This window comes from Streptomyces radiopugnans, from assembly GCF_900110735.1.
GTDB classification, from domain to species: Bacteria; Actinomycetota; Actinomycetes; order Streptomycetales; family Streptomycetaceae; genus Streptomyces; species Streptomyces radiopugnans.
Genome location: NZ_FOET01000023.1, coordinates 1 through 51,331, shown reverse-complemented (window position 1 = coordinate 51,331; position 51,331 = coordinate 1). Strand labels below are relative to the sequence as shown.

42 protein-coding genes and 3 pseudogenes are annotated in these 51,331 nt (G+C 70.2%); 19 read left to right on the top strand and 26 right to left on the bottom strand.

The features are described 5' to 3' along the window. The coding region (locus BMY40_RS28340) for a hypothetical protein (protein ID WP_218158264.1) at window positions 1-257 on the top strand (257 nt) is incomplete at its 5' end. A gap of 366 nt (window positions 258-623) precedes the next feature. On the opposite strand, the gene BMY40_RS26340 is transcribed toward BMY40_RS28340, so the two are convergent. Then, window positions 624-1,121: a hypothetical protein gene (locus BMY40_RS26340; RefSeq protein ID WP_093657879.1), complete on the bottom strand. Its 498-nt coding sequence runs from the start codon at window positions 1,119-1,121 to the stop codon at window positions 624-626. Window positions 1,122-1,336: 215 nt separating this feature from the next. Between BMY40_RS26340 and BMY40_RS26335 the strand changes: the two genes are divergently transcribed. Then, complete coding sequence (locus tag BMY40_RS26335) at window positions 1,337-4,063, top strand: DEAD/DEAH box helicase (protein ID WP_342745094.1); 2,727 nt, start codon at window positions 1,337-1,339, stop codon at window positions 4,061-4,063. Between the two features lie 47 nt (window positions 4,064-4,110). Here the strand turns inward: BMY40_RS26335 and BMY40_RS26330 are convergent, their stop codons facing one another. The 3 genes from BMY40_RS26330 to BMY40_RS26320 all read right to left on the bottom strand — a co-directional run bounded on the left by BMY40_RS26330 (window position 4,111) and on the right by BMY40_RS26320 (window position 6,230). Beyond that, window positions 4,111-4,626, bottom strand: coding sequence for a hypothetical protein (locus tag BMY40_RS26330; protein WP_093663283.1), 516 nt, complete (start codon window positions 4,624-4,626; stop codon window positions 4,111-4,113). 95 nt (window positions 4,627-4,721) lie between these two features. Further along, the gene (locus BMY40_RS26325) at window positions 4,722-5,279 is read right to left on the bottom strand and encodes a hypothetical protein (protein WP_143071757.1); all 558 of its coding nucleotides are present in this window, start codon (window positions 5,277-5,279) and stop codon (window positions 4,722-4,724) included. 342 nt (window positions 5,280-5,621) lie between these two features. Further along, window positions 5,622-6,230, bottom strand: coding sequence for an SMI1/KNR4 family protein (locus tag BMY40_RS26320; RefSeq protein WP_093657889.1), 609 nt, complete (start codon window positions 6,228-6,230; stop codon window positions 5,622-5,624). A 758-nt stretch (window positions 6,231-6,988) separates the two neighbouring features. Between BMY40_RS26320 and BMY40_RS26315 the strand changes: the two genes are divergently transcribed. Together BMY40_RS26315 and BMY40_RS28335 are read left to right on the top strand one after the other, a co-directional pair. Continuing rightward, the gene (locus BMY40_RS26315; RefSeq protein WP_093657891.1) at window positions 6,989-7,828 is read left to right on the top strand and encodes a helix-turn-helix transcriptional regulator; all 840 of its coding nucleotides are present in this window, start codon (window positions 6,989-6,991) and stop codon (window positions 7,826-7,828) included. Window positions 7,829-8,046: 218 nt separating this feature from the next. Further along, window positions 8,047-8,316, top strand: a pseudogene (locus tag BMY40_RS28335) (Atu4866 domain-containing protein); the annotation flags it as partial. 260 nt (window positions 8,317-8,576) lie between these two features. Here BMY40_RS28335 and BMY40_RS26305 read toward each other — a convergent pair. Beyond that, the gene (locus BMY40_RS26305; protein WP_245769989.1) at window positions 8,577-9,419 is read right to left on the bottom strand and encodes a helix-turn-helix domain-containing protein; all 843 of its coding nucleotides are present in this window, start codon (window positions 9,417-9,419) and stop codon (window positions 8,577-8,579) included. A gap of 103 nt (window positions 9,420-9,522) precedes the next feature. Here BMY40_RS26305 and BMY40_RS26300 point away from each other — a divergent pair, with 103 nt between their 5' ends. Next, window positions 9,523-10,233 (top strand): SDR family NAD(P)-dependent oxidoreductase, encoded by a 711-nt coding sequence (locus tag BMY40_RS26300; RefSeq protein WP_093657895.1) that lies wholly within the window; start codon window positions 9,523-9,525, stop codon window positions 10,231-10,233. Window positions 10,234-10,417: 184 nt separating this feature from the next. Here BMY40_RS26300 and BMY40_RS26295 read toward each other — a convergent pair. The 5 genes and pseudogenes from BMY40_RS26295 to BMY40_RS28175 form a co-directional block, all read right to left on the bottom strand. Then, window positions 10,418-11,738, bottom strand: a pseudogene (locus BMY40_RS26295) (IS256 family transposase). 198 nt (window positions 11,739-11,936) lie between these two features. Then, a complete protein-coding gene (locus BMY40_RS26290; RefSeq protein WP_093663282.1) occupies window positions 11,937-14,432 on the bottom strand; it encodes a DEAD/DEAH box helicase in 2,496 nt (831 codons plus the stop codon). A 186-nt stretch (window positions 14,433-14,618) separates the two neighbouring features. Continuing rightward, window positions 14,619-15,638 carry a YaaC family protein gene (locus tag BMY40_RS26285; RefSeq protein ID WP_093663281.1) on the bottom strand — a complete coding sequence of 340 codons (1,020 nt, stop codon included), beginning with the start codon at window positions 15,636-15,638 and terminating at the stop codon, window positions 14,619-14,621. Window positions 15,639-15,932: 294 nt separating this feature from the next. Next, window positions 15,933-16,571 carry a hypothetical protein gene (locus BMY40_RS26280; protein ID WP_093663280.1) on the bottom strand — a complete coding sequence of 213 codons (639 nt, stop codon included), beginning with the start codon at window positions 16,569-16,571 and terminating at the stop codon, window positions 15,933-15,935. A 180-nt stretch (window positions 16,572-16,751) separates the two neighbouring features. Next, window positions 16,752-16,898 (bottom strand): hypothetical protein, encoded by a 147-nt coding sequence (locus tag BMY40_RS28175; protein WP_177214144.1) that lies wholly within the window; start codon window positions 16,896-16,898, stop codon window positions 16,752-16,754. A 374-nt stretch (window positions 16,899-17,272) separates the two neighbouring features. Between BMY40_RS28175 and BMY40_RS26275 the strand changes: the two genes are divergently transcribed. Further along, window positions 17,273-18,814 carry a PIN domain-containing protein gene (locus tag BMY40_RS26275; protein WP_143071833.1) on the top strand — a complete coding sequence of 514 codons (1,542 nt, stop codon included), beginning with the start codon at window positions 17,273-17,275 and terminating at the stop codon, window positions 18,812-18,814. Window positions 18,815-18,897: 83 nt separating this feature from the next. On the opposite strand, the gene BMY40_RS26270 is transcribed toward BMY40_RS26275, so the two are convergent. Then, window positions 18,898-19,365 (bottom strand): hypothetical protein, encoded by a 468-nt coding sequence (locus BMY40_RS26270; RefSeq protein ID WP_093663278.1) that lies wholly within the window; start codon window positions 19,363-19,365, stop codon window positions 18,898-18,900. A 283-nt stretch (window positions 19,366-19,648) separates the two neighbouring features. On the opposite strand from BMY40_RS26270, the gene BMY40_RS26260 reads away from it, so the two are divergent. Next, window positions 19,649-20,113 (top strand): ImmA/IrrE family metallo-endopeptidase, encoded by a 465-nt coding sequence (locus BMY40_RS26260; RefSeq protein WP_245770343.1) that lies wholly within the window; start codon window positions 19,649-19,651, stop codon window positions 20,111-20,113. Window positions 20,114-20,470: 357 nt separating this feature from the next. Here BMY40_RS26260 and BMY40_RS26255 read toward each other — a convergent pair whose 3' ends face one another. The 5 genes and pseudogenes from BMY40_RS26255 to BMY40_RS29085 form a co-directional block, all read right to left on the bottom strand. After that, complete coding sequence (locus tag BMY40_RS26255) at window positions 20,471-22,429, bottom strand: DUF3732 domain-containing protein (protein WP_093663276.1); 1,959 nt, start codon at window positions 22,427-22,429, stop codon at window positions 20,471-20,473. Next, window positions 22,426-22,917: a three component ABC system middle component gene (locus BMY40_RS26250; RefSeq protein WP_093663275.1), complete on the bottom strand. Its 492-nt coding sequence runs from the start codon at window positions 22,915-22,917 to the stop codon at window positions 22,426-22,428. The genes BMY40_RS26255 and BMY40_RS26250 overlap by 4 nt, the downstream gene beginning before the upstream one ends. Beyond that, window positions 22,914-24,125: an ABC-three component system protein gene (locus BMY40_RS26245; RefSeq protein WP_093663274.1), complete on the bottom strand. Its 1,212-nt coding sequence runs from the start codon at window positions 24,123-24,125 to the stop codon at window positions 22,914-22,916. Before BMY40_RS26245 ends, BMY40_RS26250 begins: the two co-directional genes overlap by 4 nt. Window positions 24,126-24,323: 198 nt before the next feature. Continuing rightward, window positions 24,324-24,716, bottom strand: coding sequence for a hypothetical protein (locus tag BMY40_RS29090; RefSeq protein WP_342745095.1), 393 nt, complete (start codon window positions 24,714-24,716; stop codon window positions 24,324-24,326). Window positions 24,717-25,572: 856 nt separating this feature from the next. Next, window positions 25,573-26,262, bottom strand: a pseudogene (locus BMY40_RS29085) (pentapeptide repeat-containing protein); the annotation flags it as partial. Between the two features lie 284 nt (window positions 26,263-26,546). Here BMY40_RS29085 and BMY40_RS26235 point away from each other — a divergent pair. The 3 genes from BMY40_RS26235 (at window position 26,547) to BMY40_RS27650 (ending at window position 28,156) form a co-directional block, all read left to right on the top strand. Continuing rightward, window positions 26,547-27,149, top strand: coding sequence for a hypothetical protein (locus BMY40_RS26235; protein WP_245770342.1), 603 nt, complete (start codon window positions 26,547-26,549; stop codon window positions 27,147-27,149). 412 nt (window positions 27,150-27,561) lie between these two features. Next, entirely contained in the window at window positions 27,562-27,990 is a 429-nt protein-coding gene (locus tag BMY40_RS26230; RefSeq protein WP_093663285.1) for a YunG family protein, read from the top strand. A gap of 13 nt (window positions 27,991-28,003) precedes the next feature. Beyond that, the gene (locus tag BMY40_RS27650) at window positions 28,004-28,156 is read left to right on the top strand and encodes a hypothetical protein (RefSeq protein WP_425443175.1); all 153 of its coding nucleotides are present in this window, start codon (window positions 28,004-28,006) and stop codon (window positions 28,154-28,156) included. Between the two features lie 60 nt (window positions 28,157-28,216). On the opposite strand, the gene BMY40_RS26225 is transcribed toward BMY40_RS27650, so the two are convergent. Continuing rightward, window positions 28,217-30,541: an outer membrane protein assembly factor BamB family protein gene (locus tag BMY40_RS26225; RefSeq protein WP_218158329.1), complete on the bottom strand. Its 2,325-nt coding sequence runs from the start codon at window positions 30,539-30,541 to the stop codon at window positions 28,217-28,219. 244 nt (window positions 30,542-30,785) lie between these two features. Here BMY40_RS26225 and BMY40_RS26220 point away from each other — a divergent pair, with 244 nt between their 5' ends. After that, complete coding sequence (locus BMY40_RS26220; protein WP_093663272.1) at window positions 30,786-30,995, top strand: hypothetical protein; 210 nt, start codon at window positions 30,786-30,788, stop codon at window positions 30,993-30,995. Between the two features lie 196 nt (window positions 30,996-31,191). On the opposite strand, the gene BMY40_RS26215 is transcribed toward BMY40_RS26220, so the two are convergent. The 7 genes from BMY40_RS26215 to BMY40_RS26185 form a co-directional block, all read right to left on the bottom strand. Then, entirely contained in the window at window positions 31,192-31,743 is a 552-nt protein-coding gene (locus tag BMY40_RS26215) for a hypothetical protein (protein ID WP_093663271.1), read from the bottom strand. A gap of 472 nt (window positions 31,744-32,215) precedes the next feature. Then, a complete protein-coding gene (locus tag BMY40_RS29015; RefSeq protein ID WP_093663270.1) occupies window positions 32,216-33,562 on the bottom strand; it encodes an LAETG motif-containing sortase-dependent surface protein in 1,347 nt (448 codons plus the stop codon). A gap of 125 nt (window positions 33,563-33,687) precedes the next feature. Next, window positions 33,688-35,412 (bottom strand): sigma-70 family RNA polymerase sigma factor, encoded by a 1,725-nt coding sequence (locus BMY40_RS26205; RefSeq protein WP_093663269.1) that lies wholly within the window; start codon window positions 35,410-35,412, stop codon window positions 33,688-33,690. A 72-nt stretch (window positions 35,413-35,484) separates the two neighbouring features. Then, on the bottom strand, window positions 35,485-36,519 hold the full coding sequence (locus BMY40_RS26200) for an oligopeptide/dipeptide ABC transporter ATP-binding protein (protein ID WP_093663268.1): 1,035 nt from the start codon (window positions 36,517-36,519) through the stop codon (window positions 35,485-35,487). Further along, complete coding sequence (locus tag BMY40_RS26195; protein WP_093663267.1) at window positions 36,516-38,492, bottom strand: dipeptide/oligopeptide/nickel ABC transporter permease/ATP-binding protein; 1,977 nt, start codon at window positions 38,490-38,492, stop codon at window positions 36,516-36,518. Before BMY40_RS26195 ends, BMY40_RS26200 begins: the two co-directional genes overlap by 4 nt. Beyond that, complete coding sequence (locus BMY40_RS26190) at window positions 38,492-39,442, bottom strand: ABC transporter permease (protein ID WP_093663266.1); 951 nt, start codon at window positions 39,440-39,442, stop codon at window positions 38,492-38,494. Before BMY40_RS26190 ends, BMY40_RS26195 begins: the two co-directional genes overlap by 1 nt. Before the next feature lie 80 nt (window positions 39,443-39,522). Continuing rightward, window positions 39,523-41,076 (bottom strand): ABC transporter substrate-binding protein, encoded by a 1,554-nt coding sequence (locus BMY40_RS26185; protein ID WP_093663284.1) that lies wholly within the window; start codon window positions 41,074-41,076, stop codon window positions 39,523-39,525. A gap of 182 nt (window positions 41,077-41,258) precedes the next feature. Between BMY40_RS26185 and BMY40_RS26180 the strand changes: the two genes are divergently transcribed. From BMY40_RS26180 to BMY40_RS26155, 6 genes are all read left to right on the top strand, one after another. Further along, a complete protein-coding gene (locus BMY40_RS26180; protein WP_093663265.1) occupies window positions 41,259-42,011 on the top strand; it encodes a FadR/GntR family transcriptional regulator in 753 nt (250 codons plus the stop codon). A gap of 230 nt (window positions 42,012-42,241) precedes the next feature. Further along, complete coding sequence (locus BMY40_RS26175) at window positions 42,242-43,264, top strand: acetylxylan esterase (RefSeq protein ID WP_093663264.1); 1,023 nt, start codon at window positions 42,242-42,244, stop codon at window positions 43,262-43,264. A gap of 25 nt (window positions 43,265-43,289) precedes the next feature. Next, complete coding sequence (locus BMY40_RS26170; RefSeq protein ID WP_093663263.1) at window positions 43,290-44,774, top strand: exo-alpha-sialidase; 1,485 nt, start codon at window positions 43,290-43,292, stop codon at window positions 44,772-44,774. Window positions 44,775-44,853: 79 nt separating this feature from the next. Next, window positions 44,854-45,813 carry a dihydrodipicolinate synthase family protein gene (locus BMY40_RS26165; RefSeq protein ID WP_093663262.1) on the top strand — a complete coding sequence of 320 codons (960 nt, stop codon included), beginning with the start codon at window positions 44,854-44,856 and terminating at the stop codon, window positions 45,811-45,813. After that, on the top strand, window positions 45,810-46,763 hold the full coding sequence (locus BMY40_RS26160) for an ROK family protein (RefSeq protein ID WP_093663261.1): 954 nt from the start codon (window positions 45,810-45,812) through the stop codon (window positions 46,761-46,763). The genes BMY40_RS26165 and BMY40_RS26160 overlap by 4 nt, the downstream gene beginning before the upstream one ends. Further along, window positions 46,760-47,452, top strand: coding sequence for an N-acetylmannosamine-6-phosphate 2-epimerase (locus BMY40_RS26155; protein ID WP_093663260.1), 693 nt, complete (start codon window positions 46,760-46,762; stop codon window positions 47,450-47,452). Before BMY40_RS26160 ends, BMY40_RS26155 begins: the two co-directional genes overlap by 4 nt. Before the next feature lie 202 nt (window positions 47,453-47,654). On the opposite strand, the gene nagB is transcribed toward BMY40_RS26155, so the two are convergent. Next, complete coding sequence (gene nagB / locus BMY40_RS26150) at window positions 47,655-48,440, bottom strand: glucosamine-6-phosphate deaminase (RefSeq protein ID WP_093663259.1); 786 nt, start codon at window positions 48,438-48,440, stop codon at window positions 47,655-47,657. Window positions 48,441-48,748: 308 nt separating this feature from the next. On the opposite strand from nagB, the gene BMY40_RS29215 reads away from it, so the two are divergent. Beyond that, window positions 48,749-48,970: a hypothetical protein gene (locus BMY40_RS29215; protein WP_093663258.1), complete on the top strand. Its 222-nt coding sequence runs from the start codon at window positions 48,749-48,751 to the stop codon at window positions 48,968-48,970. A gap of 94 nt (window positions 48,971-49,064) precedes the next feature. Here BMY40_RS29215 and BMY40_RS26140 read toward each other — a convergent pair whose 3' ends face one another. Further along, the gene (locus BMY40_RS26140; RefSeq protein WP_093663257.1) at window positions 49,065-50,195 is read right to left on the bottom strand and encodes a hypothetical protein; all 1,131 of its coding nucleotides are present in this window, start codon (window positions 50,193-50,195) and stop codon (window positions 49,065-49,067) included. Between the two features lie 708 nt (window positions 50,196-50,903). Here BMY40_RS26140 and BMY40_RS26135 point away from each other — a divergent pair. Then, a complete protein-coding gene (locus tag BMY40_RS26135; protein ID WP_093663256.1) occupies window positions 50,904-51,164 on the top strand; it encodes a type II toxin-antitoxin system Phd/YefM family antitoxin in 261 nt (86 codons plus the stop codon). Window positions 51,165-51,331 lie beyond the last annotated feature (167 nt).

Here is a 51,331-nt window from a genome sequence, read left to right as displayed (position 1 = left end):
CCCGCGGAGCGGGTACCTCCGCGCTGGCGCGCGGAGCAGCGAACCGCGGCGCGCTGCGCTCGCCGTGCCCGTGCTGCGCACGGGTGGCTCCCTCCGCTTCGCTGCGGGAGCCGAAGGCCGGCGCTGCGCGCCGGGGGCCCTCGCTGCGCTCGCTCCCGGCCGCCGCCGCTGCGCTTCCCGGCGGCCGGGAGCGGATCGCGGTGCGGGCCGAGGGGGTTCCGCTGCGCTCCACCCCCGGCAACCACCCGCGTGGGTGACTGGGGTGCGTGGCCGTCAGCGGGTGAGTGGGGGGTGGGGGTTGGGCCCGCTGCGCGGGCCGGGCTGGCTACAGGAGGGAGGGGGTGTGGGGCAGTGGGGAGGGTGACGGGTGGTCACGGGGCGAGGGAGTGAGGCGGGTTGGCGGGTTCCTGACGCGTGGTGATGCATCAGTGTGTAGAGTCTGGGAAAACACACCACCCCCGAGAAGCGAGGAACCAGCCCGTGTACGACGAGTGGGAGGGCCCGAAAATCCGCGCACGCGCAGCGGTGCGGCGCAGATCCACGGGTATGGCGCCGGAGCGGGTCGGGCGACACGGACGAGGCGCGGGTGTTGGAGCGAGGGGTTTTCTAGGTTTCGCATTGGTTCAGGGGTTTTCCCTGTCTTTCGTTGCTGCGCAGCACTCCAGGAAAGCGTCGGAAACGGATCGTGAGAAGTCGCTCTCCTCATCTGGTGTCACGATGGTCACCAAGGAGAATCCCGCTCCGGCCAGCGTGACGGGGTAGGGCTGATGCTTGAGTCCCGCATGCGGGTAGGGGTCCTCCAGGGTCTTCAGTTTCAGGGAGTGCCACCGCGCGGGTTGGTAGAAGAAGGCCACAGGGCCCTCTCCTCTTCTGTCCAAGGAGTACCCCTCCGTGTCCCAGAGCGACTCCATGTCTTCGTCTCGGGACAGCAGCACCTCCGCTTGCCCGGCTGGGAGCCGGTGCCGGCCGGGGAGCCACGGCGAGAAATCCGCTTCTGCTTCGTCGGTGTCAACGGCGACCCGGAGGCCGGGCCAGCGCACCCGCCAGCGCCCGAGGAAGCGTTCGATCACCACGGGCGCAGGCCCGGGCACCACAACGACCTGATCGAATCCAGTGATCACAACCCGCTCCGTCCAGACACCGGCCCACCCTAGCTGCCGAGCTGCCCCGGGCGCCGGTGCCAGCTCGGCAGCAGCCACCCCACCACAGCGGCGGTCCGGTCCCCGGAACACATCCCGGAAAGAGGACCGGAACCGATACAGGCAGCACCGCGGAAAAGCAGTCGTGCAAACAGCGCAGACACCCATTTTCCGCGCCGAGAGCGGCGCGGAAAAGCATGGCCATACATGCGCTGCGAAAAGGCATTGAGAGAAAAAGAACCGGGAGATGGAACATGGGGAGTATCAGGCTTCGGCCACATCAGGTGGAAGCGGTGGATGCGATTGTCCGGGCGCTGGAATATCGTGCAGGACGCGATGTGCCGGCGGAGGGGCTGCGGGCCACGGCGGTGGCCGCCACCGGCGCGGGCAAGACGCTGATCGCCGCCGAGGCCGCACGGAGGCTGGAGCCGCGGGGGCGGGTGCTGGTCATGGTGCCCACTTTGGATCTGCTGAGCCAGACCGTGGAGGCGTGGCGGATGGCCGGCCACACCGGCCCGGCGGTCGCGGTGTGCTCCCTGGAAGGAGACGAGGCGCTGGAGGCGTTGGGGGTGCGGTGCACCACCAACGCGATCCGGCTCGCCTTGTGGGCGGGGTCGGGACCGGTGACGGTGTTCGCCACCTACGCCTCCCTCGCGCCCCGCCAGGAGCCCGGCCCGGCCGACCCGGACGAGGCGATGGTGGGGGTGCCCGGGCCGCTGGAGGCCGCCCTCCAGGGCGCGTACGGACAACAACTGGAGCCATTCGGGCTTGCGGTGGTCGACGAAGCCCACCGCACCAGTGGGGATCTGGCGAAGCCCTGGGCGGCGATCCACGACAACCGCCGGATCCCGGCAGCGCGACGGCTGTACCTGACCGCCACGCCGCGGATCTGGGAACCTGCCGGACGGACGGGCGAGGCAGAGGCCACAGAGGGCGAGAACGGGGCCCAGGAAGCCGCAGAGGACCGCTCGGAGGCCGCCCCGGCTGTCCCCGGGAAGCTGGTCGCAAGCATGGACGACGAACGCCTCTACGGGCCGCACGTCTTCACGTTCTCCCTCACCGAGGCCATCGACCGGGGCATCCTGGCCCGGTTCGAGATCGATGTCCTCGAGATCCGCCCACCCGACCTCAGTGTGGGTGGGAGCGAGGAGGAGCGGCGCGGCCGGCGGCTGGCCGCCTTGCAGGCCGCGCTGGTCAAGCACGCCGCTGAGACGGGGGTGCGGTCGCTGATCAGCTTCCACCACCGCACGGTGGAAGCGATGTCTTTCGCGCGAGCTCTGCCACAGACCGCGGCCCGGCTGCACGAGGAGGATCCGGCGACCTATCCGCGGCGGGTATGGGCCGACTGGCTGTGCGGGGAGCATGAGCCCGCCCACCGCCGGGCGGTGCTGGGCCGGTTCGCCGACGGGGTTGATGAGCAGGGGTGGGAGACCGAACTGGCCGTGCTGGCCAACGTGCGCGTCCTGGGTGAAGGCGTCGACATCACCGGCCGCCGTGGTGTCGACGGCGTCCTCTTCGCCGACGTGCGCGGCTCGGCCGTCGACATCGTCCAGGCCGTCGGCCGGGCGCTACGCCAGAAGCCCGGCCAGGGCAAGGTGGCACGGTTGGTGGTGCCGGTGTTCTTGGAGCCGGGTGAGGCGCCGGACGACATGCTGGCTTCCGCCTCGTACAAGCCGTTGGTGGCTGTTCTGCAGGGGCTGCGCAGTCACTCGGAGGCGGTCGTGGAGCAGCTGGCGGTCGCGTCCGCGCCCAGCCGTGGCCGGCCCGCGTCGGTGGCCGGTCTGGACCCCGCAGGCGGCGGTGGTGGTGGCGAGGGTGGGGATGAGGGAGCACTGGAGGAGGTGCCACTGCTGCGGTTCTCCACTCCCCGCGACCCGCAGCTGGTCGCGCAGTTCGTGCGCACCCGCGTCATCCGGCCCGAATCCCAGGTCTGGCTCGCAGGACTCAACGCCCTACGCACCTGGCGCCAGCAACAGAACGGGGACAGGGACGAGGACTTCGAGCACGGCGGCGAGCACGAGGGCCAGGAGCAGGAGCGGGAGCAGGGCGGTGGTGCGGGGCGTGCGGCCAGGCCGGTAGCGGTGCCGCTGGACGCCCGCGTCGGCACCTTCCCCCTCGGGGCATGGACCAGCGAACAACGCCGCGCCTACCGGGCCGGAACGCTGGCGAAATGGCGGGTGGAGTTGCTGGAGGAAGCCGGGATGGTGTGGTCGGTGCCGGACGCCGCCTTCGAGGAGAACCTCGCCGCCGCACGGGCCTACTACGCCGTCCACGGCACCCTGTGCGCACCCCGGACCGCCGTCGCGCAGGGCCGGCCCATCGGGCAGTGGCTGACCAACTGCCGCCGCCCCGGCGGGTTGGGTAAGGACCCGGAGCGGGCGGCCGAGCGGGCCGCCCGGCTGGCGGAGATCGACCCGGACTGGAACCCCGCGGAAAACGGCTGGACCGTCGACTGGCAACGCCACTACGCCAAGCTGTGGGCCTGCCTCCACAGCGGCGCCACCCTCGCCGAGATCCGCCCCGGCGTCACCGTCGGCGGAGAGGACATCGGACTCTGGCTCGCTAGGCAACGCACCCAGTGGGAGCAGTTGGCCGACGGGCAGCGCGAACGCCTGGCCGCCCTGGGCATCCAGCCCACCGCGGCAGCGCCGGGCGGCCAGGCCAGCACCGGAGACCAAGCGGCGGGAACGGTGGTGGTACCCGCCGGTGCTTCTGCCTGGGACCGCGCCCTCGCCGCACTCCGCCAATACCAGGCACGCGAAGGACACGTGAGAGTACCCCGCAAATGGATCGAGACCTTCCACGACCAGGCCGGACACCAACACCCCATCCGACTCGGAGTATGGATCAACAACCAGCGTCAGCGGCGGGACCGGCTGGACGCCGAACGCGCCAAGGCACTGGAAGAACTCGGGGTGCTGTAACCAGGCACCGGAGGACGCGCTGGGCGGCAGAAACCACGAAGGCCGGATCAGTCGATCCAGGCCACAACCGCGAGGCCTCGGCGGCTTGCGGTGGCGTAGAAGCTCCGCAGCATCCTGAAGTGCTCGGCCAGATAGGCGCGCGGGTGCCCGGTGAAGCCTTCCAACCCACAGGCCCGGGCCGCTTCGGTATGGTCTGCGGGCAGGCGGTCCAAGAGCACACCGAGATTCATCCGGGTCAGGGCATGGGCGGTCTCGGCCACCGCCGCCGGGGCCAGGAGCGCGGGAGGAGGGGTGAACCCGTCGTAGACGCCGGGGTGGTCCAGGAACGCGATGTCACCGCCCAGGTCCCCGTCGATGCTCCGGCGCAGAACAGCGATGTGCTCCTCCTCGACGCCTGTCTCCTGGCAGAACCGGACCAGGTGCCAGGTCCCCCAGCCGAGATCCACCATGTCGCCCTCGGGCGGGTCCCAGCCCGGATCACCGTCCGGACCGGTCTCGGCGGCCCGCCGGCACCGCGCCAGATACGCCTCGGACACCCGCACCAGCTGCTGCGTCAACGCCACATCAGGCAGTATCACCGACCGCCCCCACCGCACCCATCCCAGCGGAAGGCAGGACACCTACGCGTGCCCAGACGCGCGAGGAAGGCCGAGACCGGTCACCGGCGGCCCGGTGCCGGTGCGGGGCTGCTCTCCGCCGCAGGCCGTGCCCTTTCCAGGTAGTACCGGCTGCGGCTGTCGGGATCCCCGAAGAAGAAGTACAGGCGGAGCCCCCGGTCGGTCCGCTCCAGTTCGAAGACCCAGGTGTAGGACTGTGGTGCGGGCTCCCGGCTGTCCGGGGAGACGGGAAAGTCCGCCTCCTCACGTGCTTCCCAGTCGCTGCGGGCAGGGATGTCCAGCACGACGTGCTGCCCCTCGCCCCAGCCGACAGGGTCATCCGGACCGGCCAGCTCCCACGTTCCCGTCCCCGCCAGACGCCAGCCCTCGTCGAAGTCGAACTCCCGCCCGTCCAGACGGGTCACAGCGGCCTTCCCGTCCGGCTGGAACGACACCTCCGTCCGGTTCACCCCCCGCCACACGCCGATGACGTCCCTCTCCGCTACGCCCGTCACCGCGGGCACCGAGTCGTACTGGCGCGGATTGCACCCGCCGGAGGCCAGGACGACGACCGCGGCCACTGCCAGTGCCCTCAGCGCTCCACACTTGCCGTACCGCACACCGGCCCCTCCCCTCGGCGCCGCCCAGGACAGCGGCCCGGCCCATCCTCACCCACCGGACGGGCGGCGGCCGGCGCGGGGACGGTGGGCCGTGGCGAAGACGGCCCGCAGCGGCGCGGCGGGGGGTGCCCGCCGGGCAGCCGCCGGCCGCCTTCGCCACGGCATGCGGCACCGGTCGGGAAACGGGTCGAGCCGTCCGCAACGAGACCGGGCGGGAGCACCCGATCCGGCCCGGGGTATGGACCAGCAGACAACACCAACGACGACACCGGCTGCCCACCGAACGCGCCCCGGTGACGGAAGAGCCGGGGGCCTGAAGGACGTCTTGATCGACTCGGTGGCTCACATGCCGCGGTCCGGGCCGTGGGCGACGCGGATCCTCTCCCCCGGTGTCATGGGCAGGTACGCAAGCTCGACCGGGCCCGGGTAGAAGACGGAACTGTTCACACCGGTCATGTCCTCACCGACCAGGTACCGGTGGAGCCACTCGGCGAAGGGCATCCGGTACTCGGCCCACCAGCCGTCGCCATCGGCGATCACGAACCGCTCGCCTTGCCCGCTCGCCCCGGGGGCGAGGAAGAGGGTCTCTCCCCGGTCGGTGGACGCCAGGGGCCACAGTCCGTTCGGGGTGCCGAAGGTGAGCTCCGGCAGGCCGAACAGCTGCCGCGGGTCCTCGTCGGCGTCGAGGTCCAGGCCGTCCCAGTCGACCTCGGAGAAGGCGCGGACGGTCTCTTCGATCCACTGCCCGAGGTTCCACACCGGGGAGGCCGGATGGTGCAGGTCCAGGTGCCGGTTGAGCAGGATGGGCGCGTAGGCGTCCACGATCGTCTTGTAGTCGGCCGGGAGCCTCAGCCCGAGTTCGGTCTCCAGGCGCTGCCAGGCGGCCGGGTCGGCCCAGCGGTTCTCCGGCGGGCCGACCATGGCAATCACGGAGTGGAGGTAGTCGGTCATGGCACCTCGAAAGGGGGTGGTAGGTGCAGCGGTCGCGGTCCGGGGCGGTTCGGCGGGACCGGGCCCGATCATGCCCGACCCGGACACCAAGCGACACTCGTCGAACACACCGAACACACCGGACACGCAGGCGGTGCAGCGCCCGGCGCCCGATAGGTCTGCGGGAGCCGTGCGAACACGCCACCCGGGCCGCCGACTTGGCCGCAGGAGAACGGCCCCGCCAGCGGGTGGGCCTCCCGCCCCGGCGGGCCGTACGGCAGCCGCCCTATCGGCACGCAGTACGCCAGGAACTCTCTGACTACGAGGGGGCGCGGCCGTTCTGAAGACTGCTTCCCTGCTCGGCCTTGCGTTCACAGGCCTTGACGCGGGCTGGCGTCTTCGATTCGAAGGCCATAGAGGTCGAAGGGCGGGCGGGTGACGCGGCGCGGCCGGCCCGGCAGGAGCCCGGCCCGGGGCCGGGGCGCGGGGTGGGCTGCAGGAGCGGCACGGTCGCCGCAGGCGGGGCCGCCCGTGGCGGCCACTTGTGAGGCTCCGCAGGTCGGAGCCTCGCCCAGCGGTGGCCGTCCCGAGGATTCGGACACGGCCGTGAGACCGACCTGCCGGCTTGCGCCTCATCCGGCGAGGGCGAGGTTGTGCAGGCGGGCGATGCCGGGCATAGCCTCCACCCTCGACGGACTGGGGCACCGCAGGGGACCGCGACCTGTCCTGGGGGTACTGGGACCAGGCTCCCAGCCGCTCGGGAGCCTAGCCTGAGCAACATGAACACCTCGAAACTGGGCGACTACCTGCGGGGCCGGCGTGCGCAGGTGACGCCGTCCGACGTCGGGCTGCCCGAGGACGGGCGGCGACGGGTTCCCGGCCTGCGGCGCGAAGAGGTCGCGATGCTGGCCCGCATCAGCGTCGACTACTACGTGCGACTGGAGCAGGGACGTGAGCGGCGCCCGTCGCCGCAGGTCCTGGACGCCCTGAGCGACGCGCTGCTGCTGGACGACGACGGCCGGCTGCACCTGTACCGGATCGCGGGCCTGACCCCGCTCCCGCACAACGAAGGCGGCATCGAGCGGGCGGACGCCCAGTTGCTGGCCCTGGTCGAGCTGTGGGACCGCACGCCGGCCCTGCTGCTGGGGCGGGCCTACGACGTCCTGGCCGCGAACACGCTGGGGCGGGCCGCCTTCCCTCACCTGCAACCCGGCGCGAACGTGCTGCTCACGATGTTCCTCGACCCGTCGGTCCGCGCGTTCCACGCGGACTGGGAGAGGGCCGCGGCCAACGCGGTCGCGGGATTTCGCTTCCTGGAGGGTGCCCGGCCGAACGACCCGCGGGTCCAGGAGGTACTGCAGACCGTCTCAGAGCGCAGCCGCGAGTTCGCCGACCTCTGGCGGAGGCGGGACGCGCGGGGCAAGAGTGACGCCGCGAAGGTGCTGCTGCACCCCGACGTCGGTGAACTCACCCTGCGCATGCAGACCTTCGACGTGCGCTCCGCCCCGGGGCAGCAGCTGATCGTCTACCACGCCCAGGAGGGCACCGGGACCACGGACGCGCTCCGCCTGCTCGGCTCGCTGGCGGTGACCACCCACCCAGGACACCAGGACGACTGACCGAGGCGGGCCGCGTGAGGGCCCGCTCCGCGACCATGGCCGGCGTCACACGCGTCACCCTCCTCATCGTGGGAGGTCTCACCGCGTGCACCGCGGCACCGGACAGCGGGAGCCTCCCCGGTTCCGGCGAGGCCGCACAGCGCAGTCCGCAGCAGCCCCCGCCGGCCGCGGCACCACCGCCCACACCAACGCTCCCGGCCGAGGTCGCCAACGCCTCGCCGCACCCGTACGTCGGGATGTGGGCGACGGCCGACGGGCACATCCGTCAGGAACTGCTCGCGAACGGCCGCTACGACGAGGCGCGCGGCGACCGGGAGAACGCCTACACGGGTCCCCACCAGGTCTCCGGTACCCGGATCGAGTACGTCGACGAAACCGGGTTCAGTGCGGACGGGACGTTCGACGGAGACGTGCTGCGTCACGGGGGCCACATCCTCTACCGCGAGGGCGGCAACGCGCACCGGCGGAACAGGGGACAACGGCAGTGACGGATGACGTCTCCGAGGGCGGAGGCGGGCGCGCGTTCGTGGTGGCGGGAAACACGGGCGGATCGGCGATGCTCACCGGCACCGCGGCCCTGGCCGCCGGCCGCCGAGCGGTTTCCCGGTGCTTGTTCCGGCCTCCGTCCTGGCACGGCCCGGAGTGAGGCCGCCTGGTCGTCTCGGACAAGCGACCGCCGCCCGGTGGTCCGGCGAGTCCGCCGCTCGGGCGCAATCAGCGGTACACCACCCTGGGACCGCAGGCCGCGTCAGCCGAGAACCTGAGTCCCGATGGTGTTCAGCAGGGCGAACCGGTCGGCTGCGGCGGTGCCTGCCGGTGCGGAGCAGACGGCGATGCGCAGGTCGTTGCCGGGGACGGTGAGGGTGTCGCAGTCGACGGCGACCGGCCCGAGGCCGGGATGGTGGACGGTCTTTCTGTCGGTGGTGTGGAAGCCGACCGTGTGGGAGTTCCAGAGGTCGTCGAAGCGGTCGCTGACACCGCGCAGGTCGTTGATCAGCGCGGTGAGCCGGGTGTCCCGGGGGTATCGGGCGGCGGAGGAGCGCAGGTCGGAGACGAGGGCGGTCTCGAAGCGGTCCTGCTGGTCGGGGTCGTGGGTGACGCGGGTGGGCCGGCCGGTGAAGTGCCGCCAGGCGATGTTGCGGTCCCTGCCGCGCCAGGGGGACGGATCCCCCATCAGGGCGGCCCACAGGGGGTTCCACGAAATGAGGTTCCACGTGGCGTCGTGGACGCTGAGTGGGCTGCCGTTGAGCTGGTCGAGCAGGCGCTGGACGCTCGGCGGAACGTGCGGGGAGACCTGGCCACTGGTGGGCGGAGCCTGACCGGCCAGCAGGTAGAGGTGGTCGCGTTCGGTCTCGGTCAGGCGCAGGGCGCGGGCGAGGGAGGCCAGGACCTGCGGGGAGGGCGAGGTGGCCCGGCCCCGCTCCAGGCGGACGACGTAGTCCACGGAGAGGCCGGCGAGCCGGGCGAGCTCTTCGCGGCGCAGCCCGGGCGCCCGGCGCACCCCGCCGCGGGGCAGGCCCAGGTCGTCAGGGCTCGTGCGGTCGCGCCAGTGGCGCAGGGCCTGGCCGAGGGCCGCGGGATCGTCGTTCACCCATCCATTGTCCGCCGCTTGCCGAGGAACAGCCTGGTACTGGCCGGCCCCCCGCGGAGGAGGGCTCTCCCTGTCCCTCGTCGCGGCGCGCAGAGTGAATGGCATGACAACAGTCACCGTGATCACAGGGGCCAACAAGGGCCTCGGATTCGAAACGGCCCGCCGCCTCGTCGCAGCCGGTCACACCGTCTACGCCGGTGCCCGCGACGCCCACCGCGGCGAGTCGGCGGCCAAGGCCCTGGGAGCCCGTCCGCTGCTGATCGACGTCACCGACGAGGCGTCCGTCGCCGCGGCAGCCGACCGGGTGCGCGCCGAGGCGGGCCGGGTGGACGTCCTGGTCAACAACGCCGGCATCGCCGGCCCGGCCGCCCCGGCCGGCGAGCTGACCGCCACTGACCTGCTGCAGGTCTTCGACACCAACGTCTTCGGCGCGGTGCGCACCACCCGCGCCTTCCTGCCCCTGCTCCAGCAGGCGGCCCGGCCCTCGATCGTCAACATCTCCAGCGCGCTGGGCTCCCTGGCGATCAACGCCGACCCGGCCGCCCACACCGAACTGCTCCCCGCATGGGCGCCGCTGCTGGCCTACAACTCCTCCAAGGCCGCGCTGAACATGCTCACCGCCGTCTACGCGCAGTCCTTCCCGCAGATCAGCGTGGTCTCGGTCGACCCCGGATTCACCGCGACCGACCTCAACGGCCACCAGGGCACCCAGAGCGTCGCGGAAGGCGCCTCGGCGATCGTCGCCGCCGCCACCGCCGGGCCCGGTACGCCGAGCCCCGCCTTCGTCGGCGCCACCGGCCCCGTGCCCTGGTAGCCCCTTGGCTGTCCCCCGGCGACCGCGCGCCGCGGCCGTATCGCACCACCACGAGAGAATGATCGTGGACAGCGTGCGGCCGAAGCCGCCGCCCAGGCCGCCTGCCCCGCGGATCCGGACAGCCGCCCGCCCTCCGGCAGGCAGGGGGTCTGTCAAACGTTCGGTGTAACGGGGGTGGTTGAGGTTACTGACGGGCCGCCGACAGGCGCCCGTCGAAGGTGATGTCGAAGGCGTTCAGCGCGGTCTTCCAGCGCATGGTCCAGCGGGCCTGGCCCTTGCCGGTGGGGTCGAGGGACATGATCGCCATGTAGACGCACTTCAGAGCGGCCTGCTCGTTGGGAAAGTGTCCACGGGCCTTGACCGCCCGCCGGATCCGCGCGTTCACCGACTCGATCGCGTTAGTGGTGCAGACGATGCGGCGGATCTCGGCATCGAACCGCAGGAACGGAGTGAACTCTCCCCCAGACTCCGTCCGGGGGCACCCCCACCCAGGCGTTCTCCCACAGCTTCACGATCGCCGGATACTTCCGGCCCCAGGCGTCGGCGAACTCGGCGAACCGCTCCAGAGCGGCCTCCTCGGTCGGCGCCGTGTAGACGGGCTTCAGAACCTTGGCGATCTTGTCCCAGTCCTGGCGGGCGGCATAGCGGAAGGAGTTCCGCAGCAGATGCACCACGCAGGTCTGCACGATCGTCTTCGGCCAGACCGCGTCCACTGCCTCGGGCAGGCCCTTGAGCCCGTCGCAGACCAGCATCAGCACACCGTTCACGCCGCGGTTCTTGAGCTCGGTGAGGATGTGCAGCCAGTGCTTGGCGCCCTCGCCGCCGTCACCGGCCCACAGCCCCAGGATCTCCCGCCGGCCCTCGACGGTGACCGCCAGGGCCACATAGATCGGCCGGTTGGCCACCGCGCCGTCGCGGATCTTCACGTGGATGGCGTCGATGAAGACCACCGGATAGACCGGGTCGAGCGGCCGGTTCTGCCATTCGGCCATGCCCGCGAGGACCTTGTCGGTGATGGTGGAGATGGTCTGGCGGGAGACGTCGGCGCCGTAGACCTCGGCCAGGTGGGCCTGGACCTCGCCGGTGGTCAGGCCCTTCGCGGCCAGCGAGATGACCATCTCGTCGACCCCGGTCAGGCGCTTCTGCCGCTTCTTGACGATCTTCGGCTCAAAGGAGCCGTCCCGGTCGCGGGGCACGACGATCTCCACCGGCCCGACATCGGTCAGCACGGTCTTGGAGCGTGTGCCGTTACGGGAGTTGCCGCCGTTCTTGCCCGCCGGATCGTGCTTGTCATAGCCGAGGTGGTCGGTGATCTCACCTTCCAGGGCGGACTCCAGCAGCCGCTTGGTCAGCTGCTGCAACAGCCCGCCCTCGCCGGTCAACTGCAGGCCCTCGGCCTGGGCCCGGCTCACCAGCTCGTCGATCAGCTGGTCGTCCACGGCCTTCGCCGACACAGCCGCTGCCGACTCGACAGCGTCCTGCTCAGCCACGTTCTCACTGGTCATCGATGCATCCTCCATGATCGGGAGTTACACCGAACGATTTACAGTCCCGACAGCCGCGCTCGCGGAGCTGGGCATGGAGTGGGCGTGACACCAACTCTGACGAGTCGGTGAGCCGACCGGAGCAGTACACGCGAGACCCCCGGGCTGGTGTACCAGCCGGAGGTATCTGCTTGGGTGCGGATCGACTGCCCTCGGGTGTCAGTGGGAACGGGGGGTGACGCTGAAGCGTTCGGCGAGGCCCTGGGCAAGGAGGCGATGAGCGCCGTACTGCTCGGCCACCGCCGTCGGGTTGCTCCAGCTACCCGCGTCGGCGAGTGCCAGCGTGGCCTTGCGGACGGCGTCGCCCAGCTGGGCCATGGTGCCGGTGGTGATGATGCGCGTGCCGGGGGGCGCCACGGCGTTGTACTCGAGCGTGTTGACGCGGTGCAGCAGCACGGGGGTGGCACTGCAGGACTGGTCGTAGGTCTCCTGGAACCAGCTCATGGAATGGGCCAGCTGTGCGACGTCGCTGCGCCAGATCTTGTCCGAGGTGGCTCCCGACTTCGCTTCGAGCACGAGGTACTTCAGGTCGCCGGTCGCCCACAGGACGTCCGGGCCATTGCCGGTGGCCCGCTCGGGTCGCTGTGCCTCGAATCCAAGGTGGTACCCCAGGCGTTCCAGGGCCCGTTCGAAGACGGGGACCCGCTTCTGGCTCGGGTGGTAGACGAGTTCGTCGAGCAGAACGTCGATGCCGACCAGGAACTCGTTGCGGTCGGCATAGGTATTGGCCAGGTAGCCGGCGGCAAGGACTGCCTGTGTGTCGGTGGCCTTGATGCGGGTGGGCTTTACGCCCTCGATGGGGCGCACGATCGACGGATTGTGCGCAAGTGCTTTGACCAGGGTCTGCTGGGCCTTGGGCGCGTCAACAAAGTGCTGGTAGGCGGCGAGCTGCTCCTGGAGGAACCCGCGCTCAGCCGGGTCCTTGGCCGCAGCGACGGCCTCACTCATGTGAGTAGCAGCCTGGGCGTACTGGCCGAGCGATGCTTGGTCGAAGGCACGGCGTGCGGGGGCGGCGACCAGGGAGATGGTGCTCTTGGGATAGGTGACTTCGGCCAGGGCGCCGCGTGCGGCGGCGACCCAGCCCGGATCCCGGCCGAGAACCTGCGCGATCACTCCCTCGATCTGCTCCAGCGGCTGGCCAGCCAGTTTCGCGGCGACCTGGCGGGAGAACTCGATCTGAGCGCGGGTGGCGGGGCTGAAGCGGGAGCGGTATCTGGGTGAGGCAATGAGCTGGGACAGGTGCGGTCCCATCAGCAGGACCACGCAATGGTCGTTGACGGAGCGTACTCCTCGGCCCATGCCTTGCTCGATGCGCTGCAGTTGCCGGTTGACCATCTCGTCGGAGTCGCCGAGCACGATCGCCTCGCGGCGGGTCAGGCCGCCGTAAGTCTGTGGGAGGCCGTCCAGGACAAGCACCTCGCAGGCTTTGCGAGGCAGGTCTATCCCGTCGTACTTGTTGACCAGCACCACCAGGCCGACGTGCTCCTTGCGGAGTCTGGCGACGGCGGCTCCGATCTGTTCCGAGTCGGAGGCGGTGATCTGCGCGTGCTGCGCCCATGCGGTGGCTCTGTGGTGCGAGGGGACCAGGACGACGACGTTGACCCGCTCGGCGAGCTTGGCGGCCATGTCGCGTACTGCGGCCTCCTTGATCGAAGCGCTGATGTCCTGGGGCGCAAGGATCAGGCGGTCGCCGAGATAGCCGGCGCTCGTCGGGGTGATCGGAGCGCCCACTGTGTTGGGGTCGGCCGCGAAGTCGGTCACCAGAACGCTGTCGTCAGCCAGGGTGGCGGTCAGGTGGACCCGGCGTCGTGCTCGGGCGAAGCTGGCGATCTTACTGATCGGCGGGTACGGCGGCTGGACTTCCAGTTTGTCGGAGGTGAAGACGGCGCGGCAGATCGGAAGCACGTCCTTGATCAGCGGCCACGACCACTGAAGGCTCTCGTCGTCCCGGAGCTTGTTCAGGACCGCGGTGACTTCGGCGATGTGTCGGGTCCAGGCCCAGAAGGGCACCGGGGCTACGGCAGAGGAGTCCTGGGTGGTCAGGCCCTGGTAGGTGATCTCCGACTGCTGGCGCAGGTCGTCGGCAAACAGGTCGAGCAGTTCGGCGAACGCCTTCTCGTGCGAGGGCCGGGAGAGGGTCAGGGTGAACTTCTCCCTCACGGTCGCGAGAGCCGCGTGCGCGTCGTCGACGACGACCGTGCCGACATCGACGACGGGTCTTCCGTCGCCCTGAAGGCCGAAGACGCTCTTGCCATTGACGAACCGGTGGAGGCTGAGCACGCAGATCGCTTCGCCGCTGGTGAAGCGGGTGGACCGGGGGTCGTCGGTCACCTCCACACCGAGTTCGACGGCCTGCTCCATCGCCTGCGATGCCAGGAAGGGATCGGGCGCCAGGTAGAGCACCGGGCCTTCGCCCTCGTTGAGGCTCGACTGGCAGATCAGCAGGCCCACCACTGTCTTGCCGCCGCCGGTGTTGAGTTTGACGACCAGGTCCTTCTCCGATCGCCGGTCGTACCACGTTTGTAGAACCTGCCCCTGGGGGTCACGCAGGAACTCGTACCGCGCGGCGCGCTCGGGCAGCGCATCGAACAGGACCCGAGGGTCAGTGGGCGTCGGAGCGGGCCCCGATCCGAAGGTGGTGAAGTCGATGACCATGGACGGCCCCCCTGGAACTGACGTGTCACGGAGCTCTGATGGCGCCGTTGGAACCGACGCTAGCGGACAGATCATCGTGCTTTCATCTGACTTGAAGCACTATGTGCGACCTGCTATCAAGTGTGGTTCGACATCGGTTGTAATCGGGGTCCGGCAGGCACGGCCCCGGCAGACGGCGAACCCGGGTCAGCCGCTCACTTCCGCGATGGCGTCCGCTATCAGATCGGGCAGGTGAGTGAGGGCGCGCTCCAGGAGTCGTTCGATGGACACTGCGTGCCGGCTGTTGTCGACGTTGGTGTGGGAGACCCAGCTCGCGGGTTCGTACCGGGCGAGCATGGACAGGGCGTAGAGGACGGACCACCAGGCCATGAGGGGGTGCATCTCCCGGTTCATGGGGGTGATGACGGGGAGGAAGTACCTCTGGCCTGCGTAGCCGCGGGTCATGCCGAGCAGGTGCTCGCGGCGCTCGTCGGCCGTCGCCGATCCCTCGGGCATGAGCCAGTTCACCCGGAGTTCGCCGCCGCCGTGGGGATACCGGGTGTAATCCGGCGGGCCGTCGGGACCGAGTCTTCCTGTCCGGACATAGCTGTCGTGTTGGGCCGCAGCAGGGTACGAGAGCAGGTACTCGGCCAGGGCCTCGCGTGTACCTGCGTCAATAACCCGGTCGGGGATGTCGCAGACGGCGGCGGTGAGCAGAGTGTGCTCGTGTGTTCCTCCGCCGATCGCCGCAAGGAGCGGGGTGAGACGGTCCCGGTCGGTGAGCGGATCGCCGAGGTTCGGCGGGAGCACGTCCCACACCTCCTCCAGGCGAACCGCGTCGAGTTCCCAGACAGGCGAGTCGAGGACTTCGCTGACCCGTACGAAGCTGCCGTGGGTGCCGGGCGGGTCGGTGCGTATCTCGATGTCGGGGAAGGGATTCTCGAACCCCGAGGTCTTGATGCCGTGGGTGACCAGGTGCCAGTCCGTGCCCTTGAGGGACCACGCCGCTGCAGCGATGGCACGGCCAGCCTGGCTGAGGCCATAGAACAGCTGTAGGGGGCGGGTCGCGGGGCCCACGGCCTCGGCAGCCTTGAACATCTGCTCGGTCTGTTCCAGGGCGGCCGCGTAGGTCTTGCGGCGAGCGCCGGTGTCGGCTCGACCCGGCGGGTTCCAGCGGCTGCCCCGTAGCCGCGCCCACGCCGCGTCAGGGTCCACAGTGATGTGCATGCCTCCGGACGCTACCGAAGCGGTCACCCCGTTGACAGCAGTTTCTTGGGCCGCTCCAGTCAGCCGTCCTGACTGACTGCCAGCGCGTCCAGGTCCAGGTTGGGCGCCGGGGCGGCGTACAGGACCGCCGCCCCTTGCTGGTTGGCGTCGGCCCCTCTCTGCCCCTCCCAAGGGGCCTGGCGCTCTGGCTGCCGGCCCGTGGCGGTGCCCGGCTTCACGGGGGGCCGACCCCGCCGTGAAGCCGGTCGGCGTCCCGTTCACAACCTGGCGTCTGCGACGGCAAGCCGAGCGTGACTAGAAGGCACGAAGCTCGAAGCTGATCCCCATGCCGTCGAGGTCGCTCTCGAGCCTCCAGCAAACGTCGCTCTCGTAGAAGCTCGCTGCATCGCCGTTCCCCTCAGCGGGGTCGATCTTGTCCATCTCAGGGACGTCGTAGGCCATCGTGTACCCGGCCTCAGTGTCGGTCCACTGGACCCGGACCACCATGTCCGCTGTGCCGATGTCGTAATTATCGTTCCCGTGGTTCTTAGCGATGTACTCGAACGGGTACGTGAACGTATAGCTGTCGCCCTTCTTGATGGACCGCAGGTAGTCCTGCTCGTTCTCGAAGCCATAGTTGTTCGACTCACTCCACATGGAAGGAGCGTAATGCTCTGCAGCTCTGCCAGAGCTGCTGTACTCGAACCATCTGGGAGACGGCAGGTTCTGCGACCCTGAGGGCCTGGACGTGGTCGTGGCCGAGCTCCACGGGTCTGTCGTCGGGGTCGCCGAGTTCCAGCTCCACTGCGACTTCGGGCACGCGAGGGGCAGGAGGCGCATCCCGGCGAGCAGACGTTCATCTTGACGATGGCCGTCGCTCATACCGATCGCCGCAGCGGAGTCGGCCGGGCGCTCCTCACCGAGATCGCCCGCCGGACCCAGGAAGCCGGCCACACGTTCCTGGCCCTGGTACCGCAGGACGGAGCCGATGCGGCTGACCGACAGGCGTTCTTCCGGGCGTGCGGGCTCAAGCTCGACGGGGCCGTCGAGCTTGAGCCCGCACGCCCGGAAGCGGTGGCCTGGCGTCGTCGGGAACCACTGGACCCTCTACACGATCACCGGCGGTACCTCACCTCACGGCCGGGCCGCGCAGATCTTCCCCATCTTCGGCAAGGCCATCGACCACGCCCACCACATCATGAGCAACGTCCCCGACGAAGAAACCCCGCTCGCCGCCGTCATCATCGACTCCTCCCGCCAGATCGCCTGGAGCGGGTGCATAACGACGCCACATGGGGCGTCGACGAGGTCGAACTCTCCCGCACCTGTGGGCCGTCCCCTCCCCCGACTCCCCCACCCACGCCGAATGGCACGACCAGTGGGAACGGCACGTCCTCTCCCGCCGGCCCTGACCCGCGAGGGACCGTCCCTCACCGAAGAAACGGGTCCCCGCCATCACACGCACACGCGTGCCCCGCACGTCACGGCAGTAACGCGCGGGGCGCTGCGAGTTCCGGCACGGGGCGCGGTGCGGGCCAGCCTCCCAGCTCAGTTCCTGCCAGCGGGACGTGCGGCCTTCGCCGGAGCCGGTGGCCCAAAGTGGAGTGGGGTGGGGCCGGCCTAGAGCTGGTGGAGAGTCGCACGAGATGATGCCGGTGAGCACAACGGAGGCACGGTTGATCATCTTTGATACGAACGCGGTGAATCTTCTCCCGCCGTCCGGTCCTCGGGCCGACATCATCCGCAAGCTGCGGCAGTCCGGCCATCACAAGGTGGCCGTGCCATGGATGGTCATGGAGGAACTGGTCGCCCACCAGACGAAGCACTACCCCGACAAGTACCGGGCTGTCGTGAACACCCTGACGAAGCTGAACGAGGCACTGCCGTGGGAGCTGGAGAGCTCCCTGGAGCCGCTCAATCTGGAACGTCTCGTTGCACACTGGCGCAGCGCGTACGAGGAGATCTTCGAGGTCATCGACACCAGCGGGGTCGCCGCCCGCAGGGCTCTGTCGCGAGAAGCCATGGCCCTTCCGCCAGCGAAAGCGACCAGGGACCGGTCGGAGGGCGGCCGTGACGCGGCAGTCTGGTTCTCCATCCTCGAGTACATGAGAGAGAACCCGGACGAGGAAGTCTGCTTCGTCACGAACAACACCAAAGACTTCGGCGACGGCGTCACCTATCCCTATCCGATGAACGAGGACGTGCGCGGCCTGGAGGGCCAGCTCACTCGGCTTACCGACTTCGACGCGGTCGTCTCGAAGTTCACCAAGGAGGTGTCCGGGCAGGACGCCGAAGCAGCCGCCGAGGAGCTGTTGCAGTCGCTGTCCGTCCGCAAGCGGGTGGCACGGACGGCGGTTGAGGTGCTCAGCTCGCCGATCGGATTCGTCGGCCTGGACAGTGCCGAGGCTTCCGTGCAGTGGCACCAGTGGCTGGCCTCTCCCGAAGCCGAGCTGCTGAGCATCACGGACGTCCTCGGGCACGAGGTCGAGGACAGCATCTGGTACACGGCCAACACCCGGTGGCTGCTGTACGGGGAAGCCGTCAACGGCGACAGCGAGGACGTGCGGTACGTGTCGTGCGTCTGGGAGATGAAGGTTCTCTTCTCCGCAAACGATGGGGACGAGGCGCCGACCCTACTGACCCCCGGCGAGCCCGTGCTCCCGGACACGGCGGATGCGCGGTGTATGGAGATCCTGAAGGAGCTGAAGGCTAGGGCTGCCCGCATGGCGCGAGTCCTGCGCAATCAGATGTTCCACTCTTCCGGTGGCGACCTGTTCGCCGATGCCATGCCCACGCTCGATGTCGCCGGCGCCCTGGCCCGCAGCCTCTCCGATGTGATCCCCCGGGTCGATCTGGGCTTCGCCGAGCAGATCAGAGCCTCGATGCCCACGCTCGACATCGCCACCGTGCTGGACCAGGCGAGTATTGATCACATTCTCGCCGGGCTGCCCAAGCCCGACTTCAGCGGGCTGCTTCCCCAGGTGGATTTCAGTCACCTCGTGCCAAAGGTCGACTACAGCAGCCTCTTCCCACAGGCAGACCTCAACCAGATCGCGGCAGCAGCGCTGGCAGCGGGGATCCAAACCCCTTCCGCAGGCGATGACGATGACGAAGATGTCCCCGTCTCCAACGTCGACGACAGCTCGGATCCGAAGGCCGAACCAAGCGACGCCGACATTCCGGACACAGACGACTGACGGATCGGGCCGTCCTGGCACAGCGCCAGCCGAAGCCACGAACCGCCGGTTCCCTCGAACGGACGAGGTCTCCGGCAAATGGCTCAGGCTTGCCCGGCCGCCAGCTCCCACAGTGGGCGGGCACGTCCCGTCCCGCCGCAGTGGAAGCAGCGGCCGCCGCCTGGGGCGCTGCGGGCGCCGATGGTGCCGGAGGCGTGCCAGAAGAGCCGGGTGAGTCCGGCGATGTGTGCCGCGTGGACCGGGAGTTCCTGGCTTCTGCTGAGGATGAACTCCAGGGCGACGCCGGGCCCGGTGAAGTGCGCGTGGGGCAGGTCCCCGATCATCGCACGGAGCGTCTCGTTCACCTCGTGCATCGTCTCCGCGCCGGTCAGCTGTACCCGGGCCGCGAGGATGGTGTCGGCGGCCGCGGTGAAGGACAGCAGCCCAGCCGGGCGGGCGAGCTGTTCGACGCGGCCCACGGGGTCGGGATGGGTGTGGTGGAGCTGGGCCAGGGCGTGCCACAGGTCGCCCGGCAGATCCTGAGGTGCGGTCTCTTCTCGGCTGCGTCTCATACGGCCCTGTGTAGGGCCTGCGGTGGGCTGGCGCCGTCGGATGGGCCCATCCGTCCCACCCGGTGGCGCGGTGACTTCGAGACCGGTCCCCCTGTGCGGCCTGGCGGCTGCCGACCGCGCAGCGGGCTTGCACGGTCAGGTCCGCCAGCGGAACCAGCCGCGGCCCCTCTCCGGCTCGGGGCCGTCCTGCGGTTCCGGCGGCGCGGCGGCCTGGCGGCGGGCGGCTTCGGCGGCGGCTTCCTCGCGAGCGACGTCGTCGGCGCGGCACGGGCCGCACACAGACTTGTCCCCGCCCCTGACCAGCGTCTCCGGCGTCACCCGCTGGCTCACCCCCGACAAAGTCGGCATCGCCCTCAGCGACAGGTTCAAGAAAGACGACCACTTCTGGTTCACCGTCTTCCACGAGATCGGCCACACCCTCCTGCACGGCAAGCGGCTCACCTTCCTCGACAACACCGACCGCGCCGACGAACGCACCCCCGAAGGCGACCGCAGCGAAGACGAAGCCGACACCTTCGCAGCCCAGACCCTCATCCCATCCGAGCACAACGCCGCCTACCGCCGCCTCGCCCGCAGGCCCATGCCCTTCGGCAATATCGAAGCCTTCGCCCGGCAGGTCGGCATCGCCCCCGGCATCGTCGTCGGCCGTCTCCAGCACGACGGCGCCCTGCCCTGGACCCACGGCAACGCCCTCAAACGCACCATCCGCCTCCCACACAGCGACACCGCCAAGGACCAGGCACAGTGACCGACCATCCCCGGAAGAGACACGGGACAACAGAGAACAGGTCACGCCAGGGCGGTCAGCGGCATACAGCCCGCTGCAACTGACCGGTGGTAGACGGCCGTGAGCCCCACATCCACCGACCATCGGTCGGCTTCTCCCTCCCTCACCTCGGCCCGGCTGCCCTCAGTGAGACAAGACCGGCCGATTCGGCTGGGGCTGTGCCCGATGTGCGTCGCCGACAAGCACGCCGCCGGCGTGCTTGTCGGCGACGATCATTCGCACGCTTTCCAGAATGCCCTCCCGACTCTTCACAGCCCGCCAGTAACTCCAACCACCCTGGTTAACCGTTCGTTTGCCCCTCAATGGGGTGCCTTCCGGTTATTGGTCGTCGAGCTCGTCGGTGATCCAGTCGTCCGGGACCAGTGCCTTGCCGTTGTTGCGCCTCCAGCGGTCTTGAACGGAGCTGTGGAACGGCTCGTCGGTGAGGTCGGCGTGTTCCATCACGATGACCTGGAAGTCGCCGTCGAGGGCGTCGATGGTGCGCTGGATGGCTTTGTAGAGGTTCAGCAGGGCGATGCGGTCCGATCCTGCGAGCGTGCCGTCTTCCGGTTCGTCCTCGGGGAAGTAGACCTGGGAGGGCTGGTCGAGGATAAGGAAGCGGGGTACCGGGCTGCCCTGCTCGGAGAACCATTCGTGCAGGCTGAGGAGGGTGGTGACGTGGTAGCCGAGCCAGTTCTCGCCGCCGCCCATGTCCGAGAGGCGGACCGGGCCTCGGGTGGTGTCCGCGACGACGGTCAGGCCGCGGGGGTCGAGGCGGATGGGTGATTCGCTGTGCTCTAGGTCCAGTGCGACCGCCTTGTCCTTGATCTTGGTGCTGATCAGGGATACGTAGCTGGCGAGTCGGTCGTCGCGGGTGCCGGCGCCGATTTCCTCCTCCAGGTCTGCGATCCGTGTGACCAGGTCGGCGCGCAGATCCTCGGTGGCTTGGGAGGTGTTGAGGTAGAGGTGGCGTGCCGCGGTCTCCAGGAAGAGGCTGATGCGGCCTTGGACGACTGCGGCGCGCCGGGTGGTGTCCGGATCGTCTCGGGCGGCGCGTTGTCCAGCGGTGAGGGTGTCGAGTTGTTCCTGGTTGCGGGCCAGGGCGGCGCGGAGTTCGTGTAGGTGCTCTTCTGCGGTGGCGATCAGGTTGTTGATTTCGGGTGTGTCGTTGCCGACGACGGTCATGTCGGCGTCCAGGCGGGCGAGGTCGCGGATGATGGTGTCGGCGAGCTGGCCGGATTGCGGGGTCGGGCTGTCGCACACCGGGCAGTGGGACGTATGGCCGTCGCTGTTGATGGTGAGCAGGCCGAGGGTGGCCAGACGGGCGTGTTGTTCGGTGGCTTCGCCGAGGAAGTCACGGTTGTCCTGGGCAGCTCGTTTGAGGTTGGTGATCCGTGCCCGAAGACGGCTGTGCTGGGCGCGTAGTTCCCGTCGCTGGTCTACCAGGAAGGTGACGGGGTCGTCGCCGTCCTGAGGCGCAGGTGCGGGGGTTGTTGTGACGGCTTGGCGCAGGTGTTCGAGCGCTGCTTCGGCTGTTACTTCCCCTTGAGGCAGGGGGTTCAGCAGGCCGGCTTCGGCGGCTTCGGTCAGCAGGGCCTGGGCCTGGCCGGAGGCCGGTGACAGGCTGCGGGCTGCGGCCAGGTCCGCCTCTACTTGTGCGAGTTCCCGGCGCAGCTGGCGCAGACGGTGCTCGCGCAGGGCCTGCTCGGGATTCATGGCGCCGAGGAAGTAGGGGATCATCGCCCGGATGGTCGCGGGGCGGAACTCTTCGCCCTGGGAGTGGAAGAGCAGGTCGGGGTTGGCGACCTCGTTCTGTTTTTGCAGGCAGAAGAAGAGCGCGTGGCGGATGGACGGCGGGATCGGGGTTCCGGCGCGCACCGCCGGGATCCGCACGCTCCGGTCGATGTCGGCGAAGGCCGACAGCTGGTCCTTGGCGACGTCCAGGGGGGTGGAGAAGGTCATCTCCGCGCGCTGCAGCGGTGCGGCTCCCCGAGCCTGGGGAGTGATACACAGCGTGGAGGCGGTGGCCGCCTTCCCGGTGGGGGCCGGGCGGGCGACGAACAGCTGCTGCTCGCCCTTGACCAGGGTGATGGCGAAGACGCGCACGAAGTTGCGCAGGGCGGCGCCTTTGATGACGTAGTCGGTGCTGGCCAGGCAGTAGTCGACGATGTTGAGCAGGGCGCTCTTCCCGCGGCGGGAGTCGCCGGTGATGATGTTGAGCTTGCCGGTGGCGAAGGGGACGGTGCGTATCTGGCCGTCGTCGTTGTAGATCGAGATGGCGCGGATCTGGAAGGTCATGGCCGGACTCCCAACAGGGTCATGACGGTGCTCAGGCTGCCTGCGCTGGGCAGCCAGCGGCCCAGCATGTGTGCGGCTTTTTGAATCGCGATGACCTCGTCCGTGCCGCCGGTGATCACCTTTTTGAGGCGTCCGGTGGTCACGCCGAGGCGCCCGTCGTCGGCGCAATACAGCATCTGGGTCTGCAGGGCCAGCAGCAGGCCGGGGCGGACCACCGCGGACAGAGCGGTGGCGTTGTCGGCCATCGCCACCTTGACGGCTCGGTTCTCCTCCAGCCACCGGATCAGCCCGCTGCGGGTCGTGTTCGGCAGGGCGTGGCGGATGGACGGCTGCAGCGCCATGACCGCGGACAGCACGGCGACGGCCACCGGGCACCGCCGGCGATAGTGGTCCTGGTGACCTTGGACGGCCCGGGCTGTGACGAGCCCGGTGAACGCCGAGTTGTACAGGGCTCGCTCTTCGCGGCTGAGGTCGGTGAAGCCGATCACGACGGCCTGGCTCCCGCCAGCTCCAGCAGCGTCATCAGGCGTGCGGCGAAGTCGATGTGCCAGCCGATCTGCTGCTCATCGGCGAGCATGTGGAAGGAGCCCTTGGTGACGAACGGCTCATCGCACTCAGGCCGGATGCGGTGCCGCGCCTCCCTCATCGCCCACCGGTAGATGCCCCTTGCGGCGGCCACCTTCTCCGCTTCGGTCGCCTCCTCGCCGAGATCGTCCTCCATCTCGGCGAAGAGCTCCTCCCACTCCTCAACGAGCCGGCGCTCGTACCGGTCGAGTTCGCCCAGCTGCAGCAGGTTCTCCTTGACCCAGCGGGAGCGCTGTGTGAAAGCGCGTAGGTAGTCGCGTACCGCGATCCGTACTCGTGCGCCGCCGAGGTCAATCAGGTCCAGTTGGCGGACAAAGGTCTGGTCCGCGTACGCGGACGGGTCAGGAGCGAGGCCCGTGACGTCCTCGTCGATCGGCAAGTTCTCCGGGCGGAATTGGTTGCGCAGGTCGGTGAAGACTTGATCGAACTCGCTTCCGGTGATCGCGTCCATCTCGTTGGAGCGCAGCTGTCGGATGGTGCGCTGATAAATCCAGCCCTCCAGGCGCTGGAGGAAGGGCCGGGCGTAGGAGCGGTCGACGGCGAGAACGACTCGCTGCAGCAGCAGATCCTCCAAGCCGTCGACGTCGGGAGCGTTACCGATGACCTGGATCCGGGCGAGCATCCGACGCCGCTGATCCTCCGTGAGAGCATCGAACGCCTCGAACGCCTTCCTGAGAGCCTGGCTCCCGGAGGCTGCTCGTGCCGCGTTCAGCGCCTGCAGGGCGCGCTCTTCGTCCCTGGTGCCGCAAGAGGCTGGCTGCAGCAGGGACCCGATGGAGCCCTCCGGCAGGTCTGCGGTCGTCAGCAACAGCAGATCCGTCTCCTCCAGATCTACCAGCTGGTGAGTGACGGCATGGCACCAGATCCGCAGCGTCTTCCACAGATCGGTGCTGGAGTCGGTCAGCCTGGTGCCCAGAGCCCGGTGCTTGAGCTGGTAATAGACCCGGCCGTCCCTGACGGTCTCCTCGACGTCGTCACCTGCCTCGATCGCGATGGACCACTCCAGCCCGCGCGCGTAGCGCTCGACACAGGAGTGCAGCGCCTTGCGCACCTGATATACGTAGCCGATCGCCGACGCCGATGCCTCGAACGGATCCGCCCTGTCCGCCATGTGCGCCCCCCCAGCGCCCGACAACGTTCACCGTATGTGAGGAGATCTTTACACAACGGATATCTCCTACGGCACCCCTCGTCAAGGAATGATCACGCACCAGCCAACAACCGCCCGGACCCGACCCTTCTTCGGCTGGTCAGATACGAGCGGGTAGGCGCTGCCGGGCTCATGAGGAAGTGCCGAGGGCCTCTGCGATCAGCGCTTGACCCGGCTGCGCACCGCCAGGACCGCCAGACCGAGGAGGACGGGTTCGGCCAGGCGGGAGGCCATCTCGGTGTAGGTGCCGGCGGTGGTCAGGTCCTGGCCGGAGGAGCGGAAGGCCACCGAGTTGATCACCACGCGCAGGGCCTTCTCGAACCGTTCGGTGGTGACGCGCTCGTGCCAGGGGCCGGTGGGGTTGACCGGGTCGGGGGTGTCGGCGGTCAGGGAGATGTGCGGGCCGCTCTGGCGGCCGGTGAGCTCCGGTTTCGGTGCATCGGCGGGCAGCCCCCAGATCATCAGCGCCATGAGAGTGGCGGCCATGGCTCCCAGCAGCCAGGCCAGCGCGCGGGCGGCACGCAGCCCGTAGCCGGACAACGCCCAGTACACGGTCAGCAGGGCCCGCTCGGCGCGGGAGGTGTCGTCGGTGTCGTGGCGGCTGCATCTCCATCTCGCCGTAGTAGAAGTCCGCCGCTCCCGGCTCGTTCTTGCCGTCCTCCAGCGACTTGCGCAGCTGCCGGTACAGCGCGGCCACCGCGGCCGGCCGCAGCACGGCCACGTCCTGGGGCGGGGCGGTCCAGCCCTCTGCCCGGGCGGGGCGGCGGCCGGTGCGCGACCGCCAGTGGTGCTCCTCGGCCAGGGTGCGCCGCCGGCTCCACCACCTGGGAAGCAGCCCGTCCCGCCGGACACTGGCGGGGGCCTGGGCGAAGGTGCACCAGCCGTCCACCCGCAGCTGGTCCAGGTGAACCGCACCGGCGAACCGGCACAGCGTCAGGTCCACATCCGTCAGGGCCAGGTGCGCAGCATTCACCCCGCTGAGGTTCCTCAGCCGCACGCCTGCGTCCCCGCTCGCCAGCATCTCCTCGGACAGCAGGCCCTGCAGGCCGCTGGCGGGGCCTGGCAGGCCGGTAAACGGAGCCGGTTCGGCCGCCACGGTGACCGGATACTCCAGCACCGCCCCGGCCAGATCCACCTCGGCATGGCGCAGCCGCAGCGCGGCCGCTGACGTCCACCGTGCCCGCCGCAGCGACAACTCTCGCGTGACGATCATCATCGTCACCGGTGCCGCGAACGCCGCACCGTCCAGTTTCACCGTGCCGCCGCACACCAGCGGGCCCAGCCACGGGGTGGTCTCGAACCGGGCCCCATCGAACCGGGCGTCGCCGATGAAGACCGCACCCGGAAGCTTGGCGGCAGCGGCGAAGCTCACTCCGACGAACCAGGCCGCGCCGGTGAAGACCGTCCCGCCGAACGCAGCGGTGCCGCTGAAAGTCACTCCTTCGAATCGAGCGGCCCCGGTGAAGGTCACCCTGGTGAACCCGGCGGTTTTAGTGAAAGTCGCTCCGAGGAACGAGACACTGCCGAAGGACGCCTCATCGAACCAGGCATAGCCCGTGAAGAGCGCCCTGCCGAACCAGGCGTCGCTGGCGAAGACCGTCTTGCCGAACCGGGCATCACCAGTGAAAACCACCTCATCGAACTGAGCATCGCCGCTGAAGAGCGCTCCGTCGAACCGGGCGGTGCCAGCGAAGGCTGCTCCCTCGAACCGGGCGGCACCGGTGAAGGCCGCCCCCGCGAACCGGGCGAGGTGAGTGAAGGCCGCCCCGCCGAACCGGGCATCACCGCTGAAGACCGCCTCATCGAACCAGGCAGCCCCCACATAGGGAAGTCCGGTGTCAGGATCGCGCAGGGCATCGAGGAGCCGGTCTAGCAAACCCGTGGTGAAGGGTGTGCCGCGGTGGTCGATGTCGGCGCCGGGGGCCAGATCAGCGAGGTAGGCGGTACGGTCGGGCTCGTCCAGGTGGGCCAGGCAGGCAGTGTGACCGGGGACGTGGATGCCGCGGCAGCCGACCGGATCCGCTGCGGTGACACCGTGGCCGCAGTGCGGCCAGGCAGGCGGGGTGGCGGAAGGTGCCTGGGGAACTGTGGACGTCATGCCCGGTGGACGATCGGACACAGCTGGCTAGTTGCCTGTCCCGAGGAACACGGCACCGGGCTGGCTCTTCCAGCGGTCGGCACCCGTACGCCCGAAGAAGGACCACAGACAGTGGTCACTCCAGGCTCACCGCCACCTCGACGAGAGGAGCGTCAGGGAGGAGGTAGGCCCGGGCGACGATCGTGGTGTATCCGGCTGCTCTGGTCACGATTCAGCCAACAGGCCTTCACGACTCCCCGTAACCCCGCATGATGCGCCTGTTACCAGCCGCACAGGGGGACCCCGTGACCGACCAAGCGCCGCAGCCGCCGATGCCCGACTTCCCGCCCCAGCCGGAATCCCAGCCCGAGCAGCCCCCAGCTGCGGCGCCGGCGGAGGCAAAGCGTCTCAGCAACAAGGTCGTCATCGGTGCCGCGGCCGCCGTCATCGCCACGATCATCGGCACCGGCGTTGTCGTCGTGCAGGCCATCGGCAACGACGGCAGCGAGCCCACCGCCACGGCCAGCGCGTCAAGTGCCCCGACCGAGGACGTGGCGACCGCCGCCGCGGACGAGCCGACCCCGGAACCGCCGGTCTACGCCGACCTCACCCCCGACAGCTTCACCATCACCCTACGCACCACCGCGCAGCAGTGTTTCGGCTCCGCCGGCTGCCACGTCACCGTCGAACCCGATCTGTCCTACGTCGGCCTCAGCGACGACATCGACCCGGATGCCACCTACGAGATCACCTACGAGATCAAGGGCGACGAGTCCGGACCGGTCATCGGTACCGCGGAACTGTCGGAGCGGACGACGCTGAACTACACGCCGTCATCACTCAGCACCGTCTCGTCGGACACGAAGCTCTCCGTGGAGATCACCGACGTCCGAACGACAGGCCTGTGAGGGACGCGGCACCACCGCGACGCAGCCGTCGGCCGCAACCGCGGGACTGCCGCGGTCGGTAGACGCGCCGCCCCGGCATCCCGCCCGTGGACTGGTCGGTCCGCATTCTGTTCGCCGTCGCCCTGGTCCTCGCCGGCAACCTGTAGCGTGTGCCTGACCGGCGTTCACGACCCTCACCGGGGCAGCATGGATGTCGCGCCCCCAGCATTGGGAAGTGCCCGTAGAGCACCCCCACGACCCAGGCCCCGCCTGGGTCGTGGGGGGAATGCCGGCCGACGCCCCCGGACCTCCGGTGGCGCCCGCTCGGCGGAGTGGGCGCCGGGCACCGTCGGTGCGCATCAAAGGCAGGCGGCCGGTCACTGTGTCCGCTGGCGTCCGGCCACTGTCAGTGCCTGCCGACATGATCACCGGCATGACACCGCTGCTTCTCACCGACATCGAACGAGCCGTCCGCAGCAGTTGGAGCGCCGAGACGTGCACACCCGAGTTCCGATCGCGCTGGAGCGAGGACAATCCGGCCCGGGACCAGTGCGGGGTGACCGCCATGGTGCTCCACGACCTGCTGGGGGGCGAGTTGCTCCGGGGAGAGGTCCACGTCGGCGGAGAGCGTGTGGACTACCACTGGTGGAACCGCCTGGGCCTGGGCATCGAGATCGACCTCACCCGTGAGCAGTTCGGGCCGGAGGAGATCGTCACCGAAGGTATCGTGATTCCCCGTCCGCCGGTGTCCGAGTGGCGCAGGCTCAGACAGGAGTACGAGCTTCTCCGCGACCGCGTCGTGGAAAAGCTCAACCGACAGCAGGTGACGGCCTCCGCGGCCGCACCTCGTTGGTCAGCTTGAGTCTGTTCGACGTGTGCGCGGCTTCGGCCAGGACGGTGTCGGGATCGCGCAGGCCGTCGCCGCCCTGAAGTCCTGGCGGCTGCTGCGCAGGCTCCACTGCTCCACCACCTGCATCACCGGTCTTGTCCGGGCTGTCCTCGCCCTTCGCCTCACCGCATCAGCGTGAGACTGGAAAGGGCTGACTCCGATACGAGAGCAGATCCGCTTTTAAGAGCACTCATATTCCTCAGCGGGCTTGTATGGCGCCGTCTTCACTGGATACATACATAGCGCCTCCCTCGGCAATCAAGTCACTAACTCCTTCTCCTTCAGTACCAGCTTCCCAAATGCGCTCTCCACTGCCTGCATTAAAACTGTGGACTTTCCTGTCGCCACCGATGCAGACAGTATCACCGCAGAGGACTGGCGCTGTTGCCGTTCCCCCCTTTACAGAGGTAGACCAGATGACTTCGCCTGTCTCCTCATCAAGGGCGTAGAGTTTGCCGTCGCCCCCTCCGACGTAAATGGTTCCACCATGAGCCAGTGGAGTTGTGGCCACTCCTTCTCCAATGGAGGAAGTCCAGTGGCGCGCGCCGGTGGAACGGTCGAGGGAATAAATTTTTCCACTGACTCCGATGAGGTGAATTTTTCCCTCCATCGGGGTTACAACCGGAAAAGAAGGATCCGCCTCTTCTATGGCAACCTCCCAATACTCCTGCCCCGTAGCTGCGTTAATTGCACGCAAATGTGTCCCGTCGTGCACATATACCGAACTTTCATGCACTTCGGGGTAGGTTCCAATCCCCGCATAGATCCTGCGGTCTACCTTTTCTTTCCCTGTTGAACATTCGACTACCCGGCTCGCCCACTTTTTCTCCTTAAAGCTTGCCAGTGGTGGCCGCTCACCAGAAATCAAGCAGGCTCCCCCGGATGCGGTAACAAAATAATCATCGAGCTCCCAGAGATCACTCCCGTTTTTTCGATTAAATGCAACTGCAGTTTCCAGTGTGTAACACAAGCTGCCGGGTATGCAAATATTCGAAAGAGATGCCGGTGAAGCTGAACTGACTCGACTTAGGGACTGACCGGAGGAAGCCATGGAAGACGCAAAGACACTGGCCGATAGGCGCACATACAGGGATTCACTTGAATGTCCAACGATGTGCGCTAGAGGATCTTTAATGTCAAGACTCCTTGGGCCGCCAGTATTCGTGAGGAGCGGCACAAATTCGCGTTGCCAGATTTTTTTACCGGTGGCGACGTCCCGGGCTTGAATCACACCTGTGTCATTAGTGAGGTAAACTGTGCCTTCTACCACGGTGATCGCCTTGCCATGGCTCTGTACGGGGCTGCTCCACTGGACTTTTCCCGAGGCGGCATCCAGCGCTTTCACTTCCGTGTCCAGCTGTGCGAGCAGGATCCCTTCATCGGTGACCGGGTGCAGCGTCGCTGCGCCGCCCACGTTGGTCTCCCACTTCTGCGGTGGAGCTGGTTCCAGATCGTTCACCTTGGGCGGTTTCCCCGGCGGGGATGCGGAGGCAACCGGCTCTCTGGGAACCGTGTCGGTGGATACGGCCATCGCCAGGGCGGCAGCCACGGCGACGGCCCGTAAGACGGTGCTCCGCCGGGGCCCCGGCCTCCTGGGTGCGGGAAGGAGGCGCACCGCAGGTGTTGTCCGCGGTACCAGGGGACGGTGGGCAGGGGGTTCCGCTGCTGGTTGGGGGGTTGTCCGCGTTGTCCGCTGGGGTGTGTGGACAACTTCGCCGATGAGGGTCTTCTCGTCCTCGGGGGGCGTGGTTTCGGTGAGTCCGAGTTGCTCGCGCAGTTCGGACATCTGGCTGTGGTGGGCTTCCAGCTGCTGGTCGGTGGCCTGCAGGAGATCGTCGTAGGTCTGCAGGTCCGGTAGCCCGGCCACCGTGAAAGAGGCCGGCTCGCCCCCGCCGCTGCTGGCGCTGCCGCTCTCTTGCGAAGTCGCCTGCTCCTGAGCTTGCCGGGAGGTTTGCTGGGCGCGGCGGTACGCCTCGGCTTGCTGCTGTGCGGCGATGCGCAGTTCTTCAGCTTCTTGGCGTTCTCGGCGGGCTGTGGCCAGGCGCTCTTCGGTCTGGTTCAGCCGCTGTTGGGAGGCGGCCAGCTCCTGTCGGATTTCGGAGACGGTCGAGGTGCGCAGTTGGGCTTGGGCGCGGTCACGTTCGGTTTCCAGCAGGGCGCAGCGTTCGCGGAGGGAGGCCACCATGGTCAGCAGCATCTGGATGATCTGCGTGGTGGCCAGCAGCGTCTCCTGGGCCTGCAGTTGTCCCTTGCGGGCTTCGTCCAGCCTCAGTTGCAGTTCCTGCGAGGAGGCCGACGAGGACACGGCCTCGCCCAGGGGCCGGCGGGCCTGGGCGGCCTCCTCCGCCACCTGTAGTAAGGCCTGCCCGCGCCACAGGTGCTGCTGCCGCAGCCGCGGATCCGGCACCAGGGCAATGACCAGGTCCTGCAGTAGCCAGCTGGGAAGCAGCTTGCGGCCCTTGAGGAAAGCGCTCCACTGTGTGCGGCCGTAAGGGAAGCGGCTCTCCAGCTCCCGCAAAGTCACCCCGCGGGTGAGTCTGCGCAGCCACGCCGCCAGTTCCTCAGCCTGCGGGGTGTCCCCGTCCAGCGGCCCCGGCCGGGCCCCTCCCATAGGTGCCATCCCCGCGTTTCCTCCCCCTGGTGTCCGCGCTGTCCACCACCTGCCGGTCGCTCACCTGCGGCAACACCAGCGGCCTCACCGGACAACGCGCCCCCTTGCGCATGCTGGCTCCACAGCTTTCCACACACCACGCAAGGGGGACTCGGTAATGCGGCAATCCCACCGCCGACGCCTGGATCTGATCGTTTTCGTCTCGATCCTCACCGCCGGCATCGTTCTGGTTCTCATCGGCGTCCCCGCCGACTCCCTGGCCACCATCACCGTCGCCCTCTCCGGCCTGTACGGCACCTGGACCAGCGCCCGCACCACCGCCCCCCGGAGCTCCTCCCAAGCTCCCGACGAAGGAACCGGGCTCTGACACCAGACCCTCGGCAGCACGCCTTCGCTCCGGCACCGCCTCGACCGAACCACCGCAGGGTTCCCGTTCGACGTTGCGACCGGAGCGTGTGCGGGCCCGCTGCTCAGGCTGCGGCGGGCCCGTATGGCGCACGCCCTCCGCTTGGCGCGGAGGCACCAGAGGCAGCCGGTGTGCGGGAAGGCGGCGGATCGCTTGGTCAGTCGCCCCGGAGAGCAGGTGTCTGAAGTACGTGGCCGACCTGGTCCATGAAGCGGTTGTACGCCGGGTTCAGCCCCGCGAAGGCCGCCTCGAAATCCGCGGTCTCTCTCTCCCGAGACCGTGAGGGCTCGCGGTGCGCCTCGTCCCAGGCGGCCATGGAACGCGCTGCTGCGCCGATGGCTCTGTGCAACCTCTTGCTGGCTTCGACCAGAGGCTCGGGTCCAAGAGGAACCAGATGCATGCACGCGTTGGCACTGACCACATACGTCTCCTGCACCCGGTTCATGAGATCCGCGCCCCGATGCGCGCCACGCCGCACCACAGCCGCGCAATCCACCATGACCCGGCTAAAAGCCTCATAGCTGTCGATCACGGCAGTGCAGGCCTTCTGCCGCTCCTGACGGAGCCAGTGCTGATGCTCGACATCGCCCTGATCCCTGACCTGCCGCCGAAGCGCCCGGGAAGTCAGCAAACCCCCGACAGCCGCCCCCGAGACGGCAGCGACAGCCGCGATCCCAGCCGCCCATACAGCGGCATCCCCCTGATCCATCCCCTCATGATCCAAGCCGGACGCTCCGCCCGAAAGACCACCCCCAAGACAGCCCGTGCACCAGGCCCCCGCAACGACACCCGCACTGACTCGCCCCCAAGCCAGCCGGACCAGCCCCCGTGAGCGTCAGGCAACAGCACCCCGCTCCAGCCAGCGCGACTCCACAATCGCCTCGCCCGGCCCGGAACGCGGCACCGACCGCGCAGCACCAGGGCGAGGTCGCGGCGGGCTTCGGCCAGCGCCGCAGAGGCACACCGCGAACCAGACCCGCCCTGTGCCCTGCTGCCGTCGGCGCTCTGCCACGGGCAAGGACACACGCCCGTCACAGGACTCGGGCGTTCCCTCGCCCGCGGCAGAGCACCGACGGAGAAGACCTGTTCGGGCGCGCGCCGCCGGGCGGCCGGTCACCGGCGCGGCCGTCGAGCGGTCGCGCCGGGCTTCCCGGGTCTCGCGACGGCGGCCCGCGGGAGCGTCAGGCGCGGTTGCGGCGGACGCGGAGGATGCCCGCGGCTCCGAGCGCGACGAGTGCGGCGCCACCCGCGGCGAAGAACAGCGTCGCGGAGTCGCCGCCGGTGTCGGCCAGATTCTCCCCGTCCTGCGCGGCGGCCTCAGCGACCCCGTTCCCGTCGTCGTTACCGTCACCGGAGTCAGCAGGGGCATCGGCGTCGGTGCCGTCTTCCGAGACCGGCTCGCCCTCACCGGACCGCTCCTGCGGGGCCGGGGCTTCGGCGTCCTTCCCGGGGGCGGTGACCGCGCCGGACGGGGCCGGGGCGCCGTTCAGGCTCACGGCCACCGTGGCGGACCCACCGCCCGATGCTCTGACCTCCACTTCGATCCGGTGGGTGGTGTCGGTCAGCCGCGTGATGGCGTCGGTGTCGCCGCCGCCGTCCTCCTCGGTGGTGTCGATGAGGCGGGAGCCGGTGTAGGAGCCCTCGGGCACCCGGTAGGCGTGGACGCCTTCGACCTTGGCGTCGAGCGTGCCGTACCGGTTGGAGTAGGTCGCGTCCTCGTGGCGGTACTCGATGACCAGGCGGTCCTCGCCCATCGGTATGTCGAGCGCGCGCACCCCGTCCTTCGTCCCGTAGAGCGGAGCCAGCTCGTAGGTGGCGGACTTCTCCACCGTGACCGCCTGGCCACCGGGCAGCCACCCCCTGCTGATGAGCTCGGGCGCGGTGAAACCGACGCCGGCGCCGCCCCCGCCCATCGGGGTCTTGCCGCTGGTACCGCCGGTGGTGCAGTCGCCCAGGTCGCCGCCGGCGCACTTCTCGCGGAGGTGGTGGGCGAAGCCCTGGTTGTGGCCGAACTCGTGGACGAGCAGGTCCTCCCCGATCTCCTGACCGACCAGGCTGACCCAGGTGTAGGGGCCGGGCATCGAGCCGAGCCCGGACCAGTTACAGTCGCTGCCCTTGCCCGGCTGGATGACGGAGAGGCTGTCGTAGTCCTCGCCCCTGACGTACCCGTCAGCTTCCAGGGCCTTCTGGGTCGCCGAGTTGACCTGGCCCGCGTTGCAGGGCTTCTGTGCGAGGTCGAGTTCGTACGGGCCGACGACCTTCTCGGGTACGGCCGGCACATAGGTGAAGGCGCCCTGCGAGACCTTGTCGAAGTAGCCGGCGAGGGACTTCCGCCCGCCGAAGTAGCTGCTCGCCGCGTACTCCTTGACGAGGTCGGTGTCCGGGAACTTCGCATCCTGGAAGCCGACGACGACCACGAGGGTCCTGCGTTCGCCGGTAACCGGGTCCTCGGCGTGGGCGGTACCGGTGGCGGAGGCGGCCAGGGCGATGCCAGTGGCGACGGCGGCGGCGCGGATGCGCGTGTGCATGGGGAGCCTTTCGGGTCCGGGGAACTTCTCACTTCTGAGGAGTTCGCGGTCCCGGATCCGTCCCGCGACTTTGCCGACACTTTGCCAAAGTGCCGTTCGGACAGGCGGGAGACGCGGTCGCTTGGTCAGCTGTCCGTGAACTCCCCGTCGAAAAGGGCACCGTCGTAGAGGAAGCCGAAGGACGGCGAGCCGTAGTAGTGGTGGTTGGTGGCGATCTTGTCAGTGTGCGGCTTTCCGTCCGCGGCGTTCGCCCAGTCGTCCAGACCCAGGTACATCGTGCCGCCGTCCTGGATGAACCGCGCCTCGCCCGCCCCTTCCGGAGCGTGGAGACCCCACAGCTGGCGGGTGTCGGAAGGGTCGCAGACGGCCTGTGTCACCGGCGCGTCATCGATCTGCGTGCCCTGGTTGGCCAGGCACATCCCGGTGCCGGTGTTGCGCAGCTGCACCCGGCCGTCACCGCCGGGACGGAGCAGGTTCCACTGCTGGTGCGCGCCGCCGTCGCAGGCCGCCTCCCTGGCCTGGGCGCCGGCGGCCGCGCTGCCGGCGGGTATCTCCATGCACCGTCCCGTGGACGCCGGCCGCAGCCGGGTGCGGTCCTCGGCCGCCGGGTCCGGCACCGCGGCGCCGCGCACCGCCCGCGTGCCCGGCGCCGGGGAGGCGCTGCCGCCGGACGGCGAGGGGGTGGCGGAGGCGCTCGGCGGCTCGGGAGCCGGGGAGGGGGGCTTCGGCACGGTGGGGACGGGCGCGACGGAGGAGGTGGAGGCGGCCGGGGCGGGCGCCGTCCTCACGGATTCCTCCCCGCCGGGTAGGAGCAGGAGGCCGCCTGCGACGGCAGCCGCCGCGGCCACCGCTGCGGCCGTGGCGCCCCAAGGGGACGCGGCCGTGGCCGGCGGTGGTGCGGTGACGGGCTCGTGTGTGGCACTGGACGCGGAGGAGCCGGAAGACCCGGAAGGGGAAACCGCCCCCGTACCGCTGGCCGCGACGCCTGCGGCGAGCCGGGCGGTGAGGTAAGCGGGCGCTCCCCACAGCAGCAGCGCGACGGGTAGCACCGCTCCCAGCCGCTGGTTGAGGTCGGTGAGCTCGGTCAGAGCGCGCCGGCAGCCGGCGCAGTCGTCGAGGTGCCGCCGCAGGTGCCGGGGCATACGGCGGCCGGGCCGACGTACGGCGGATCCCAGGAGCGTGCCGTAGCGGCGGCACTCCCGGCTGCGTCCCGCCGACTCGGCGTGCGCGCTGAGGAACGCCTCCCGCAGTCCCTCGCGGGCGCGGGCGGTGAGGGAGGCCACACCGCTGGGGCTCACGCCGAGGAGCATGCCGGTCCTCGCTGCAGGCTCGCCCTCGACGACGCTGTGCCACAGCACCGCCTGCCAGCGCTCCGGCAGGGAGCGGAAGCCGCGCAGCACCATGCTGCCGTCCTCCAGCCGGATCATCCGCTCCTCGGCGCTCTGGGTGTCCGCGCCCTGTGCTCCGTGGAGTTCGTGGAACCAGCGGTCGAAGTCGGCGGAGAGCTCCGTGCGGCGGGCCGAGGAAGCCCACTCCCCGGCGGTGTGGCGTACGACGCCGAGGAGGTACGGGCGCCATGCCTCCTTCGGGCCGCGGCCGGACTGGACGGCCTGGATGGTCCGGGTGAACGCCTCGGATGCCAGGTCCTCCGCGGTGTGCGCGTCGCGGACGAAGGTGCGGGCGTAGGCCAGCGCGGCGGAGTGGTGGCGGCGGTACAGCTCGGCCAGGGCGCTCTCGCCGCCTGTCTGCCGCCGTACCGCCGCGGTGAGTTCCGCGTCGGAGGGCTCGGCAGGTGCTCCCCCGGGGCCCGTCGGCGCCCCAGGACCGCCGTTCTCCGCCGCCGATGTCATGTGCGGACCATACACAGCCACCTGTCCTGACGGCCTCGGCCGGGTCCCGCGGCGCCCCCGGCCGGGTCCCGGTCAGCCACCGTGTGCGGCCCTCCCCGGCAGGGGCGCGGCGGTGTCCGCGCCCGGCTGGGGGTGCACGCAGTGCCAGCGATGCCCGCCGGGGCCGTCCGTCGCCTCCGGGAAGGCGGCGGCGCAGATGTCGTCCGCCTTCCAGCAGCGGGTGCGGAAGGGGCAGCCGGAGGGAGGGTTGGTGGCCGACGGGACCGGACCGTGCAGCACGATCCGCCGGGGGCGCTCCAGCAGGCTCGGGGTGGCCGAGAGCAGGGCCTCGGTGTACGGGTGCCGGGAGTCGCCGGTGACCTGCGCGGCCCTGCCCTCCTCGACGACGCGGCCGAGGTACAGCACGGCGATGCGGTCGGACAGGTAGCGCACGGTCTGCACGTCGTGCGAGATGAACACCATGCCGAGGCCGAGCCGGGCCCGCAGGTCCACCAGGAGGTTGAGGACCTGGGCGCGCACCGAGACATCCAGGGCGCTGGTGGGCTCGTCGGCGACGATCAGCTCCGGTTCCAGGGCCAGGGCGCGGGCGATGGCCACGCGCTGGCGCTGGCCGCCGGAGAGCTGGCCGGGCAGCGCCTGAAGGGTGTGGCCGGGCAGGCCGACCAGGTCGAGGAGTTCCTCGACGCGCTGCTCGCGTTCGGCCGGTGTCCCCCGGGTGTGCACGTCCAGCGGGTCGCGCAGGATCCGGCGCACCGGCAGCCGTGGGTTCAGCGCGGTGGACGGGTCCTGGAAGACCACGCCGATCGAGGCGCCGAAGCGGGTGCGGCGTTCGGCGGCGGACGTCTGCCATAGGTCTTGGCCCTTGAAGTACACATGGCCCTCCGTCGGGCGCTGCAGTCCGGTGACCACCCGGGCCAGGGTGGACTTGCCGCAGCCCGACTCGCCGACCAGGCCGAGGATCTCACCGCGCCGGACCTCCAGGCAGGCGTCGGTCAGGGCGTGCACCGCATCCCGGCGCAGGATGCCGCCGCTGCGCGCCTTGTGCCGTACGTGGACGTGGTCGAGCCGGACGAGCGGTTCCATCGTGGTGTCCTTCGGTGCGGTCATCGGGCGCTCTCCACCCGCTCGGCCGGTCGGTTCACGGGCGCCGGGTGGTGGCAGGCGAACAGATGGTCCCGCGCGGTCTCGCGGTCGGCCGGGGGCGGCGGGGTGGTGGTGCACAGGCCGGTGGCGGCGGCGCACCGGGAGGCGAACCGGCAGCCGGGGCCGAACGCCTTCGGCGCGGGCACGACACCGCGGATCTGGTGCAGCCGGTCCGCGCCCGCCTCCAGCGAGACCACGGAGCCGAGCAGTCCCCGGCTGTAGTGGTGCGCCGGGTCGGTCAGCAGGGAGCGGGTGGCGCCGGCCTCGGCGATCTGGCCCGCGTACATCACCGCGACCCGGTGGGCGAGATCGCCGACCAGGGCCAGGTCGTGCGAGACGAGGACCATCGCGAAGCCGAGTTCGTCGCGCAGTCTGACCAGCAGTTCGACTACCTGGGCCTGCACGGTGACGTCGAGCGCGGTCGTCGGCTCGTCGGCGATGAGCAGCCGCGGGTCGCGGGAGAGCGCCATGGCGATCAGCACGCGCTGGCGCTGGCCGCCGGAGAGTTCGTGGGGGTAGCTGCGCAGGGTGCGCTCGGGGGACAGGCCGACTAGCTCCAGCAGTTCGGCGGGGGTGCGGGTGCCGCCGCGCGAGGTGAGCCGCTTCAGCTGGGTGCCGATCAGCACCGACGGGTTCAGCGACGACATGGCGTCCTGGTAGACCATCGCGATCTGAGGGCCCATGAGCGCCCGGCGCTCTCTGGGTGACAACTTCAGCAGGTCGCGGCCGCGGTAGAGGATCTCGCCCTCGGCCTCGGCGTTGCGGGCCAGCAGGCCCATGATCGCGAGGCTGGTGATCGACTTGCCGCAGCCCGACTCGCCGACCAGGCCGAGGGTCTCGCCCTCGCGGACGGTGAAGGAGATGCCGTCGACGACCCGGATGTCGCCGTAGCGGTCGGGGAAGCGGATCGCCAGGTCGCGGACGGCGAGGAGTTCCGGCGCGTCCTCGGGCAGCGGCGGCACCGCGGGCTCCACCGCGTTCAGCCGGGTGGCGAGCTCGGCGAGCGCGGCGTCCACCGTGATCTGGTCGGTGGCGGGCGCGGCGTCCGCCGTGGCCTGGTCGGCGGAGCCGGAGCCGTCGGCGCGGGCCTTGTCGGGGGAGGCGGCGGCGTCCGTCATGCCCTCGGACAGCACGTTCAGGGCGAGCACCGTGATCAGTACGCACAGGCCGGGGAAGAGGGTCGCCCACCAACCGCCCGAGAGCAGGATCTGCCGGCCGTAGGCCAGGACGCTGCCCCAGCTGGGGTCGGGGTCCTGCACACCGGCGCCGATGAAGGACAGGCTCGCCTCGAAGATGATGGAGTCGGCCACCATGACGGTCGCGAACACCAGGATCGGTGCGGCGCAGTTGACGGCGACGTGCCGGGCCACGATGTGGCCGCGTCGGGCGCCGATGACCTGCTCGGCGGCGACGTAGTCCTCTCCGTACTGCTCCAGCACGCCTGCCCGCACCACCCTGGCCAGCGAGGGCGAGTAGACGAAGGCGATGGTGAAGATGATGACTGGGACGCTGGGGCCGAACACCGCGACGAGGACGGCGGCCAGCGCGATCGGCGGGAACGACATCACGACGTCGAGCGTGCGCATCACCGACTCGTCGGCCAGTTTGCGCGAGGTGGCCGCCAGGGCTCCCAGAAGCGATCCGACGGCCAGCGCGAGGAAGGTCGCACCGAGGCCGATGACCAGGGAGTAGCGGGCGCCGTGCACGACTCGGGCGAAGATGTCGCGGCCGGCCCGGTCGGTGCCGAACCAGTGGTCGGCGCCCGGCGGCTGGGCGGGGGTGCCGGTGGCGAGCGGGTCCTGGGTGAGCAGCGGGGCGAAGACCGCGCCGAGGACGACAACGGCGAGGACCCCGAGGGCGACCTTGGAGGGTACGGGCAGACGGCGCAGGCGGGTGCCGGGCCGGAGCCTCTCGGCGAGGGAGCGTGGGGCGAACATCACACCGTCCTGATGCGCGGGTTGACGAGCAGGTAGAGCAGGTCGACAACGACGTTGACCACGAGGAAGGCGACCGCGATGGTGAGCACGGTGCCCTGGACGAGTGCGACGTCGCCTCCGGTGACGCCCTCGAGGATCAGCTTGCCCATGCCGGGCAGGTCGAAGATCGCCTCGATGACGACGGCGCCGCTGAGCATGTAGCCGACCTTGACGCCGAGCACGGTCAGCGGGGTGACCAGGGCGTTGCGCAGCACCGAGCGGATGATCAGGGACGGCGGCAGGCCGCTGCCCCGGGCGGTGCGCACGTAGTCGCGGTCGAGCTCGGCGACCATCGAGGTGCGCACCAGGCGGGCCAGCGACGAGGCGACCGGCAGGGCGAGGGCCAGCGAGGGGAGCGCCATGCTCTCGAGCCAGCCGCCGAAGGAGTCGGCCGGGTTGACGTAGCCGCCGGTCGGGAAGAGCGGGATGTTCAGCGCGAACTGCTGGATGAGCAGGACACCGAGCCAGAACGAGGGCAGGGCGATGCCGGCCATCGACAGTACCCGGAACACCTGGTCGGGCCAGCGGTCCCGGTACATGGCGCTAGTGACGCCGAAGACCAGGGCCAGCACGATGGCCAGCGAGAGACCGAGCAGCGTCAGCTGCAGGGTCAGCGGGAACGCGGTGGCGATCCGATCGGCGACGGGCTGGCTGGGCGGCACGGTGACACCGAGGTTTCCCTGCACCAGGTCGGCCAGGAAGGCGAAGTAGCGCACCGGCAGCGGGTCGTTGAGACCGTGGGCCTCGGCGAACGCGGCACGCGCCTCGGGGCTCGCGCTGTCGCCGAGCGCGTTGTACGCGGGGTCTGCCGGTGAGAACTGCAGCACCACGAAAACCAGCAGCGCGATGCCGAGCACCATCACCGGCATCATCGCGACGCGGCGCAGCGCGAGCCGGAGGAATGCAACCATCGTGAGGTTCCTAGGATTGGGGCCGGTCGCCGCCGCTGCCCGCCGGGCAGCGGCGGCGACCCGAGGGCGGGTGTACGGGCTCAGGCGCGGCCGACGTCGATGAAGGACAGACCGGTGGTGGGCAGCGGCTTGAAGCCCGGCAGTGTCCCGTCCCGCCAGGCGGTGGGCAGCTTGCGGTGCAGCACCGGGTACAGGGCCGCCTCCTCGGCGACCAGGTCGGTGACCTGGCCCCACAACTCCTTGCGCCTGTCCGCGTCGGCCTCCGAGGCGGCCTTGTCGAGCAGCGACCTGGTCTTCTTGTAGGCGTCGGAGCCGGCCCAGCCGTAGCGCTTCTCCGGCCAGAAGCCGTAGTAGAACCAGCGCAGCAGCAGGTCGGCGTCGTTGCCGAAGACCGACGGGTCCCCCGGCGCGGCCAGCGCGTCGAAGTCGCCTTTGTCGATCTTGGCGTACTGGGCGGGGGACTGGGCGATGTCCAGCCTGGCGTCGATGCCGGCCGCCGCCCAGCTCTCCTTGATCAGCGGTGCGATGTCCTTGACCCAGCCGGTGTCGGTGAGCAGCAGCGTGAAGGAGAGCTTGTCCACGCCCGCCTCCTTCAGCAGCTTTTTGGCCTTGGCCGGGTCGTGGCCGTAGACGGTGGCGGCCTCGCGGTAGTCGGGGTGCGTGGCCGGCACGTATCCGGTGGCGGGTTCGGCGTTGCCCAGCAGCGCGGTGGAGATGATCTTTTCGGTGTCGAGCGCGTAGTGCAGGGCCTGGCGTACCCGCTTGTCGGCGAAGCGCTTGTCCTTGCAGTTGAACATCAAGAAGAGCAGCCCGAAGGACTGGACGGACTCCACCTTGTCCTTGTCAGTGAAGCCCTTGACGTCGATGTAGGGCACGTCCTCGATGGCTTGGACCCGGCCGGACTTGAGTGCGCTGACCCGGGCGGACGGGTCGGACATCAGGTACCAGACCATCTTCTTGGCCTTGGCCGGGTGCGGCCCGTTGTACTTGTCGTACGCCTCCATGACGATCTTGTCCTCGCGGACCGCCGACACGAAGCGGTACGGGCCCGAGCCGACGGGCTTGGCGTCGAAAGCCTTGGGGTCGGCGCCGACGATCTTCCTCGGCACGATGCGCACCACGGATATGCGCGAGGGGAAGAGCGCGAAGGGGTGCTTCAGTTTGAACTCGACCGTCGAAGTGCCGACCGCCTTCACCTGGTCGATGAAGGGCACGAACTGTGCCATCAGCGAGGCGTTCTCCGGGTCGAGGACGCGCTCGAAGCTGAACACCACGTCGTCCGCGGTGACCGGCGAACCGTCGTGGAAGGTGGCCCCCTCTCGCAGGGTGGCCCGGTAGGTGGTGGCGTTGATCTTCTTGGGCATCTCGGTGGCCAGTGTCGGCCGCGCGACGAGCGTGGCCGGGTCGAGGTCTACCAATCCCTCGAAGATGTGCATGTTGGCGGCGTACGGTGTGGCGCCGGAGGTGATCATCGGATCGAAGCCCGTGGAGAGGGGGTAGGAGAGCCCGGCTTCGATGGTCGAGGTGCCGCTGCCGGAACCGCCGGACTCGCTTCCGGTGCTGCCGGGGCCGCCGCAGGCGGACAGGCCCGCGGTGATCGCGGTCGCCACACCGATGGCGCTGGTGTATCTCATGAAGGTGCGGCGGTCGACGCCTGCTGCACTGCGCGCGGACAAGGGTTCCTCCAGGCGGAGACGTGGTGGGCGTTGCAGGGGTGAGGTGGGCGCGAGCCCACCTCACCGAAATGTGTCAGACGTCTGATGTCTGATGCTTGATAGCGTGGGAACGTAGCCCGGCGATGGAGAGGGGTCAAGAGGTGGCGGTGGGACAAGGTGAGATCCGACGTGCGGCGCCGGAACCAAAGGTGGCACGACAACCACTGCGACAGGAGGTCGTGGACGGTATCAAGTCCTACATCCTGCGCAACCAGCTGCGCCCGGGGGATCCGCTGCCGACCGAGCCCGCCCTGTGCGAGGCGCTCGGCGCCAGCCGCTCCAGCGTGCGGGAGGCGATCAGGATCCTCACCGCGCTCGACATCGTCGAGGTGCGGCACGGCCACGGCACCTACGTCGGCCGGCTGAGCCTGTCCGCCCTGGTGGAGAGCCTGGCCTTCCGCGGTCTGCTCAGCCCCGACGACGACTTCCAGGTGATGTCCGACCTCATCGAGGTGCGCGAGCTGTTCGAGCGCGGCATGGCGGAGCGGCTCGTGCAGTCCCTGAGCGACGACCAGGTCGACCGCCTGGCGGCGCTCGTCGACGAGATGCGCAAGGCCGGCGCCGGAGAGGGGAACGGCTTCATCGAGGCCGACCGGGCCTTCCACACCCTGCTCGTCGCCCCCCTCGGCAACGACCTCATCGGGCAGCTCTCCGCGGCGTTCTGGGACGTCTACGTCATCGTCGCGCCGCACCTCGACGTCTTCACGCACGAGCACGAGGCGGCCACCATCGCCAACCACCAGCGCATCGTGGACGCCGTGCGGGACCGGGACCCTGCCGAGTTCGCGGCCGCGCTGACCGAGCACTACGCGCCCGTGCGAAAGCGGATCGCGGAGGCCCGCGCGCGCCGCTGACCCGCTCGCCCCACGGAGGAGGCGGCCCCACGCCGGGGCCGCCTCCTCCGTGCCGTACGGAACATCCGGCCCCCACCGGGCGGGCGGGCCGAGTACTTGACGGCCCTCTCCCAGATCCCTAAGGTCCCAGGACGACAGACATCAGACGTCTGTTGTCAAGGATTGACGTTCCCCCTCCCACACTTTCCGCGCTGCGCCGCGCGCACGCCTCACCCACCGGGGCCCTCCTCATGCCACTGACGGACCTCACCCTCGCCCAGTGCCTCGCACTCCAGCCCGACCTCGATGAGCCCGCCGACCTCGACGCGTTCTGGCACCAGACCCTGCGGGCGGCCCGAGCAGCCGGCGGCGCCCCCCGCCTCACTCCCGTGGACACCGGCCTGACTCAGGTGACGACCTACGACGTGACCGTGCCGGGATTCGCCGGCGAGCCCGTCCGGGGCTGGCTGCACCTGCCCGCCGGGGCCGACGGCCCACTGGGTTGCGTGGTGGAATTCCTCGGCTACGGACGCGGACGCGGCCTGCCGCACGAGCAGGTGCTGTGGGCGAACGCGGGTTACGCGCACTTCGTCATGGACACACGGGGTCAGGGCTGGTCCACGGCCGGCGGCGACACCCCCGACACGGCCTCCCTGAACGGCGACGTCCCCGGTTTCCTGACCCGCGGCGTGGACGACCCCCACGACCACTACTACCGGCGCGTGTTCACCGACGCCGTGCGCTTCGTCGAGGCCGCCCGCGCGCATCCGGCCGTCGACCCGAACCGGACCGTCGTGACCGGCGTCAGCCAGGGCGGCGGCATCTCGCTCGCGGTGGCCGGGCTCGTGCCGGGCCTGGCTGGCGTGATGCCCGACGTCCCTTTCCTGTGCGACATCCGGCGCGGAGCGACGATCGCCGGCGCGCCGCCCTACACCGAGATCGCGGAGTATCTGCGTCTGCACCGCGACCGTGCCGAGGCTGTCTTCGCCACCCTGGCCTACGTCGACGCGGCCCTGCTGGCCGCCCGCGCCACCGCCCCGTCGCTCTTCTCCATCGCCATGATGGACGAGATCTGTCCGCCCTCCACCTGCTTCGCCGCCTACCACCGCTACGGCGGCCCCAAGGACCTGCGCGTCTACGAGTTCAACGGCCACGAGGGCGGCGGCGGTCACCACCGGCGCGAACAACTCGCCTGGGTCCGGGACCTGCTCTCCCCGCCCCGCCCCCTGAACGAATCCGGTCCCTCCACCCTGCACGCCCCCCAGCCCGCCTGACCCCCACCTGAGAAGAGGCCCGTTCATGCAGCGCAGAGCCACTCTGGTCACCGCCACCGCAGCCACCGCCCTGGCCCTGCTGATCGCCGGCACGCCCGCCGCGCACACCGCCGATCAGCAGACCGCCTTCGCTCCCGGCGCCCTCGTCTCGCAGGACATCGCCACCGCCGGCGCAGGCTCCCCCTACTACCGCATCCCCGCCCTGACCAGGACGGTCAAGGGCACGCTGATCGCCGCCTACGACGCCCGCCCCACCCTCGCCGACCTGCCCGGCAACCTCGGTATCGTCCTGCGCCGCAGCACCGACGGCGGGGCCACCTGGCAGCCCCAGCAGGTCGTACGCAAAGACCCCGCCCCCCAGGGCTACGGCGACCCCAGCCTCCTCGTCGACCGGCAGACCGGGCGAATCTTCGTCTTCTACGCGGCTTCCGTGAACCAGGGCTTCTTCGGTTCGGCGACCGGCAACGACGAGAGCGACCCGAACGTCCTCCAAGCCGACTACAGCTACTCCGACAACGACGGCCTGACCTGGAAGCACGAACGGATCACCGCCGAGATCAAGAATCCGGCCTGGGCCGGGATGTTCGCCGCCTCCGGCGAGGGCATCCAGCTGCGGCACGGGAAGTACGCGGGCCGCCTCATCCAGCAGTACGCCATCCGCCACAACGGCGCCAACTACGCCGTCAGCGCCTACAGCGACGACCACGGCGCCACCTGGAGGACGGGCACCCCGGTCGGCCCCGGCGGCGACGAGAACAAGACCGTGGAGCTGTCCGACGGCCGCATCATGCTCAACAACCGATCCGCGCCGTACCGCACGGTGGCCTACTCCACCGACGGCGGCGTCACCTACACCCCGTTCCAGCAGGACAGGGAACTGCCCGACCCCGCCAACAACGGCTCCGTCATGCGCTTCGCGCCGGACGTACCCGCCTCGCACCCACGCGCCTCCTGGCTGATGTTCAGCAACACGGCCGCCACGGGCAGCCGCAGCAATCTCACCGTCCGCCTCTCCTGCGACAACGGGCAGAACTGGCCGGTGCGCAAGACCGCCGAGGCCGGCTCGGCCGCCTACTCCACGCTCACCCCACTCAGCGACGGCACCGCGGCCAACCCCCGGGTGGGCCTGCTGTGGGAACGCGCCAACTACCAGCACATCACCTACTCCTCCTTCGACCTGAAGTGGCTCGGCGGAGTCTGTGCGCCCGTCACCGTCACCCCGCCCGCCTCCCTGCCCGCAGGGAGGACCACCGAAGTCACCGTCCGCGTCGTCAGCCAGAACGACGTGGACCTCCCCTCCGGCACGGTCTCCCTCAAGCTGCCGGCAGGCTGGAGCGCCCCGAGCGTGACCGTGCCCGCTCTCAGGCCTGGCCAGGGCGCGAACATGAAGATCCCCGTCACCGTCCCCGCGAACGCCGCCGCGGGCGCCGTGCCGACGACCGCCACCTACCTCGTGCGCGGCTGGCAGCGGTCCTACGGTGACGGCACGCTCACCGTCACCGCGCCCTAGCCCGCCCCTGGCCGCCCGCGCGACGCCTCGCGCAGGCGGCCCGTTCCGTACCGACACCACCCTCCCCAGGAGCCCCTTCATGTCCTCGTCCCTGCCCCTGCGCGGCGTCGTACCGCCCGTCTGCACCCCCCTGGACGCATCGGGCGAGGTCGACACCGCCTCGCTCGCCCGGCACGTCGAGCACCTCGTGAGCGGAGGGGTCCACGGCCTGTTCGCCCTCGGCTCCAGCAGCGAGGTCGCCTTCCTCACCGACCGGCAGCGGGAAGCGGCGCTGCGGACGGTAGTGGAGAGCGCCGGCGGGCGCGTCCCCGTGCTCGCCGGCGTCATCGACATGACCACACCCCGGGTGCTCGCCCACGCCGAGGCCGCCCGCGAGGCGGGCGCCGACGCCCTGGTGGCGACCGCGCCCTTCTACACCCGGACCCACCCCCGGGAGATCATCCGCCACTTCCGCACCATCCGCTCCCGCATCGGCCTGCCCCTGTACGCCTACGACCTCCCGGTCTCCGTGCACAGCAAGCTCTCCACCTCCCTGCTACGCGAACTGGCCGGGGACGGCACGCTCGCCGGCCTCAAGGACAGCAGCGGCGACGAGGGCTCCCTGCGCAGACTCATTGTCGAGCTCGGCGGACGCCACGGCCGCGCCGAAGGCCCGGCCCCCTCCTTCAGCATCCTCACCGGGTCCGAACTGACCGTCGACGCCGCTCTGCTGGCCGGCGCCGACGGTGTCGTACCCGGCCTGGGCAACGTCGACCCCGCCGGATACGTGCGCCTCTACGACGCCGTGCGGGGCGGCGACCTCGAACGCGCCGTCAAGGAACAGGAGCGGCTCGTCGAGCTGTTCGGCATGGTCGACGCGGGCCCGGAGGACGAGATGGGCCGCAACTCCTCCGCCATCGGCGCGTTCAAGCACGCGCTGCGGCTGCTCGGGGTGTTCACGCACGGCACCACCGCCGCCCCGCAGATCCAGTTGGACGACGCGTCGGTCGCGCACGTCGAGCAGCGGCTGCGCGGGGCCGGACTGCTCCCGGTCCGATGACGGCACGGCACCGCGGCACACCGGTGATCGGCCTCGACCTGGGCGGCACGAAGATCGCCGCCGCCCTCGTCGCGGGCGACGGCGCCGTCCTGGCCCGGCACACACTGCCCACCCCGGCGGCCCGGGGGGCGGATGCGGTGCTGGACGCGCTGGCCGAGGCCGCCCGTGCTGTCCGGAGGCAGGAGGCCACCGCGATCGGCGTCGCCGCGGCCGGAGTGATCGACCCCGCCTCCGGGACCGTGGTCAGCGCCACGGACACCCTCCGCGACTGGGCCGGCACCGCCCTGGCCGACGGCCTCGCCGGCCGTACAGGGCTCCCCGTGGCCTGCGACAACGACGTACGGGCCGCCGCCGCCGCGGAACTCGCCGCCATGGACGGCGGCGAGGGAACCACGCTGATCTACGCGGCCGTCGGCACCGGCGTCGGCGGCGCCGTCGCCGCCGCGGGGCGCATACTGCACGGCGCCGCCGGAATCGCCGGCCACCTCGGCCACCTGCCGAGCCCCGAGGCGGACGGACTGCCCTGCACCTGCGGAGCCATCGGCCACCTGGAGGCGATCGCCGCCGGGCCGGGCATCACCGCCCACTACACGCGGTTGAGCGGGAACCCGGCCGACCGCCTGGAGACCGTGGCCGGCCGCGCGGCCCGCAAGGACCCGCACGCGGTCTCGGCCATCGTCACGGGCGCCCGTGCGGCCGGCCGCGCCCTGGGCGGCCTCGCCAACGCCCTTGGACCGCACCGCGTCGCCGTCGGCGGAGGAGTGCCCCGTATCGGAGCGCTGTACTGGGACTCCCTGTGCTCGGCCTTCGCCGCCGAACTCATGCCCCCGCTGCGCACCCTGCGCCCGGTCCCGCCGGGCGCAGGAGACGACGCGGCAGTCCTCGGGGCCGCCGCGCTGACCCGCACGCTGCCCCTGCACCCTCCCCGCACCTCTGGAGCCACGCCATGACCTCGTCCGCGCCCCAGCCCTCCGGCTTGGCCGCTCTTCTGAAGGGCCGTCTGATCGTGTCGTGCCAGGCACCGCCCGGCGACCCGATGCGCCACACCGGCACCCTCGTGCGCATGGCCCGCGCGGCGCAGGCCGGCGGCGCCGCGGCCGTGCGCGTCAACGGACCGGAGGTCGTCGCGGCCGCCGCCGCGGCCGTCGACCTGCCGGTGATCGGGCTGTGGAAGGACGGCGGCACCGGCGTCTACATCACCCCGAGCGTGCGCCACGCGCTCGCCGTCGTCGAGGCGGGAGCCGTGGTCGTCGCGGCCGACGCCACCGCCCGGCCGCGCCCCGACGGCAGCACCTTCACCGAACTCGTCGCGGCCGTCCACGAGGCGGGCGCCCTGGTCATGGCCGACGTCTCGACTCTTGGCGAGGGCCGGGAAGCCGCCGCGCAGGGCGCCGACTTCGTGTCGACCACCCTGTCGGGATACGTGCCGGGGTCGCCCCGGCAGACGGCGCCGGATCTGCGGCTCGTCACCGAACTCGCCGCCTCGGTTCGCACCCCCGTGATCGCCGAGGGACGCATCGCCACTCCGGCGCAGGCCGCCGACGCACTCGCGGCGGGTGCGCTGAGCGTCGTCGTAGGTACCGCCATCACGGCGCCGACCGCGCTGACCAGGCGCTTTGTGGACGAGCTGGCGGGCTGACCGGAAGGCCGGGCGCCGTCCTTCCGGTACTCCCCCACAGGCCCCGGCCGGGCCCTCCCCTCCGGCCGGGGCCGCACGGCGTGCGGCGGGCGGCTTCCGGGACGTCCTCTCCGCCCCGGTAGGTCCGTGCGGGCCTACCGGGGCGGAGGGGACGCCGGGCTCCGCGGCCGGTGCCGTACCGCGGGCGGCCCCGCGCCGGCCGTCAGAGTCCCTGCCAGCGCGGTTTGGCCTCGTAGGTGGCGTGGAAGTAGTCCGCGAGCTTCAGCCGGGACGCCGCCGCCTCGTCCACCACGACCGTGGCGTGGGGGTGCATCTGCAGTGCGGAGGCCGGGACCATCGCGGTCAGCGGCCCCTCGACGGTCTGCGCGACGGCCTCCGCCTTGGCCTCGCCGGTGGCGAGCAGCACCAGATGGCGGGCTTCCAGGATGGTGCCGATGCCCTGGGTGATGACATGGTGCGGCACCTGGTCGATGTCACCGTCGAAGAAGCGGGCGTTGTCGGCGCGGGTCTGCCGGGTGAGCGTCTTGATGCGGGTACGGGAGGCCAGCGAGGAGCACGGCTCGTTGAAACCTATGTGCCCGTCGGTGCCGATGCCGAGCAGTTGGAGGTCCACACCGCCGGCCTCGGCCAACTCCCTGTCGTACCTCGCGCAGGCCGCCGGGACATCCTCGGCGGAGCCGTCGGGTCCCATGAAGGACGCCTCGTCCAACCCGAGCGGTTCCACCACCTCGCGCAACACCACCGAGCGGTAGGACTCGGGATGCCCGGCGGGCAGGCCGACGTACTCGTCGAGCTGGCAGATCCGGGCGCGTGAGACGTCCACATCGCCCGCGGCGGCCTTGGCTGTCAGGGCCCGATAGACGGGCAGCGGCGTCGAGCCCGTGGCCACACCGAGCAGCGCGCCGGGCTTTCGCCGCAGAAGGTCGGCCATGGCCTCGGCGATGATCTCCCCGCCCGCGGCGGCGTCCGGGACGATGACAACTTCCACGCTGCGCCTGCCGATCCGAGAATGAACACCAGTGGTATAGACCACTATAGCAGGGGGCGGACCGCAGCCGCACACCCACAGGACCCACACCACCACGGCGGCGTTCACCGGGCCCTGCTTCGACGTATCCGCGGGCGTGGGCGGCCGGACCCGCCCCAAAGGTGCGGAGAAGGTACCGCCGACCTCCCTGGGCCCGGCGCACACCCGCCGGCCGGAGGTCCACCGCCGGTGCACCGTCCTCCAGATCGGCAAGTACACCGATCCGGGGAGCCGGGCACCGCCCGTCCAACATCGAGGTGCACCCCTGGGTGCCGCAGCGGGCGGTCCTGGCGCAGACGGACGCCTCCGCCGCCCACGCCGGCATGGGCGGCTGCAACAAAGGACTGCTGGCGGGCGTCCCGATGAACGCCGTGCCGCAGGCCACCGACCGGCTCGCGGGACTGGGCGTGGCCCGCCGCACCGACACCGCGGAGGCTGCCGTCGGGACCCTGCAGCCGTCGGCCCGTCGCCCGACCCGCACCGGAAGCTGAAAGGGTTGCCGGTATCGCCGCGCTTCGGGATGGGCGACGTGACCACCTCCGATCAGCAGACGGTCCCTGGACCGGCAGCGCGGCGCAGCAGCGTCTACCGCTGCGCCGCGCTGCCGGCGGCTGGAACAGCGGCAGGGGGACCGATCCGGGCGGCCCTGCCCGGCCGCAGGGTCCAGGGCACAGGCGCGGTGTTCGTCAACCACTCATTCGCGATCAGACGCAGAACGATGAAGTGCCGCAGATCCCGCGGCTGCTCCTGCCACCCCAGCCCTTCACACAACTGCTTCATCGAGGGGCCGTGGCCGTGTTCGGCACGGAAGGCCGCCGCGAACTGCGCGGCACGAGGGCCCCGGTCCGGCTGGGTGTCCTTCCACACGCCGTAGGCGGAGTGCACCTTCTTCGAGAACCGGACAGCGGAAGGCTCGCCCATGAACGCCCTCGCCACCCGTTCGGTAGGCAGGGCACACAGGGAGCAGTGCTCGACGGCCTCAACATGCCGGCGCAGCGCAGCACTCGCCCGTTCCTTCCATGCCTGCCAGCGGAGCAGGTCGACTGCTGCCTTGGCGTGGGGGCGAGGACCCATGCCCGACAGGTGCCGGACGGCTTCGGTCAGCAGATATTGCTCGTCCTCGAGCTCGGACAGGAAGCCCTTGGACCGTAGCTCGGGCAGGGCGGCGCGACAGTGGCCGGGAAGGGCGGCAGGAAGGGTGCCGTAGCCGTTGGGTGAGCTGTGGGAGGCCAGGAACAGCGCGGCCAGCCGCGCGGCAGGGGTGGCCTTCTTCACCGGCTTGACGGCAAGGGTCCGAGTCGTCCACCCCGACACCCGGGAACGCATGAGCTTGCCGAAAGGCAGCTTGCGGTCTGTCTCGCCGATCAGGGCAGGCACAGTGATAGGCACGGGGGTATCCGGGTCGCCCCCCAGAAGGTCCCCCTGCGCCTGCCAGCCCAGGGCCTCCACCGCGGTGAGGGCGCCTGCCGGGTCGGTCAGGCGCAGGGAGCGCAGGTCCGCCCCGGTGAGGTTGCCGGCCCCGCTCCGGGCGGCGCGGATAGCGACGACCACGGCGAGCAGCTGCGCATCCGCGCCCGTCAACGGCAAAGAAGCCACGTAGGCCAGGAGGCGACGGGCGGCTTCGCCTTGCTGCGTGGTCAGCAGGAAAGACAGAGGAGCGCTCGCCGCGGTCGGCGCAGCCGAAACAGGAGACGGGCTCGGTGAAAGTTTTGGCACGTCACGTACAACGCGCACAGACGGCTGCGGTCACCGCAGACACCGACTACAGCCCCGCGAAGTATCGACATCCCTCTCCAGCACGGCGCACTCGGAACGGCAGGAGCTGGGGCGAGGTGAGCCGGGTTGTCAGACGCTGATGATGGTCACCGCCGTCACTCGCCACAGCCTGCCTCCGCCTTCACCACCGGGTGTCCCGGCCAAGCCTGCCCCCGCCGCCCACGCGCCATCACCGCCGCGAGTGTCGGCGCGACATCCACGTGATGGCGGGCCCCGGGCAGGGGGGCGGTGTGCGGGTAGGTGGTGTCACCCTGCGGGGCGAACGGCCGCAGCCGTGTTCACGGACGCGGAGCCTACGCTCGGGGAGCAGGGCTGCGGCGGGCTCCGAGGATGCCGCCCGCGCGGTCATCGAACGCCTCACCACCGTCCTGTGACAGGCCGGGCTGAACCAGGGAGCCTGGTTCAGCCCGGCCCTCGCCTGGGGGGTGGCGCATGGCCTGGAAGGACTCGGGGCCAGCGGAGGGAGGGCAGAGCCGGTGGCCGCGGCCACCGGAAGTGGAGCCAGGTGACCTGAGACGGACCGGAGCCCTGCTCGGCGCCGGCGGTACTCCGCCTCGGTCCAGTAAGGCTTGGCGGTGGTGTGGCGGGCTCTTGCCACGTCACGCGAGAAGCGGCACGGAAGGTGCACACTTCCGTAAGGTGGCGTGCATGACGGAGATCACTTACTCGATCGTGGAAGCCCGCGCCCGGCTCGGCGCCATCGCACGCGAGGTCAGCGCCACCCGTGAACCGGTCGCCATCACCGACCACGGACAGACCGTCGCGATGCTGGTCAGCCCCGCCGATGCCCTGGAACTGCAGGAGCTGCGGGCGCTGGCCGCCTACCGCGCCCGCCAGGCCCGCGGCGAGGACACCGGCGTCCCGCACGAGGAGGCCTACCGCCGCGTCTTCGGCCAGGACCAGGCGTGAGGTATGAGGTCGTCTGGGAGCCCGAGGCCCTGGTCCAGGCGGAGCGGCTCGCCAAGGACGACCCCGACGGGGTGAGGCAGGTCTTCACCGCCGTCGACCACCTCGCCGACAACCCCCGCCCCCAGGGCGCCTTCGGCAGCAGCGATGTGCTGCGCATCCACGTCGGG

Excerpts from the sequence above, each read along its gene's own strand:
- BMY40_RS26315 (WP_093657891.1), top strand. The coding sequence starts at position 6,989 with ATGAACACCTCGAAACTGGGCGACTACCTGCGGGGCCGGCGTGCGCAG.
- BMY40_RS26160 (WP_093663261.1), top strand. The coding sequence starts at position 45,810 with ATGACGGCACGGCACCGCGGCACACCGGTGATCGGCCTCGACCTGGGC.
- BMY40_RS26185 (WP_093663284.1), bottom strand. The coding sequence starts at position 41,076 with ATGAGATACACCAGCGCCATCGGTGTGGCGACCGCGATCACCGCGGGC.
- BMY40_RS26165 (WP_093663262.1), top strand. The coding sequence starts at position 44,854 with ATGTCCTCGTCCCTGCCCCTGCGCGGCGTCGTACCGCCCGTCTGCACC.
- BMY40_RS26190 (WP_093663266.1), bottom strand. The coding sequence starts at position 39,442 with ATGGTTGCATTCCTCCGGCTCGCGCTGCGCCGCGTCGCGATGATGCCG.
- BMY40_RS26320 (WP_093657889.1), bottom strand. The coding sequence starts at position 6,230 with ATGACCGACTACCTCCACTCCGTGATTGCCATGGTCGGCCCGCCGGAG.
- BMY40_RS26200 (WP_093663268.1), bottom strand. The coding sequence starts at position 36,519 with ATGACCGCACCGAAGGACACCACGATGGAACCGCTCGTCCGGCTCGAC.
- BMY40_RS26220 (WP_093663272.1), top strand. The coding sequence starts at position 30,786 with ATGCGGCAATCCCACCGCCGACGCCTGGATCTGATCGTTTTCGTCTCG.
- BMY40_RS26300 (WP_093657895.1), top strand. The coding sequence starts at position 9,523 with ATGACAACAGTCACCGTGATCACAGGGGCCAACAAGGGCCTCGGATTC.
- BMY40_RS26205 (WP_093663269.1), bottom strand. The coding sequence starts at position 35,412 with ATGACATCGGCGGCGGAGAACGGCGGTCCTGGGGCGCCGACGGGCCCC.
- BMY40_RS26195 (WP_093663267.1), bottom strand. The coding sequence starts at position 38,492 with ATGTTCGCCCCACGCTCCCTCGCCGAGAGGCTCCGGCCCGGCACCCGC.
- BMY40_RS26135 (WP_093663256.1), top strand. The coding sequence starts at position 50,904 with ATGACGGAGATCACTTACTCGATCGTGGAAGCCCGCGCCCGGCTCGGC.
- BMY40_RS26255 (WP_093663276.1), bottom strand. The coding sequence starts at position 22,429 with ATGACCTTCCAGATCCGCGCCATCTCGATCTACAACGACGACGGCCAG.
- BMY40_RS26270 (WP_093663278.1), bottom strand. The coding sequence starts at position 19,365 with ATGAGACGCAGCCGAGAAGAGACCGCACCTCAGGATCTGCCGGGCGAC.
- BMY40_RS26170 (WP_093663263.1), top strand. The coding sequence starts at position 43,290 with ATGCAGCGCAGAGCCACTCTGGTCACCGCCACCGCAGCCACCGCCCTG.
- BMY40_RS28175 (WP_177214144.1), bottom strand. The coding sequence starts at position 16,898 with ATGCACCCGCTCCAGGCGATCTGGCGGGAGGAGTCGATGATGACGGCG.
- BMY40_RS26155 (WP_093663260.1), top strand. The coding sequence starts at position 46,760 with ATGACCTCGTCCGCGCCCCAGCCCTCCGGCTTGGCCGCTCTTCTGAAG.
- BMY40_RS26285 (WP_093663281.1), bottom strand. The coding sequence starts at position 15,638 with ATGCACATCACTGTGGACCCTGACGCGGCGTGGGCGCGGCTACGGGGC.
- BMY40_RS26245 (WP_093663274.1), bottom strand. The coding sequence starts at position 24,125 with ATGGCGGACAGGGCGGATCCGTTCGAGGCATCGGCGTCGGCGATCGGC.
- BMY40_RS26175 (WP_093663264.1), top strand. The coding sequence starts at position 42,242 with ATGCCACTGACGGACCTCACCCTCGCCCAGTGCCTCGCACTCCAGCCC.
- BMY40_RS29015 (WP_093663270.1), bottom strand. The coding sequence starts at position 33,562 with ATGCACACGCGCATCCGCGCCGCCGCCGTCGCCACTGGCATCGCCCTG.
- BMY40_RS26335 (WP_342745094.1), top strand. The coding sequence starts at position 1,337 with ATGGCCATACATGCGCTGCGAAAAGGCATTGAGAGAAAAAGAACCGGG.
- BMY40_RS26290 (WP_093663282.1), bottom strand. The coding sequence starts at position 14,432 with ATGGTCATCGACTTCACCACCTTCGGATCGGGGCCCGCTCCGACGCCC.
- BMY40_RS26230 (WP_093663285.1), top strand. The coding sequence starts at position 27,562 with ATGACACCGCTGCTTCTCACCGACATCGAACGAGCCGTCCGCAGCAGT.
- BMY40_RS26215 (WP_093663271.1), bottom strand. The coding sequence starts at position 31,743 with ATGGATCAGGGGGATGCCGCTGTATGGGCGGCTGGGATCGCGGCTGTC.